Origin of the sequence: Rhodococcus sp. OK611 (assembly GCF_003050885.1) — a bacterium.
Taxonomy (GTDB): Bacteria; Actinomycetota; Actinomycetes; order Mycobacteriales; family Mycobacteriaceae; genus Rhodococcus_G; species Rhodococcus_G oryzae.
Genome location: NZ_QAOZ01000007.1, coordinates 227,111 through 269,235 on the forward strand (window position 1 = coordinate 227,111; position 42,125 = coordinate 269,235).

General features: G+C 70.0%; 43 protein-coding genes, 1 tRNA gene and 1 rRNA gene (1 of these 45 cut by a window edge). 18 read left to right on the forward strand and 27 right to left on the reverse strand.

Going from position 1 to position 42,125, the window contains the following annotated elements; all coding sequences use genetic code 11:
* The 3 genes from C8K38_RS11035 to C8K38_RS11045 all read right to left on the reverse strand — a co-directional run.
* Positions 1–2,006 carry the 5' portion of a type I polyketide synthase gene (locus C8K38_RS11035; protein ID WP_097211497.1) on the reverse strand. It extends 7,297 nt beyond the left edge of the window, so only the first 2,006 of its 9,303 coding nucleotides appear in the window; its start codon is at positions 2,004–2,006; the stop codon falls past the left edge of the window.
* A 354-nt stretch (positions 2,007–2,360) separates the two neighbouring features.
* On the reverse strand, positions 2,361–2,711 hold the full coding sequence (locus C8K38_RS11040; protein ID WP_097211498.1) for a hypothetical protein: 351 nt from the start codon (positions 2,709–2,711) through the stop codon (positions 2,361–2,363).
* 74 nt (positions 2,712–2,785) lie between these two features.
* The gene (locus C8K38_RS11045; protein ID WP_373560246.1) at positions 2,786–4,285 is read right to left on the reverse strand and encodes an MFS transporter; all 1,500 of its coding nucleotides are present in this window, start codon (positions 4,283–4,285) and stop codon (positions 2,786–2,788) included.
* A 142-nt stretch (positions 4,286–4,427) separates the two neighbouring features.
* On the opposite strand from C8K38_RS11045, the gene C8K38_RS11050 reads away from it, so the two are divergent.
* The 3 genes from C8K38_RS11050 (at position 4,428) to C8K38_RS11060 (ending at position 5,593) form a co-directional block, all read left to right on the forward strand.
* Positions 4,428–5,054, forward strand: a complete 627-nt coding sequence (locus C8K38_RS11050; protein WP_097211500.1) for a TetR/AcrR family transcriptional regulator — start codon at positions 4,428–4,430, stop codon at positions 5,052–5,054.
* 13 nt (positions 5,055–5,067) lie between these two features.
* Positions 5,068–5,152, forward strand: a tRNA-Leu gene (locus C8K38_RS11055).
* A 93-nt stretch (positions 5,153–5,245) separates the two neighbouring features.
* Positions 5,246–5,593: a VOC family protein gene (locus C8K38_RS11060; RefSeq protein WP_097211501.1), complete on the forward strand. Its 348-nt coding sequence runs from the start codon at positions 5,246–5,248 to the stop codon at positions 5,591–5,593.
* Between the two features lie 31 nt (positions 5,594–5,624).
* Here the strand turns inward: C8K38_RS11060 and C8K38_RS11065 are convergent, their stop codons facing one another.
* Positions 5,625–6,767, reverse strand: coding sequence for an epoxide hydrolase family protein (locus C8K38_RS11065; RefSeq protein WP_097211502.1), 1,143 nt, complete (start codon positions 6,765–6,767; stop codon positions 5,625–5,627).
* Between the two features lie 63 nt (positions 6,768–6,830).
* Between C8K38_RS11065 and C8K38_RS11070 the strand changes: the two genes are divergently transcribed.
* Positions 6,831–7,820, forward strand: a complete 990-nt coding sequence (locus tag C8K38_RS11070; RefSeq protein ID WP_097211558.1) for a helix-turn-helix transcriptional regulator — start codon at positions 6,831–6,833, stop codon at positions 7,818–7,820.
* Between the two features lie 160 nt (positions 7,821–7,980).
* Here the strand turns inward: C8K38_RS11070 and C8K38_RS11080 are convergent, their stop codons facing one another.
* From C8K38_RS11080 to C8K38_RS11095, 4 genes are read right to left on the reverse strand one after another with little or no spacing between them, the layout of a single operon-like run.
* On the reverse strand, positions 7,981–8,349 hold the full coding sequence (locus C8K38_RS11080) for a hypothetical protein (protein WP_245220994.1): 369 nt from the start codon (positions 8,347–8,349) through the stop codon (positions 7,981–7,983).
* Positions 8,350–8,371: 22 nt separating this feature from the next.
* Positions 8,372–9,016: a DNA alkylation repair protein gene (locus tag C8K38_RS11085; RefSeq protein WP_097211560.1), complete on the reverse strand. Its 645-nt coding sequence runs from the start codon at positions 9,014–9,016 to the stop codon at positions 8,372–8,374.
* Positions 9,017–9,030: 14 nt separating this feature from the next.
* Positions 9,031–9,423: a VOC family protein gene (locus tag C8K38_RS11090; protein ID WP_097211503.1), complete on the reverse strand. Its 393-nt coding sequence runs from the start codon at positions 9,421–9,423 to the stop codon at positions 9,031–9,033.
* On the reverse strand, positions 9,420–9,704 hold the full coding sequence (locus C8K38_RS11095) for an ArsR/SmtB family transcription factor (protein WP_257017449.1): 285 nt from the start codon (positions 9,702–9,704) through the stop codon (positions 9,420–9,422). Before C8K38_RS11095 ends, C8K38_RS11090 begins: the two co-directional genes overlap by 4 nt.
* A 160-nt stretch (positions 9,705–9,864) precedes the next feature.
* Between C8K38_RS11095 and C8K38_RS11100 the strand changes: the two genes are divergently transcribed.
* From C8K38_RS11100 to C8K38_RS11110, 3 genes are all read left to right on the forward strand, one after another.
* A complete protein-coding gene (locus tag C8K38_RS11100) occupies positions 9,865–11,121 on the forward strand; it encodes an MFS transporter (RefSeq protein ID WP_097211505.1) in 1,257 nt (418 codons plus the stop codon).
* 88 nt (positions 11,122–11,209) lie between these two features.
* Positions 11,210–11,605: a transcriptional regulator gene (locus tag C8K38_RS11105; protein ID WP_097211506.1), complete on the forward strand. Its 396-nt coding sequence runs from the start codon at positions 11,210–11,212 to the stop codon at positions 11,603–11,605.
* Positions 11,602–11,961, forward strand: coding sequence for a DUF3817 domain-containing protein (locus tag C8K38_RS11110; protein WP_027499786.1), 360 nt, complete (start codon positions 11,602–11,604; stop codon positions 11,959–11,961). Before C8K38_RS11105 ends, C8K38_RS11110 begins: the two co-directional genes overlap by 4 nt.
* A gap of 243 nt (positions 11,962–12,204) precedes the next feature.
* Here the strand turns inward: C8K38_RS11110 and rdgB are convergent, their stop codons facing one another.
* The 10 genes from rdgB to clpS all read right to left on the reverse strand — a co-directional run bounded on the left by rdgB (position 12,205) and on the right by clpS (position 18,922).
* On the reverse strand, positions 12,205–12,822 hold the full coding sequence (gene rdgB / locus C8K38_RS11115) for an RdgB/HAM1 family non-canonical purine NTP pyrophosphatase (RefSeq protein ID WP_097211507.1): 618 nt from the start codon (positions 12,820–12,822) through the stop codon (positions 12,205–12,207).
* A complete protein-coding gene (rph, locus tag C8K38_RS11120; protein ID WP_027499784.1) occupies positions 12,815–13,603 on the reverse strand; it encodes a ribonuclease PH in 789 nt (262 codons plus the stop codon). The genes rdgB and rph overlap by 8 nt, the downstream gene beginning before the upstream one ends.
* 26 nt (positions 13,604–13,629) lie before the next feature.
* Positions 13,630–14,388 (reverse strand): cyclic nucleotide-degrading phosphodiesterase, encoded by a 759-nt coding sequence (locus C8K38_RS11125; RefSeq protein WP_077043786.1) that lies wholly within the window; start codon positions 14,386–14,388, stop codon positions 13,630–13,632.
* A 107-nt stretch (positions 14,389–14,495) separates the two neighbouring features.
* Positions 14,496–15,161, reverse strand: a complete 666-nt coding sequence (locus tag C8K38_RS11130; RefSeq protein ID WP_097211508.1) for a rhomboid family intramembrane serine protease — start codon at positions 15,159–15,161, stop codon at positions 14,496–14,498.
* A 15-nt stretch (positions 15,162–15,176) separates the two neighbouring features.
* Positions 15,177–16,139, reverse strand: a complete 963-nt coding sequence (locus C8K38_RS11135) for a cysteine synthase (RefSeq protein WP_097211509.1) — start codon at positions 16,137–16,139, stop codon at positions 15,177–15,179.
* Between the two features lie 6 nt (positions 16,140–16,145).
* Positions 16,146–16,418 carry a MoaD/ThiS family protein gene (locus tag C8K38_RS11140; RefSeq protein WP_097211510.1) on the reverse strand — a complete coding sequence of 91 codons (273 nt, stop codon included), beginning with the start codon at positions 16,416–16,418 and terminating at the stop codon, positions 16,146–16,148.
* 8 nt (positions 16,419–16,426) lie between these two features.
* Positions 16,427–16,861: a Mov34/MPN/PAD-1 family protein gene (locus C8K38_RS11145; RefSeq protein WP_097211511.1), complete on the reverse strand. Its 435-nt coding sequence runs from the start codon at positions 16,859–16,861 to the stop codon at positions 16,427–16,429.
* A gap of 26 nt (positions 16,862–16,887) precedes the next feature.
* Positions 16,888–17,967: a P1 family peptidase gene (locus tag C8K38_RS11150; protein WP_257017446.1), complete on the reverse strand. Its 1,080-nt coding sequence runs from the start codon at positions 17,965–17,967 to the stop codon at positions 16,888–16,890.
* Positions 17,964–18,539 (reverse strand): oxidative stress transcriptional regulator AosR, encoded by a 576-nt coding sequence (gene aosR, locus C8K38_RS11155; RefSeq protein ID WP_097211512.1) that lies wholly within the window; start codon positions 18,537–18,539, stop codon positions 17,964–17,966. Before aosR ends, C8K38_RS11150 begins: the two co-directional genes overlap by 4 nt.
* A gap of 47 nt (positions 18,540–18,586) precedes the next feature.
* Entirely contained in the window at positions 18,587–18,922 is a 336-nt protein-coding gene (gene clpS / locus C8K38_RS11160; protein ID WP_077043788.1) for an ATP-dependent Clp protease adapter ClpS, read from the reverse strand.
* A gap of 96 nt (positions 18,923–19,018) precedes the next feature.
* Between clpS and C8K38_RS11165 the strand changes: the two genes are divergently transcribed.
* Genes C8K38_RS11165 through C8K38_RS11175 form a run of 3 tightly spaced genes read left to right on the forward strand, consistent with a single transcriptional unit; the run spans position 19,019 to position 23,024 of the window.
* Positions 19,019–20,347, forward strand: coding sequence for a nicotinate phosphoribosyltransferase (locus C8K38_RS11165; protein ID WP_097211513.1), 1,329 nt, complete (start codon positions 19,019–19,021; stop codon positions 20,345–20,347).
* Positions 20,348–20,356: 9 nt separating this feature from the next.
* Entirely contained in the window at positions 20,357–20,965 is a 609-nt protein-coding gene (locus C8K38_RS11170; RefSeq protein WP_097211562.1) for an isochorismatase family protein, read from the forward strand.
* A gap of 25 nt (positions 20,966–20,990) precedes the next feature.
* A complete protein-coding gene (locus C8K38_RS11175) occupies positions 20,991–23,024 on the forward strand; it encodes an ATP-dependent DNA helicase (RefSeq protein WP_097211514.1) in 2,034 nt (677 codons plus the stop codon).
* Between the two features lie 6 nt (positions 23,025–23,030).
* Here the strand turns inward: C8K38_RS11175 and C8K38_RS11180 are convergent, their stop codons facing one another.
* The 3 genes from C8K38_RS11180 to glgP all read right to left on the reverse strand — a co-directional run bounded on the left by C8K38_RS11180 (position 23,031) and on the right by glgP (position 28,433).
* Positions 23,031–24,353 carry a diacylglycerol/lipid kinase family protein gene (locus C8K38_RS11180; protein WP_097211563.1) on the reverse strand — a complete coding sequence of 441 codons (1,323 nt, stop codon included), beginning with the start codon at positions 24,351–24,353 and terminating at the stop codon, positions 23,031–23,033.
* Between the two features lies 1 nt (position 24,354).
* Positions 24,355–25,764 (reverse strand): DUF2252 domain-containing protein, encoded by a 1,410-nt coding sequence (locus C8K38_RS11185; RefSeq protein ID WP_373560247.1) that lies wholly within the window; start codon positions 25,762–25,764, stop codon positions 24,355–24,357.
* Positions 25,765–25,844: 80 nt separating this feature from the next.
* The gene (gene glgP, locus C8K38_RS11190; protein ID WP_097211515.1) at positions 25,845–28,433 is read right to left on the reverse strand and encodes an alpha-glucan family phosphorylase; all 2,589 of its coding nucleotides are present in this window, start codon (positions 28,431–28,433) and stop codon (positions 25,845–25,847) included.
* Between the two features lie 97 nt (positions 28,434–28,530).
* Here glgP and C8K38_RS11195 point away from each other — a divergent pair, with 97 nt between their 5' ends.
* From C8K38_RS11195 to C8K38_RS11205, 3 genes are read left to right on the forward strand one after another with little or no spacing between them, the layout of a single operon-like run.
* A complete protein-coding gene (locus tag C8K38_RS11195; protein ID WP_097211516.1) occupies positions 28,531–30,537 on the forward strand; it encodes an alpha-1,4-glucan--maltose-1-phosphate maltosyltransferase in 2,007 nt (668 codons plus the stop codon).
* Positions 30,534–32,738 (forward strand): 1,4-alpha-glucan branching protein GlgB, encoded by a 2,205-nt coding sequence (gene glgB, locus C8K38_RS11200; RefSeq protein ID WP_097211517.1) that lies wholly within the window; start codon positions 30,534–30,536, stop codon positions 32,736–32,738. Before C8K38_RS11195 ends, glgB begins: the two co-directional genes overlap by 4 nt.
* Entirely contained in the window at positions 32,738–34,171 is a 1,434-nt protein-coding gene (locus tag C8K38_RS11205) for a metallopeptidase (RefSeq protein WP_097211518.1), read from the forward strand. Before glgB ends, C8K38_RS11205 begins: the two co-directional genes overlap by 1 nt.
* Positions 34,172–34,240: 69 nt before the next feature.
* On the opposite strand, the gene C8K38_RS11210 is transcribed toward C8K38_RS11205, so the two are convergent.
* From C8K38_RS11210 to C8K38_RS11220, 3 genes are all read right to left on the reverse strand, one after another.
* Positions 34,241–35,128: a tetratricopeptide repeat protein gene (locus tag C8K38_RS11210; RefSeq protein ID WP_097211519.1), complete on the reverse strand. Its 888-nt coding sequence runs from the start codon at positions 35,126–35,128 to the stop codon at positions 34,241–34,243.
* An 83-nt stretch (positions 35,129–35,211) separates the two neighbouring features.
* Positions 35,212–35,574, reverse strand: a complete 363-nt coding sequence (locus tag C8K38_RS11215; RefSeq protein WP_097211520.1) for a DUF3817 domain-containing protein — start codon at positions 35,572–35,574, stop codon at positions 35,212–35,214.
* A gap of 85 nt (positions 35,575–35,659) precedes the next feature.
* Positions 35,660–36,853 carry an acetyl-CoA C-acetyltransferase gene (locus tag C8K38_RS11220; protein ID WP_097211521.1) on the reverse strand — a complete coding sequence of 398 codons (1,194 nt, stop codon included), beginning with the start codon at positions 36,851–36,853 and terminating at the stop codon, positions 35,660–35,662.
* 90 nt (positions 36,854–36,943) lie between these two features.
* On the opposite strand from C8K38_RS11220, the gene mce reads away from it, so the two are divergent.
* Positions 36,944–37,423 (forward strand): methylmalonyl-CoA epimerase, encoded by a 480-nt coding sequence (gene mce, locus C8K38_RS11225; protein ID WP_077042211.1) that lies wholly within the window; start codon positions 36,944–36,946, stop codon positions 37,421–37,423.
* A gap of 83 nt (positions 37,424–37,506) precedes the next feature.
* Positions 37,507–38,481, forward strand: coding sequence for a hypothetical protein (locus C8K38_RS11230; RefSeq protein WP_097211565.1), 975 nt, complete (start codon positions 37,507–37,509; stop codon positions 38,479–38,481).
* Here C8K38_RS11230 and C8K38_RS11235 read toward each other — a convergent pair.
* Together C8K38_RS11235 and nucS are read right to left on the reverse strand one after the other, a co-directional pair.
* Positions 38,462–38,764: an ATP/GTP-binding protein gene (locus C8K38_RS11235; RefSeq protein WP_097211522.1), complete on the reverse strand. Its 303-nt coding sequence runs from the start codon at positions 38,762–38,764 to the stop codon at positions 38,462–38,464. The genes C8K38_RS11230 and C8K38_RS11235 overlap by 20 nt on opposite strands.
* Positions 38,765–38,784: 20 nt before the next feature.
* Positions 38,785–39,459 carry an endonuclease NucS gene (gene nucS / locus C8K38_RS11240; protein WP_097211523.1) on the reverse strand — a complete coding sequence of 225 codons (675 nt, stop codon included), beginning with the start codon at positions 39,457–39,459 and terminating at the stop codon, positions 38,785–38,787.
* 93 nt (positions 39,460–39,552) lie between these two features.
* On the opposite strand from nucS, the gene C8K38_RS11245 reads away from it, so the two are divergent.
* The 3 genes from C8K38_RS11245 to C8K38_RS11255 are packed head-to-tail and all read left to right on the forward strand — an operon-like array spanning position 39,553 to position 41,864.
* The gene (locus tag C8K38_RS11245) at positions 39,553–41,112 is read left to right on the forward strand and encodes an adenylate/guanylate cyclase domain-containing protein (RefSeq protein WP_097211524.1); all 1,560 of its coding nucleotides are present in this window, start codon (positions 39,553–39,555) and stop codon (positions 41,110–41,112) included.
* A gap of 53 nt (positions 41,113–41,165) precedes the next feature.
* Entirely contained in the window at positions 41,166–41,528 is a 363-nt protein-coding gene (locus C8K38_RS11250; protein WP_097211525.1) for an MmcQ/YjbR family DNA-binding protein, read from the forward strand.
* Positions 41,529–41,552: 24 nt separating this feature from the next.
* Positions 41,553–41,864 carry an antibiotic biosynthesis monooxygenase family protein gene (locus C8K38_RS11255; RefSeq protein WP_097211566.1) on the forward strand — a complete coding sequence of 104 codons (312 nt, stop codon included), beginning with the start codon at positions 41,553–41,555 and terminating at the stop codon, positions 41,862–41,864.
* 168 nt (positions 41,865–42,032) lie between these two features.
* On the opposite strand, the gene rrf is transcribed toward C8K38_RS11255, so the two are convergent.
* Positions 42,033–42,125 (reverse strand): 5S ribosomal RNA (gene rrf, locus C8K38_RS11260); the annotation flags it as partial.

A 42,125-nucleotide genomic window follows, 5' to 3' on the forward strand; every position in this document is an offset into this window, starting at 1 on the left:
TCCACCAGCAGCTGCTTCACGTCGGGGGCGGTGGTGGCCTCGAGCGTCGCCATGGCGGCGGTGCCCACGAGGATGCCGTCGACCGGCATCGCCGGGTAGCCGGCCTCGGTGGACCAGCGTCCGGTCAGGTAGTCGGCGGCCCGCTCAGGGGTGCCGATGCCGCCGCCGACGCAGATCACCAGGTTCGGCCGGGCACGCAGCTCGGCGTAGGTGGTGACGAGCAGGTCGTCGAGGTCCTCCCAGGAGTGGTGTCCGCCTGCCTTGCCGCCCTCGATGTGCACGATCACCGGGAAGTCGGGGACCTCGTTGGCGATCCGGATGACCGAGCGGATCTGGGCGACCGTGCCGGGCTTGAACGCGACGTGGCCGATGCCGACCTCGGACAGCTCCTCGATCAGTGCGACGGCCTCGTCCAGCTCGGGGATCCCTGCCGTGACGATGACGCCGTCGATCGGGGCGCCCGCGGAGCGCGCCCGCTGCACCAGCCGCTTGCCGCCGAGCTGGAGCTTCCACAGGTACGGGTCCAGGAACAGCGAGTTGAACTGGACCGCGCGGCCCGGCTCGAGCAGGGTCTGCAGCTCGGCGACCCGGTCGGTGAAGATCTTCTCGGTGACCTGGCCGCCGCCGGCCAGCTCGGCCCAGTGGCCGGCGTTGGCCGCCGCGGCGACGATCTTCGCGTCGACGGTGGTCGGGGTCATGCCTGCGAGCAGGATCGGTGACCGCCCGGTCAGCCGGGTGAACGCGGTCTCGACGCCGACCTTGCCGTCGGGCAGCGACACCAGGGTCGGCTTGAACTCGCTCCAGGCCTTCGCCACCTCGGGCGCCGCGCCCGGGGTGATGAGGTGGCGCTGGCCCACGCGCGTGGACGCCGCGACGATGCCGACGCCGTGCCCGCGCAGCGAACCGGCCGTCATGCGGGTGAGCAGGTCGCCGGGGCCGAGGTCGAGGACCCAGGCCGCGCCCGCGTCGACCACGGAGTCCACGGCCGCGACCCAGTCGACGGGGTCGACGAGGCAGAGGCCGGCCAGCTTGCTGGCGAGCTCGGGGTCGAGTCCGCAACGGACGGCCCAGGCGCCGACCGTGTCGACGGCATCCGCGAGCGCCGGGTGGTGGAAGCCGATCTCCACCGCGAGCGGCTCGAAGACCGGCGAGAACACGGCGCCGCCGCGCTTCTTGGCGTCGCGCTCGCGCGCCTCGTCCTCGGCGATCTGCTCGGCTCGCTGCTGGACGCGGGCCAGCTGCGCCGGGGTGCCGGAGACCACGACGCGGCGACGGCCGTTGCGGATGGCCATCACGGCGGCGCGCTCGGCGTCGACGCCCGTGGCGACCTCGTCCACGATGGCCTGGATGCGATCCGGGTCCACATCGGAGATGGCGAGCATGGGGGCGCGCTCGGCGCCGCCGATGACGCCGCGGCGCCGGCCGACCAGGACCGCGGCCGCGCCGATCAGCTGCGCGATGGCCAGGAGGGAGCCGTCGGTGGCGCCGCCGTCGGCGACGGCCTGCACGCCGAGCATGCCCTGCGAGTGGCCGATCACGGCGACAGGCGCGTGCTGGGCGGGGTCGAGGCCCTGCAGGCGCAGCGACCGCAGGGCGGCGAGCTGCGCGAGGAAGACGCCGGGCAGAGACACCGAGGCGGAGGTGAGCGCCGCGGCCGAGGGACCGGCCGGGGTGACATCCTCATCCACGACGTCCTGCTCGAGGATCCAGCCGATGGGGTCGAAGCCCGCGGGCCGGACCACGAGCAGGTCCTGCGCGACGGGCGCGAGGAGGGCCGCCGCCTCGTTGACGAGGTCGGTCATGTCGGGTTCGAGGCCGTTGTCGCGGATCAGCTCCTCGAGGGGGGCCAGCCATGCCGCGCCCTGGCCGCCGAACGCGAGCGCGTACGGCTCACCGGCCACGAGCCGATCGCGCAGCGCGGACTTCGGAGACCCGGCGCGCGCAGAAATCCGCGACCCTCCGGTGCCGCTTCCCTTACCCACCGGCGTGCTCTCGTCGATCGTCACGATTGACTGTCCTCTCCTGGTCGATGCCCACCGAGATCTCGGGCCACACGCGGCCATCGGCAGGCCACGGACGGATCTTCGGGGACGCGATCAGGCTCGCACAGAATGGTGAGGATTTCCTCACGTTTGCGACCTGGACAAGCGTTCTACCAGGTAGTAGGCGTGACGCAGGTCACAAATCGGCTTCACAAGTGACTCGCGGGTAAGGAGAGAACGCGCTGGCCGGACCGAAAACGACCCGGCGCGAAACCTGAGGAACCCCTCATATTGATCGTTACCAACTCGTTATCAACGGCTCCGCCGCCCGTGCGTGAGTTGCACCCCGGTGGGGGTGAAAAGCGCGCACGGTTCCGACTACCCCGACAGCCCGCCGAGTCGCCGCGCGAGAGCCTGCGGATCGTCGACTCCGACCAAGAGCGCGGCGAACGACTGACCCGCGAGTTCGACCCGCACCGCCGGCTGCCCCCTGCGCACATCGACGAACTCGCGGCGCCCCCGCGATCGCCAGGTGCCGAGTTTGCGCCATCCTGGCACCCCCAACCCCGGCGCACGCATCCCGCGCGGTGCCGACAGCCCGTCCGGACACACGTCGACGGCGAGGATCGAACTCAACGGGACCTCGACGTCGCCGTGGAGCGCACCGATCTTCTCCAGCGTCGAAAGAGTCAGGTGGAGCGCGTTGTCGGTGACCTTGAGAGTTCCCATGCCGTCAGCTCTACCAAACGGGGCGTGGCCCCGACGCGCGACACCGCCGGAACCACACCACGTGACAGCAGCCCTCAGACCGGAATTGCGGCCTCCTGCTCGCTCGACTCCAGCTCCCCCGACGCCTCGACGAAGTCGCGGGACCGGATGAGCAGCAGCGTCGCGATCGCCGCCAGCGCCGCGGTAACCGAACCGATCAGCAGGATGCTGTCGAGCGCCTCCGCATATCCGGTACCCGCGGCCTGCGCCGCGAGCCCACGGAGTTCGGGCGGCAGCGAACCGATCGCCGACGCGGTACTGCCGCTGCTGACCGCGTCCGCGAACTCCCCTGCCCTGCCCGCGAGCGGACCCTCCGACAGGGCCGCTCGTACCGAGTCGTCCATCCGCGAGGCCAGCAGGCTGCCGAGGGCGGCGACGCCGGTCGCGATGCCGACCTGCCGGAACGTCGAGTTGATGCCCGAGGCCATGCCCGCGCGGTCCTGCTCGACGACGCCCACCGCGGTCGAGGCGAGCGGCGGGTTGATGAGCCCGGCCCCCGCTCCGGCGACGAGGAAGCCGGGGACGAACTGGGTCCAACTGGCCGCCGGGTCGACATCGCGCATCAGCCAGAGCCCGGCCGCGACCAAGACGAACCCGGGGCCGATCAACCAGCGCACCGGGACCACGTCGCTGAGCCGGCCTGCCACTCCCGCGGTCACGAAGATCGCAAGGGTCAACGGCAGGAACCGCAGCCCGGTCTCGACGGCCGAGTAGCCCTGGATGCCCTGCAGGAAGATGACCAGGTAGGTCAGCAGCGAGAACAACGAGGCGGAGATGGCCCACGCGGCGATCAAGCCGCCGCCGAAGGTCGGCACCCGCAGCAGGCTGAGGTCCAACATCGGAGCGGCCGAGGTCTTTTCGACGACGACGAAGGCCACGAGGAGGACCACGGAGGCAATCAGCGAACCGGCCACCGTGACCGACCCCCAGCCGTCGACGTGGCTGCGGATCAGCCCGAACACCAGCGCGCCCAGCGCGGCGCTGAACGTCACGCAGCCCGCCCAGTCCACCCGGTGCGCTGTCGGCGCCCGCGACTCGTCGACCCGCAGCAGCGTCACCGCCAGCGCGGCGATCCCGATCGGGAGGTTGACGAAGAAGATCCACCGCCACGACAGCCCGCTCGTGAGAGCTCCGCCGAGCACCGGGCCCACCGCCACCGCCACACCGGTGACGGCGCCGAACACGCCGAAGGCGACGCCCCGCTCGCGAGGCGCGAACGCGCCCGCCAGCAACGCGAGGGAAGTCGCGAACATGATCGCGCCGCCCACGCCCTGAACCGCCCGCGAGACGGACAGCAGCACCAGCGAGTTGGCCACCCCGCACAGCAGCGAACCGACGGTGAACACGACGAGGCCGACGGCGAAGACCAGCCGCCTGCCGTACTTGTCCGCGATCGTTCCCGCGGTGAGCAGGAAGGCCGCGAGGGTGAGCGCGTACGCGTCGATCACCCACTGCAGATCGGTGAGCGAGGCGCCGAATTCGCGCTGGATGTCGGGCAGCGCGACGTTCACGATCGTCACGTCGAGCAAGAGCATGAACACCCCTGTGCATACGGCAATTAGGGTCCACCATTTCCGAGCCATGACCCCACCCCTTTCCTGAGTGTGAACTCAAAAATAACATCATTTCTGAGTGTTGGCTCAATAATCTTTTCGCGCCCGGTAGGCTCGGCTCACCATGACCACCGCACCCGCCCCGCGCCGCGGCAGGCCACCCTCCGGCGGCCGCGAGGAGATCCTGTCCGCGACCCTTGCTGTACTGCGCGAACGCGGCGTCGCGAAGCTGACCACCCGCGAGGTCGCGAGACGGGCCGGGGTGTCCGAGGGCAGCATCTACTACCACTTCACGGACCGCTTCGGCCTGCTGCTGGCGGTGTTCGAGCGGGGCCTGCGCCCGCTGGCCGACCTCAATCAGCGGGGGTTCGCCGGGCCCGACCTGCGCGGCACCCTGGCCGGGTTCATGGCGGCGGTCGAGGCGTTCCTGGACCCGGCCGTGGATGTACTCACCGCGGCGCAGTCGGACGCCGACCTGCGCGAGGCGCTCGGCACACACATGCGGGACAACGACCTCGGCCCGCATCGCGGGATCACGATGTTGGGCGCCTACCTCGAGCAGCAGCAGCGCCTCGGCGTCGTGCGCGCCGACGTCGATCCGGAGACGGTCGCCTACACGCTTGTCAGCGGCTGTTTCATGCGCGCCTCACAGGAGCGGATGGTCGGTCACACGCTCGGCGTCGCCTCACGCGAGCAGCAGCTGGACCTGCTCATGACGCTGCTCGCGCCGACCGAGGACGCCGTGAAGTAGTCTGTTTCGGCACGCGCGAGTGGCGGAATTGGCAGACGCGCCAGGTTTAGGTCCTGGTGTCTCAGGACGTGGGGGTTCAAGTCCCCCCTCGCGCACCACCAGCAGTTCCACGAACTGCACACGACGAGGTCACGAACTCGGAAGAGTCCGTGACCTCGTTTCCGTCTTGTGCCGCGAACTAGGGTCAGAACATGATTCGTGGAGCGCATGTTGTCCTCTACAGCACCGACGCCGAGGCAGACCGGGCGTTCTTCCGCGACGTGCTCGACTATCCGTCCGTCGATGCCGGGCAGGGCTGGTTGATCTTCGCCCTTCCGCCGGCCGAGCTGGCCATACATCCAGCCGACGCCGATGGCGTGCACGAGCTGTTTCTGATGTGTGACGACGTCGAGGCGTTCGTTGAGCAGATGGCTGAACATGGTGTTGCATGCTCGGACCTGCGGCGCGAACGGTGGGGATTGATCACCCACCTCACGCTGCCCGGTGGCGGAGCACTCGGTGTGTATGAACCCACACATCCCTCGCCGCTGAACCCGTAGAGACCACTGCTTGACCACCGCGATTTCGTGTCTATTGGCGGTAGTCGCGGAACGCGGCGCGCAAGTCGTCGATGATCAGGTCGGGTTCTTCCATAGTCGCGAAGTGGCCGCCCCGGTCGAATTCGGTCCAGCGCACGATGTTGTGGTTCTGCTCTGCGATGCGGCGGACGGGGATGCCCAGGTCTTGCGGCAAAACGGCGACCGCGACCGGCACATCGGTCTCGGGTTCGGGTCCACCCCAGGTCGCGGCGCCTTCGTAGTAGTAGCGCGCCGACGAGCCCGCCGTGCCGTTGAGCCAATAGATCATGACGTTGGTCAGCATCGTGTCGCGGTCGACGGCGTCCTCTGGCACGTCTGTCGAGTCGGTCCAGTCCTTGAAGCGTTCGACGATCCATGCCAGTTGACCCACCGGCGAGTCGGCGAGCGCATAGGACAGGGTCTGCGGGCGGGTGGCCTGCAGCATCGCGTAGGCGCCGAGCTCGTACTGGGCGCGTTGCGCCAGCTGCAGGGCGCGCTTCTCGGCGGGATTGTCGAGGTCGGCCGTCTCGGGGGTGACGGTGGCCGAGGCGATCATCGTCACGTGCAGTGCCACGACGTGCTCGGGATCGATCACCGCCAGCTCTCGGGAGATGGCCGCGCCGGTGTCTTCGCCATGCGCGGCGTAGCGGTCGTAGCCGAGCCTGTGCATCAGCTGCACCCAGGCGTGCGCGGCCCGGGTGGTCGACCAGCCGACAGCAGGCCCGGACAACCCGAATCCAGGGATCGTCGGCACGACGACATGGAACGCGTCCTCGGCCCGCCCGCCGTGCGCGACCGGGTCGGTCAGCGGACCGATCACGTCGAGGAACTCGACGATCGATCCGGGCCAACCGTGGGTGAGGATCAGAGGCATGGCACCGGGTTCGGCCGACCGGACATGGATGAAATGCACGTCGTGGCCGTCGATCTCGGTGCGGAACTGCGGGAACGCGTTGAGCCGCGTCTCCTGCTCTCGCCAGTCGTAGGTGGTGCGCCAGTACCGCGCCAGCTCCTGGGTGTAGTCGAGCGGAATGCCCTGCGCCCAGCCGACTCCGGTGACGCCATCCGGCCAGCGGGTCTCGTCCAGTCGCCGATGCAAGTCGTCGAGCTGGGCTTGGGGGACATCGATACGGAAGGGAGTGATCTCTGCGCTCATGAGAATCACCGTACGGAGCGGCTAGGACAACTTTCGCCCTAGGTTTGCTGGAGAATGCGCGGTGTGTTGGAAACCTCGGCTCGACTCCTCGAACTCCTGTCGCTCCTGCAGACGCCCCGCGTGTGGACCGGCGCCGACCTGGCCGAGCGCCTGGGGGTCGATGCGCGGACCATCCGCCGCGACATCGACAAGCTGCGCAACCTCGGCTACCCCGTGCATGCGGTCGCCGGAGCGGCCGGCTACCGACTGGGCGCGGGAACCAAGTTGCCCCCGCTGCTGCTGAACGACGACGAGGCGGTCGCCGTCGTCCTCGGGCTGCGCACCGCCGCGGGCGGAACCATCACCGGCATCGAGGAGAGTTCGCTGCGGGCGCTGACGAAGTTGGAGCAGATCCTCCCGCCGCGACTGCGCCACCGCGTCTCGGCGCTACAGGCCGCGACCGTCAGCATGCCGGCCGGAACCCCGGCTGTGGACCCGGACGTGCTCACCACGATCGCCGCCGTGATCCGCGACCACGAACAGCTCCGCTTCGACTACCGCACGCACGACGGCACCGAGATCCGGCGGGCGGCCGAACCGCATCGGCTCGTGCACACCGGGCGGCACTGGTACCTGGTCGGCTGGGATGTCGAGAAGAACGATTGGCGCACGTACCGTGTCGACCGCCTGCGTCCGCGCATCCCCAACGGACCGCGATTCACCCCGCGCGAGGCCCCCGAGGTGGACCTGACCGGCTGGGTGTCGCGCGGGGTCAGCACCGCCCCCTATCGCTATCAGGCGCGCATCACCCTCGAGGTATCGGCGGCCGTGGCTGTGGATCGCATCCCGCCGACCGTCGGCGTCATCGAGGCGATCGACGAGGGGCACTGCCTGCTGCACACCGGCTCGAACTCACTCGACGAAATAGCCGTCTACACCGGACTTTTCGGGTTCGGCTTCCGAGTGCACGAACCACCCGAACTCATCGACCACCTGCGCGCACTGGCGCACCGCGTCACCGCGGCCATCGCGCCCCCGGACGATGCGCCCGGTTCGGCTGAACACACATCATGATCCGACCCCACCGCCATAGGGGGCGGCACGCCGTTCCTGCCGCCGGTCACCGAAGACGTCCCGCGCGACCTGATCGAGACCATGACGTTCGGCTCGCGCGTGATCTACGAGCACTACCGGCGCGTTCGCGCTGACTCGGACTGACACCTCCGGCGCGCGCCTATTGACCGAAGGTGAAGCGCAAGTTGGCGTTGATGAGTACGTTCAGCCGCTTGCGCATACGAATGATCGTCGCGGCGTCGGGGACCGGATCGTCGAGGATCAACGTCCAGGTCAACGTTGCACTGCCGCGTGACGGCCCCTCGATGTCGAATCGGATGTTGGCGTCTGGGCGAAGTGGCCACAGCGAGGTCCACACGACGAGGTTCGGCTCGACGGATTCGGCGATCGTGGGGCGTTGTTCGTCCTCCTGGAGAAGTAGCCACGGGCGTGTCGGGTCGCGATCGGGATCGGTCAGCGCTTCGTAGAGGACATGGGGCGGTGGCGGCTGGGTGCGGCGCTTGCGAGCTACTTCAGGCACCCGGGCCATCCTTCCTTCGTACTGACGGAAATCACCGGACCTGTTGCCGGCGCACCATCTCGTTGATCCAGGTGGGCGCGAACGGAGACGTGCAGTTCGGCGGCGTCGGGTAGTCCTTGAGCACCTCCAGGCGCTCCCCGATATCGATTGCCCGGGAACGGAGCTCGGGGTGCTCGATCCCGATCTGAGCCAGGCAGTGGTTCATCGCCCACTGCAGACGGTCCGGGGCGTCTGCCATCTCCGCCTCGATGACGTCGAGCAGGCCCGCGAGGTCGAGGCCCTCGGGCTTCTTCGCCACGCGTTCGGTGGTCAGGGCCCAGCCGGCACTCGCGACAACGGGATCCGGATCGGCGAACCAGGCGAGGCGCAGCTCCTCGGAGTGCGGGTTCTTCTTCACCACATAGTTCACGAGCCAGTCGTGCACCTTGGGGGTGCGCGCGTCGCGCATCATGGCATCCAACTCGTCGCGGTCGAACGCCTTGGGGCGGCAGATCAGGAGCGCCAGCAGTCTCGCCGCGGTGTCCCCCGTCGCCCAGAGCTGGCCCGAGAGTTCCTGCTGCGTCTTCAGCCGCTTCGCGATCGCGCGCAGTTTGCCGAGGTTCACACCGTGATCGTCACCGTGCTTCTCGTTGACCGCGCGCGCCTTCGGGTCCTCGAGCGCGGCGAGTTCGGCCATCACCTCTGCCAGGGTCACGTCGACTTCTCCGTGATGATCTGGATGAGGTTGCCGCACGTGTCGTCGAAGACGGCCACGACCGCGGTCCCGATGTCGGTCGGCGGTTGCGTGAACACCACGCCCCTTCCGGTCAGCCGGGCATGTTCGGCCTCGACGTCGTCGACGGCGAACTGCGCGAGCGGAATACCGTCCTCGGCGAGTGCATCCCGGTACGGCTTCACCGCCGGGTGCCGCGCCGGCTCCAGCAGCAGTTGCGGGCCGTCGGGCGATTCGGGCGACACGACCGTGAGCCACGAGTCGTCGCCGAGGGGAATGTCGTGGTGCTTCGCGAAGCCGAGCACATCGGTGTAGAAGGCGAGTGCCGCTCGCTGGTCGTCGACGAACAAACTCGTCAGGTTGATTCTCATTGATCGTCACTCTCTCGGACAGGCCATCGTCTGCTGATCTCGGCGAGTGGCTCGGAATCGAAGTAATGAAATTTGGATCGTCCACGCCGCTCCGTCACGACCAGCCCCGCCGACTCGAGCACGCCGAGGTGCTGGGAGATCGCCTGACGTGTGAGGCCGAGACCATGCCGCACCAAGAGCAGGGAACAGATCTCGAACAGCGTCTGGCCGTCGCTCGTCGCCAGTTCGTCGAGGATGACACGCCTCGTCTCGTCGTCGAGAGCGCGATAGACGTTGACCACGACCCCACCATAGGCAAGTTGCCGCTTGCATATCAATCGTTCGGCGCTCGACCCAATAAGTAACAGTTCCATAACGTTACCTACCGCACACTCGGCTCATTCGCCATACTCCGTTGCGGTGTCGAGCGCGACACCGCCGAATCAAAGCGGGAGATGCCGAATGACAGCCGTTGGTGCCGAAGGGCTCGAAGACAGTCAATCGGATCTGGATGGGTCACCGCGGGCGTTTCCCGCCAGGCTGGCGATGGCGAACCTGGGACTCTTCCTCTCCGTGCTCACGCCGGTGGTCGTCACGCTCCAGCTTCGCGTCGAGCACCTCGATCCGGCACAGAAGGAGAACACCCTCGGCCTGGTACTCGGGGTCGGCGCCTTTCTCGCCCTGATCGGGAACCCGCTCGCCGGTCGCCTCTCCGATCGGACGTCCTCACGTTTCGGTCGGCGCAGGCCGTGGCTGATCGGCGGCGCCGTGGTGGGCACGGCGGGCCTGACGATCGTGGCGTTCGCACCGTCGATCCCGGTGCTGCTGGTCGGATGGTGCCTGGCGCAGCTGGCCTTCAACGGGGTGATGGCCGCACTGACGGCGACCATCCCCGATCACGTTCCCCCCGCCCAACGAGGATTGGCCTCGGGCGCAATGGGATTCAGTCAGATGCTGGCGCTCATCGTCGGCGTCGCGCTGGTCACCGTGGTGCCGGGCACCGCGAAGATCCTGGTGCCCGCCGTGGTCGGCCTGATCCTGATCACCGCCTTCGCGGTCACCCTCCCCGATCCGCAGGTGCCCGCCCCCCGCGATCGGTTCTCCCTGCGGATGTTCGCGGGCAGCTTCTGGGTCAATCCGCGGCTCCACCCGGACTTCGGATACGCCTGGCTCACCAGGTTCCTGGTCATGCTCGGCGTCTCGATGCCGATGACGTTCCTGTTGTTCTTCCTGCAGGATCGGCTCGACCTCTCCACGGATGAGGCCGCCACCGCACTCGCGACCCTGGTCGGCGTCAGCTACACCTGCACGGCGATCGCCGCTGCCGTCGGCGGCTACATCTCGGACCGGGCGGCACGCCGCAAGGCCTTCGTGATCGGGTCGGCGCTCATGCTGTCGGCGGGACTGGCGGTCCTGGCCATCGCGGACAGCTTCGCGATGGTGATGGTCGCCGAGCTCCTGCTGGGGATCGGCACCGGGTTGTTCTTCGCGGTGGACATGGCGCTGGTCACCGAGGTGCTGCCCGATCCGAAGACCGCGGCGAAGGACCTCGGTGTCATCAACATCGCGAACACGCTGCCGCAGTCGCTGGCGCCCGCCATCGCGCCGCTGATCCTGGCCGTGGGGCCCGACAAGAACTATCCGCTGCTCTTCACCTTCGCCGCGATCAGCGCGCTGATCGGGGCCCTGCTGGTCACCCGGATCAAGGCAGTGTCCTGACCACGGTCATCGCGGGGCCCGTGGGAGGGTGATCCACGCCTCCCCGGCTCCGTACCTGCGGCTCCGACGGCTCGGGTACCGTCGTTGTGTGGCCAGTTCACCCTCCCGTCGCAGACCAGCGCTGATTCTCTTCGTCGTCATCGCTGCGGCCGGGTGTCTCGCGCTCGGCTGGTGGCAGTGGACTCGCTTCGAGGCCGTCGGCGGCACCGGGCAGAACCTGGGCTACGCCTTCCAGTGGCCGCTGTTCGCGGCGTTCGTGGTGTACGCGTACCGGCGGTTCGTGCAGCTCGAGGACCGTGACCCGTCCGAGGACGCGGCCTCCTCCTCGGAGGTCCGCGAGATCCCCGCCGACGTGTTGCCCACGCGCACCCGGTCGGGCAACCAGAAGCTGGACGCGGACAACCCGGACGACGAAGCCCACCAGGCGTACAACAACTACCTCGCGCAGCTCAGAGCCGGCGAGGCCGATAGGAGCAGCACGTGAGCACGGCCCCCGACGAGACCGTCACCGCGACCGAAGTTCGCGACACCAAGAAGATCGCCTCGGCGCTGCTGCGCTACCGCGTCCTCGCCTACGCCACCGGCATCTGGCTGCTCGTGCTCACCGCGGAGATGGTCGCGAAGTACGTGTTCAAGGTGGACAACCTGCCGAGCTGGATCGCGATCGTGCACGGCTGGGTCTACTTCGTCTACCTGATCCTCACGATGGACCTCGCGGTGAAGGTGCGCTGGCCCGTCGGCCGCACCATCGGCACCCTGCTCGCGGGCACCGTCCCGTTCCTGTCGTTCTTCGTCGAGCACTGGCGCACCCAGCAGGTCAAGCGCGACTTCGGCGTCTGATCGCCCGGCGGCGATGCCCTAGGACCCGCCGCCGCCCAGGATCACGGGCTGACCCGTCAGGTACGCGATCAGGTACGTGATCCAGCCCTGCGGCGTCACGGGAATCATCATCGGCGACATCTGCACGTCCTCACAGCGATGGTCGGGGCGCAGGCCGCCCCGCTGGCCCGTCGAGTGTGCACCTTCCGACGCATCGCCCGAAAGGGGACGCGCGGAACTGCACACTCGACGGGCGGGCGGAACCTAGCTGCCGGCCAGCGCGGCGATCGCGGGCACCAGCTGCGCCAGCGCCCGGCCGCGGTGCGAGGCCGCGTCCTTCTCCTCGGGGGTCAGCTGCGCCGCCGAGCGCGACTCCCCCTCCGGCACGAACACCGGGTCGTAACCGAATCCGCCGTCGCCGCGGGGCTCCCTGGCGATGGCCCCGGGCCACGTTCCGCGCACCACCGACTCCTCGCCGCCGGGCACCACGAGCGCACATGCAGAGACGAAGGCCGCTCCCCTGCGCTCGTCCGGCACGTCGGACAGCTGCGCGAGCACCAGCGCGGTGTTCGCCGCGTCGTCACCGTGTCCGCCCGACCACCGCGCAGACAGCACCCCCGGCATCGCGTTCAGCGCGTCCACCTCGAGCCCCGAATCGTCCGCGACGCACGGCAGCCCGGTGGCCGCGGCGCCGTCGCGGGCCTTGGCCAGCGCGTTGCCCTCGAAGCTCGCCTCGGTCTCGGGCGCCTCCGGGAACGGCGGCACCTCGTCGAGGCCGACGAGCTCGATGCCGCTGACCCCGGCCGCCTCGAGCACGCGCCGAAGCTCCTTGAGCTTCTTCGCGTTTCGGCTCGCGACGAGAAGTCGGACGGCCTCAGGCACCGAACTTCTTCTTCGCCGCCTCGGGCTCCTTCGGCTCGGGCAGCTCACCCGGGTACGGCAGCGCGAGCGCCTGCTTCTGCACCTCGAACAGCTGCTCGCAGCCGGCCAGCGCCGAGTCGAGGAGCTTGTCCAGCGTGGTGCGCGGGAAGGTCGCGCCCTCCCCGGTGCCCTGCACCTCGACCAGGGTGCCGGTGTCCGTCGCGACGACGTTCATGTCGACCTCGGCGCGCGAATCCTCCTCGTAGGGCAGGTCAAGCCGCACCCGGCCGTCGACGACGCCGACGCTGACCGCGGCGATCGCGCAGGACAGCGGCTGCGGGTCGGCCAGCCGGCCGGCCGCGCGCAGGTAGGTGACGGCGTCCGCCAGCGCGACATAGGCGCCGGTGATCGCCGCGGTCCTGGTGCCACCGTCGGCCTGCAGCACGTCGCAGTCGATGGCGATGGTGTTCTCGCCGATCGCGGCGAGGTCGATGCAGGCGCGCAGCGAGCGGCCGACCAGCCTGCTGATCTCCTGGGTGCGTCCGCCGACCTTGCCCTTGACCGACTCACGGCCGCTGCGGGTGTGGGTCGCGGCGGGCAGCATCGCGTACTCGGCGGTCAGCCAGCCGAGGCCGGAGCCCTTGCGCCAGCGCGGCACGCCCTCCTCGACGCTCGCGGTGCACATCACGCGGGTGCCACCGAATTCGACGAGAACCGATCCGGCCGGATGGCTCGTGAAGCCCCGGGTGATCCGTACCTCGCGGAGTTCGTCGTCCGCCCTGCCATCCAGTCGTCTGCTCACGGGCGCAAGCCTAGACGTCCCGCGACTCAGATCTCGAAGACGTCCCCGGGCGAGACGGCGTGGACGGGTCCGGAGAACTCGGCCTTGGCCTCGGCGATGACGTCCTCGCGGGAGGTCCACGGCGGGATGTGCGTGAGCAGCAGTTCGCCGACCCCCGCCCTTGCCGCGACCTGTCCGGCCTCGGTGCCGGAGAGGTGGATCCCCTTCGGGCGGTCGGGGTGATGGGTCCAGGAGGCCTCGGCCAGCAGCACATTCGCGCCGCGGGACAGCTCGACCACCTCGTCGCACATCCCGGTGTCGCCGGTGTAGACGAGGGTCCGGCCCGCGGGATCGCTGATCCGCAACCCATACGCCTCCGGCGGATGGAACACCCGGCGCGAGGTGACGGTGAGCGCGCCGTGGCTCATGGATCCGCCGTCGGTGAAGGCGCGCAGGTCGATCGTGTCGGAGATGTCGTCGTACTCGCCGCCGCACTCCGAGGAGGCGGCACCGATCCGGCAGGCGGTGTCCGTCGGCCCGCAGACAACGGCCCGGCCGGCAGGCGGATTGGGGTGGTAGCGACGCCACACCAGCAGCCCCGGCAGGTCGAGGCAGTGATCCGCGTGCAGGTGGGTCAGGAAGATCGACACCTGACCGGGGTCGGCGTAACGCTGCAGCGCTCCGAGCACGCCGGGGCCGAAGTCAAGGACCGCGGGCGGGGTGTCCGGAGCGGTCAAGAGGTAGCCCGAGGCGGGCGAGTCGGGACCCCCGACGCTGCCCGAACAACCCAGGACGGTGATGCGCATGTTTCCCATGCTGCCACGACCACCTGATCCGGAAAAAGCTTCGGGTGGAATCGAGACCAAATGCCGCCCCGTGATCCGCTGCGCCGGGCGTCACACCTGCGCGTTCGCTACCGGTTCAACGCCTTCGCCTCGCGCGCCTTGCGGACATCGGAGGCCAGCACCCAGGCGGCGACGACACCGCCGATCGCGCCGAACAGGTGCCCTTCCCAGGAGATCCCGGGCTGGCCGGGCAGCACGCCCCACAGCGCCCCGCCGTAGATCACCAGCACGACAAGCCCTAGGGCCATCTGCCCGAAATGCCGGGCGAAGATGCCGCGGGTGATCAGGTAGGTCAGCCAGCCGAACACGAGCACCGAGGCGCCGAGATGGTTGTTCACCGAGCCGAACAGCCACACCCCGACACCGCCGATCACCCAGATGATGCCGGTGGCCGCGAGCCCGCGCCCGATGCCCGACAGCATGACCAGGAATCCGAGCACCAGCAGCGGGATGGTGTTCGCGACCAGGTGCGCCCACCCGCCGTGCAGCACCGGCGCGAAGACGATCCCCCACAGGCCGTCGACGGTCCTCGGCTGGATGCCGCCGTTGTCGAGGCTGCCCTTGACGAGCATGTCGATGAACTCGAGGACGTACAGCCCGACCACGAAGCCGCCGATGACCGCGGCCGCCTGCTGCCACATCGGGCGCTCGGCCGCAGGCCTGGTCGCGGGCGGGTTCGACGGCACCGACAGAGCGGGGTTGGTGTACTTGAACGGGTCACCCGGGGTGCTCATCCGAACCTCTTTCCGTCACGCCCACAGCTGCCCATCCAGGGCCGCCTCCGCATCCTCGAGGGTACCGGCGTACGCACCGGTCGACAGATACTTCCAGCCGCCGTCGGCCACGATGAAGGCGATGTCGGCGCGGGCTCCCGCCTTGATCGCCTTGGCCGCGACCCCGAGCGCCGCGTGCAGGACGGCCCCGGTCGAGACGCCCGCGAAGATGCCCTCCCGCTCGATCAGTTCCCGCGTCCGCCGCACCGCGTCGAACGGGCCGACCGAGAACCTCGAGGTGAGCACCGACTCGTCGTACAGCTCGGGGATGAAGCCCTCGTCGATGTTGCGCAGGCCGTAGACCAGTTCGCCGTAGCGCGGCTCGGCGGCCACGATCTCGATTCCCGGCACGTGTTCGCGCAGAAAGCGTCCCGTGCCCATCAGGGTGCCGGTGGTGCCGAGTCCGGCCACGAAATGAGTGATCTCCGGCAGGTCGCGCAGCAACTCCGGTCCGGTGCCCTCGTAGTGCGCGGCCGGATTCGCCGGGTTTCCGTACTGGTAGAGCATCACCCACTCGGGGTGCTCCGCGGCGATCGCCTTCGCCCGCGCCACCGCCTCGTTGGAGCCGCCGCGCGCGGGCGAGTCGATGATCTCGGCGCCGAACATGGTCAGCAGCTGCCTGCGCTCGATCGAGGTGTTCTCCGGCATCACGCAGATCAGCCGGTAGCCCTTGAGCTTGGCGGCCATCGCCAGCGAGATCCCGGTGTTGCCGCTGGTCGGCTCCAGGATGGTGGCGCCGGGCGTGAGCAGTCCGTCCCGCTCGGCCTGCTCGATCATCCGCAGCGCGGGCCGATCCTTCACCGAGCCGGTGGGATTGCGATCCTCCAGCTTGGCCCACAGCCGCACCGGCGCCTCCCCCGTCCAGCGCGGGGAAAGGTGCGGCAGCCCGACCAGCGGTGTGTCGCCCAGGGTCTCGATCAGCGAGTCGTACCGGGCCACCGCGGATCAGCCTCCGGCGACGGCGGGCAGGATGGTGACCGAGTCCCCGTCGGCCACCGCGGTGTCGAGTCCGCCGGAGAAGCGCACGTCCTCGTCGTTGACGTACACGTTGACGAACCGGTGCAGCTTGCCCTCGTTGATCAGCCGGTCCTTGAGCCCGGCGTGGTTGGCCTCGAGGTCGTCGATCACCGCGGCCAAGGTGGAACCCGTTGCCTGCAACCGCTTCTCACCGTCGGTGTGGTTGCGGAGGATGGTGGGGATGGAAACGATGACGGCCATCGGGGCTCCTAGTGGGGGTTCTGTGCGTACGGGTAGCTCGGCACCACGTCGACCGGTTCCTCGGTGACCACGCCGTCGACGATCCGGAAGCTGCGCAGCTCGTGCGTGTCCGGATCGCGGGTGGAGATCAGCACATAGTGCGCGTCGGGTTCGGAGGCGAAGGAGACGTCGGTGCGACTGGGATATGCCTCGGTGGCGGTGTGCGAGTGATAGATGACCACCGGCGCCTCGTCGGCAGCCTCCATCGCACGCCACAGCCGCAGCTGCTCGCCGGAGTCGAAGCGGTAGAAGGTCGGCGAGCGCTCGGCGTTGATCATCGGGACGTGCCGCAGCGGCCGATCGCCGCCCTCGGGGCCGGCGATGATGCCGCAGGCCTCATCTGGATGATCGGCACGAGCGTGCGCGACCATCGCCTCGACGAGGTCGGATCTGATCACCAACACCTGCGCCTCCGATGTGTTCGCCCAGCTTAGACGTCGAATGCTGACGAAAACAGCTCCCGATAGCTCGGTATTCCCGCGACCGCCGTTGCCGCGAGGACGGCACCGACGATCGCCCGCGTCACCGCGTCGGCCGCGGCCGCGCACACCGCGTCGAGCAGCGCCAGCTCCGCGGGGAAGGCGGCGGGCAGCGGGACTGGGGCGGGCGCGGTCGCCCTGGTGCCGGTCGCAAGGGCGAACAGCGTGTCCCCGTCGAGCGGCGAGTGCGCGGGCCGGATCGCCCGGGCCAGGCCGTCGTGGCCCGCGACGGCGACCCGCCTGCAGCCGGCCTTGCTCAGCGCGGCATCGGTCGCCACCACCCCGATGGTGGTGTTCAGGACGGTGCCCTTCTGCCCGAGCTCGATCGCCGCGGCCAACTCGGCGGCATCCGGGACCCGCAGGCCCCAGCTCGCGGCCTCGGCCACCCCGACCCCCCACGGCAGACCGGTGCCCGGATCGAACACGGAGCCAACGGGATTGGCGACGATCAGCGCCGCGACCGTGACGCCTTCGGCCGCCCCTGCGCCGAGCACGAGGCTGGCAGTGCCGACACCGCCCTTGAGCACCCCGGCGCGCGCACCGACCCCGGCACCAACGGATCCGACCGCGAACTCCGCAGCCGCCGCCTCCGCCGCGAGAAATCCGTGATCCGCGGTCGGCCGCACCGACCAGTCCCCCACCGGCAGGTCGAAGATCACCGCTCCCGGCACGATCGGGACGACATGGCCGTCGGCGTCCATCGGGATCCCGCGACCGTGCTCCTCGAGCCAGCGCATCACCCCGTCCGCGGCTGCCAGCCCGTAGGCGCTGCCCCCGGTCAGCAGCACCGCGTCCACCTGCTGGACGGTGTGGCTCGGATCGAGCAGGTCGGTCTCGCGGGTGCCGGGCCCGCCGCCGCGCACATCGACGGACGCGGTGGCGCCGCCTGGCGCCAGCACCACGGTGCAGCCCGTCGCCCGGCCCGAGCCGAGTCCGGCGTCCCGGTCCAGCTCGTGGTGGTGCCCGACCAGCAGGCCCTCGACATCGGCCAGCGAGTTCCGCGGCCCGCTGCGCACCCCCGCGCCCGTCACGGGACCAGGACCTGCACCAGGGAGTCCTGCATCCAGGTGAGCCAGTGATAGACGTCCAGGTGCGGCGCCCGCGGGTCGTCGGGCTCGAGCTCGTCCGGGGTGTCGGCGTCGATGCCGATGGTGGTCCCCAGGGCCAGGCGCACGTCGTTGAGTCCTGCGAGCCACGCGTCGGCCTGTTCGGGGGTCAGCGAGACCTTGCCACCCTCCGGCGGCACCGTCTGCAGGATCACCGATCCCGCCGCCAGCTTGGCGTCGATGATCTCCGGCTCGTGCAGACTGCGCAGTGCCGCATTCATATTCGCGCCCTGTGCCGGTGTGCCCTCGCGGTCGGCCTCGGCCCGGTAGAAGTTCGGCAGCAGTCGGGCCAGAGTGGCATCCGTTGGGGCGTCACTGTTCCCGGTACGCAGACCGGTCAGCTCGGCGAGGTCGTCCTGCGGCACCGCGGCCGCCCGGTCCTCGAGCAGCGCCAGGACAGACGAGACCAGCGACCTGAGGACCGAGGCCTCTCGTGCGTCCATCTCGGAGCGAATCTTCACGCCGCCCAGCGAATTCTTTCGGCTCCATGTGCGCACGTTGCGTACCTGCGGGTCCTTTCAGGATCGGTGGTCGGGGATCTCCGCTAGCTGTCGCGCTGCATCGTCGCCCACAGGCCTGCCTGGTGGAGACGGTTCACATCGTGCTCCATCTTGTCGCGGGATCCGGACGACACGACGGCTTTGCCCTCCTTGTGGACCTGCATCATCAGGTCGGTGGCCCTCGCCTTGCTGTAGCCGAACAGCTTCTGGAAGATGAAGGTCACGTAGTGCATGAGGTTCACGGGGTCGTCCCAGACGACGGTCACCCAGGGCTTGTCCTCCGCTTCCAGGATCTCCTCGACCTCGGATTCGGCTGGCGTGACCTGCGGCGACGCTGCGGGCATCCTCGCCATGGGAATAGTTGTCGGGCACTGGGCCATGACTCCAGAGTACGACGTGCTCAGGAAAGAGAAAACCTCCGAACGCAGGACGGGCACGTCCGCGCATCACGGGTCCGCGACTCGTAAGGTGGGCGCGTGACGAACAACGCCTCGGACTGGTCCCAGCCGAAGACGAGCACCGCGCTGCTCACCGACCAGTACGAGCTGACGATGCTCTCGGCCGCGCTCGGCGACGGTTCGGCGCACCGCCGCTGCAGCTTCGAGGTCTTCGCGCGCAGGCTGCCCGCCGGGCGCCGGTACGGCGTCGTCGCCGGCATCGGCCGGTTGCTCGACACGCTGCCCCGCTTCCGGTTCGGTGAGCCGGAGCTGGCCGTCGTGTCCGAGTTCCTGAACGAGCAGACGGTGGACTGGCTGCGGAACTACCGCTTCTCCGGCGACATCGACGGCTACCGGGAGGGCGAGCTGTACTTCCCTGGCTCGCCGATCCTCTCGGTGCGCGGCACCTTCGCCGAATGCGTGCTCCTCGAGACGTTGACGCTCTCGATCCTCAACCACGACAGCGCGATCGCCTCCGCCGCCGCACGCATGGTCAGCGCCGCTGCCGGCAGGCGGATGATCGAGATGGGCTCGCGGCGCGCCCACGAGGAATCGGCCGTGGCCTGCTCCCGCGCGGCGTACCTGGCCGGGTTCACCGCGACCTCGAACCTGGAGGCAGTCCGCCGCTACGGCGTGCCTGGCGCGGGGACCAGCGCGCACGCGTTCACGCTGCTGCACAACACCGTCGCCGGCCCGGACGAGGCGGCCGCGTTCCGCGGTCAGGTCGCGGCGCTCGGACTGGGCACCACCCTGCTGGTGGACACCTACGACATCACCGAGGGCGTCAAGACCGCCATCGCCGTCGCCGGGCCGGAGCTCGGCGGCGTGCGGATCGACTCGGGCGATCTCGGCGTGTGGGCCCGCCAGGTGCGCGCGCAGCTCGACGAGCTGGGCGCGACGAAGACGAAGATCGTGGTGTCCGGCGATCTGGACGAATACGCGATCGCGGCGCTGCGGGCCGAACCGGTGGACACTTATGGGGTGGGCACCGCGCTGGTCACCGGCTCAGGCGCACCCACGGCGGGCATGGTCTACAAGCTTGTGGAGGTGGAGGGCATCCCGGTGGCCAAGCGCAGCAGCCACAAGGAGTCGCGCGGCGGGACCAAGCGCGTGCTCCGTTTCGCCCGGCCCACCGGGACCGCGGTCGAGGAGGTCGCGTTCCCGGCCGACGCGCCCGCGCCCGAGAGCGGCGGTCTGATCGCGCACGACCTGCTGGTCCCGATGGTGCGGGGCGGCGAGGTGGTGACGGGTCTGCCCACCCTGGACGAGGGCCGCGACCTGCTCGCCCAGCGGCTCGTCAGCCTGCCGTGGGAGGGACTCAAGCTCTCCCAGGGCGATCCCGCGATCCCCACCCGGTTCGTGGGCTAGGTGACGGCGATGAACCCCACCGACTCCCCTGCCACCCCGAAGCGGGCGCTGATCGTCGTCGACGTGCAGAACGACTTCTGCGAGGGCGGCTCGCTGGCCGTCGCGGGCGGCGCGGCGGTTGCGGCCGACATCTCCGCCCTGCTCGGCTCCGCGGCGGCAGGTGAGTACGACGCGATCGTCGCCACCAGGGACTTCCACATCGACCCCGGCGCGCACTTCTCCGACGAACCCGACTACGTGGACAGCTGGCCGCCGCACTGCCTGGCCGGGACGCCAGGTGCCGGGTTCCATCCCGCCCTCGACCTGCGATCGGTCGAGGAGGTGTTCTCCAAGGGCGCCCACTCGGCCGCCTACTCGGGCTTCGAGGGCTCGGCGGCGTCCGGGCGGTCCCTGGCGGACTGGCTGCGTGACCGCGAGATCGCCGCCGTCGACGTGGTCGGCATCGCCACCGACCACTGCGTCCGCGCGACCGCGCTCGACGCGGCGCGCGAGGGCTTCGAGACCAGGGTGCTGCTGCGGTACACGGCCGCGGTGTCCCCCGACTCCGTGCCGTCGGTGCTCGAGCGGCTCCGCGGCGCGGGCGTCACCCCGGTGGGTCAGGTCGCTGCGGCGAACTGACGGCGGCGCCGAGTAGCCTTGGTCGGTGCCTGAACTCCCCAACGTGCCCGACCTGCTCTCCGTGGCGGTGCAGGCGTTGGGCGGCGCCGAACGCACCAACCAGCTGACCATGGCGTCGGCGGTCGCGCACGCCATCGACACCGGCGAGCACCTCGCCGTGCAGGCGGGCACCGGTACCGGCAAGTCGCTCGCCTACCTGGTGCCCAGCATCCGGCACGCCGTCGAAAGCGGGCGCACCGTGGTCATCTCCACCGCCACCATCGCGCTGCAACGCCAGCTCGTCGACCGCGACCTGCCGCGCCTGTCCGATGCCCTCGCGGGCGCGCTTGGCAGGCGGCCGGAGTTCGCGATCCTCAAGGGCCGCAACAACTACCTGTGCCTGAACAAGATCCACACCGGGGCATCAGAAGACACTGCGGAGTCGGCCGAGCTGTTCGACGCGTTCGCGATCTCCCGGCTCGGCCGCGAGGTGCAGCGGCTGACCAAATGGTCCTCCGACACCGAGACCGGCGACCGGGACGAGCTGGTGCCCGGCGTGAGCGATCAGTCGTGGCGCCAGGTGAGCGTCACCTCGCGCGAGTGCCTTGGCAAGTCGAGCTGCCCCGTCGGCGAGGACTGCTTCGCGGAGCGGGCGCGGGCCGAGGCCTCGAAGGTCGACGTGGTGGTCACCAACCACGCGATGCTCGCGATCGACGCGATCACCGGCATCGCCGTCCTGCCCGAGCACGACGTGGTGGTGATCGACGAGGCACACGAACTGGTCGACCGGGTGACGGGGGTGGCCACCGCCGAGCTGGCGCCGTCGACCATCAGCGCCGCCGCGCGCAGGTGCGTCAAGCTCGTCGAGGAGCAGGACGCGGACCGGTTCGAGGCCTCGGCGGAGGGCTGGGACGCGGTGCTCGAGGAGCTGCATGCCGGCCGCTGGGAAGGACTGCCCGACGGCGCGGGCCACGCGCTGGCCGCCGTCCGAGATGCGGCCTGGGCGGTGCGCACGGCGATCGGGCCTGCGCGGCCGGGGATGAACGCCACCGACCCCGAGGCGGCCGCCGCCCGCAACGCCGCGCTCGCGGCCGTCGACGAGGTGCACGACAACGCCGTCCGCGTGCTCACCGCGTTCGACGAACCGGACCCGGCCAAGCGCCGCGACGTGGTCTGGCTCGCCGACGAGGAGCGGCGGGGCAAGCTCGTCCGGATGGCGCCGCTGTCGGTCGGCGGGCTGCTGCGCTCGCGGCTGTTCGCGGAGTCGACCGTGGTGCTCACCTCCGCGACCCTGACGGTCGGCGGATCGTTCGACGGGCTCGCGGTGAACTGGGGCCTGCCCGCCGAGTCCGGCACCCGCGTCGATCCGGCGATGGCGACCGGCACCGAGGCGCCCGCGGACGAGGCCGCCATCCGGTGGAATTCGCTCGACGTCGGCTCGCCGTTCGACCACGCCAAGGCGGGCATCCTCTACGTCGCCAAGCACCTGCCCGCCCCCGGCCGGGACGGGCTGGCACCGAGCTATCTCGACGAGATCGCCGAACTGGTGACCGCGGCCGGTGGCCGCACCCTCGGGCTGTTCTCCTCGATGCGCGCCGCGAAGGCCGCCGCCGAGGTCATGCGCAAGCGCCTCGACACCCCGGTGCTGTGCCAGGGCGACGACGCCACCGGGCAGCTGGTCCGCGCGTTCGCCGAGGACGAGGCCACCTCGCTGTTCGGCACGCTGTCGCTGTGGCAGGGCGTGGACGTGCCCGGCCCGTCGCTGAGCCTGGTGATCCTGGACCGGATCCCGTTCCCGCGGCCAGACGATCCGCTGCTGGTGGCCCGCCAGCGCGCGGTCGAGTCCCGCGGTGGCAACGGCTTCCTCTCGGTGGCGGGCAATCACGCCGCGCTGCTGCTGGCGCAGGGCGTGGGTCGGCTGCTGCGCAGCGTCGACGACCGCGGCGTGATCGCGATGCTGGACTCCCGGCTCGCGACGGCCCGCTACGGCGGCTACCTTCGCGCCTCGCTGCCGCCGTTCTGGGAGACCTCCGATCCCGAGGTCGTGCGCAAGGCGCTCGCCAGGCTGACGGCGGGCTGAGCCCCGCTACCTCGGCCGGTGTGCCCACCCGGCCAGCGCGCGTAGCCGAACCCAGTCGACCGCGACCTTGAACGGCGGCACCCCAGGGCGGTCCCTCGGCAGCCGCACCCGCAACGCCCCCGGCCTGATGGTGCACCGCACCGGCGTGGCGAGCATGAGCGATTCGCCGTCGACGCCGACCGGTATCGCCGGCGCATCGGCATCGACGGTCACCTCGCGGACCGTGTGCTGGGTCATGCCGCGTTCGTGCGCACGGTTGAGCAACCCGACGGCCTGGCGCGCGCCATCCACCGCCACGGTCACGACCCCGAGCACGCCGCGGTCCAGTCGCGCCCGTCGGCCAAGACCCGCGAGGTCACTGGTCTGATAGGGGCCGTTGCTCACCAGTACCGCCTGGGGACCCTCAACCGTGAGGCCGCCGGTTCGGGCGATCAGCCTCGCCCCCGCGCTCCCGCCCAGCAGGTCCGGCAGCATGCGGAGCACGGTCCCGGTCTTGTCGTCCCGGTACGCCGGACTCTGCACCACCTCGGCGTACACCCCGAACGAGGCGTTGTTGACGAAGGTGCGCCCGGCGATCTCCCCGAGGTCGACGCGGACCTCGACGCCGTCCCGCAACGCCTCGATGCCGGCGGCCGGGTCGTCGCGATCGAGCCCGAGATCCAGCGCGAAGTGGTTGCGGGTGCCCGCGCTGATCACCAGGAACGGTAGGTCGTGTTCGGCCGCGACCCCTGCGACGAGGGCCTGGGTCCCGTCCCCGCCCGCCACCCCGAGCAGGTCGGCACCCCTGCGCACCGCGTCGCGGGCCAACGCCTCCACGTCGATGGTGTCCGGTCCCTCGAGCAGGGCGACCTCCGCGCCGAGCTCCTCGGCCTTGCGCTGCAGCCCGAACCTGGCCACCTTGCCGCCACCCGAGTGCGGATTCATCACCAGAAAGGGCTGCCGGGGCGGCGGGACGCTGCGCTCGTCCATCGCGGACTCGGCGCGCTCGGCCTCGAGGGCGGTGCGGGCGCACAGGGCCGCGAGGAGCACGAGCACGTACGAGACCACCACCACCCACAGCAGGTTCGCGCTGACGAACGCGGACAGGACCGCGATCGGGACGAGCACGGCCACACCCAGCCAGATCCACCGTGGCACACCGCGATGGGTGAGGAACCAGTACAGGGCCGCCACCATCACCACGACCCCGCCGATGCCCGCGGCCAGCAGCACCAGCGTGCTCAGCAGGCCCGCTGCCACGATCGGGACCACGGCCGCGGCCACGGCGGCCGCGAAGGCCGCCCGCGCCCACCAGCGCCGACTCCGGTCCGGATCGTCGTGCCCCGCCATCTCAGAGTCCGGACCGCGCCGCGACCCGCCCACCGGCGATCGCCTCGAGTAACGCCGCGTGATCGTGCGCGGTCTGAGCGGCGTAGGACTGTGCGAACGCCGCGATTGCCTCGTCGAACTCGGTGCTGGACCCGAGGTACTCGGCGATCGCGATCCGGTCGCCCGACCTGGCGTGCGCATAGGCAAGCGCACGGCCGCACAGGCGCCCGTAGAGCGTCATCCCCGTCGGCGTCATCGCCTCGATCACCGCTGACCCCTTGCCATCTCGCAACTGCCGCAGATAGTAGTCGCGCCGCACGCCGTCCACTCCGATGCCCTGCTGCCACCCCAGGAAGATGTCGCTGGCGGCCTGCATCAGCCGCTGACCGTGGACCACCCGCTCGCCCTCGTTCTCGAACGAGGGCCCCTCGAGGTAATCCGACAACACGGACGGCACCGCCTCCTTGGCCTGCAGGAACAGCGGGTCCTCGTCATCCACGCCGCGGAACAGGATGATCCAGCATCGCGTCCCGACGCTGCCGACCCCGACCACCTTGCGCGCCACCTGGACCAGCTCGAACTGCTCGAGCGGCACCCGGCGATCCCACTGCAGCGTCGAGCGGTAATCGCTCAGACGCTGGCGCAGTTCGCGATTCAACTCGTCGGCATCGGCGTCGGCGAAGACCTCCTCGATCGGGACCAGCAGGGGCGGATTGCTGAGGATCTTCCGTCTGCCGTCGACCACCGTGGTCAGCTTCCCCAGCGCCTGGACGCTGTCGCGGTTCCACGACTTCTCCAGCGTCTTGCGCATCCGCTTGCTCGACGACGAGTCCAGTTGATCGGCCAGTTCAACGAGCTCCTCGGTGGGTTCGATGTGGGAGTACCACACCGCCAGGGTGCCCCGCTCCGCCTGGAGCGCCATCGTCTCCCGGTACTCGGCGGCACACCCCCTTGCGATCCTGGCCCGCTGTTTGGTGCCGAACCCGGTGTCCCGCGACGCGACCTCGAGGCTGGCGACCAGGCGCTTGACGTCCCACTCGAAGGGACCGGGATAGGTCTCGTCGAAGTCGTTGATGTCGAACGCCAGCCTGCGCTCCGGCGTCGCGTAGATCCCGAAATTGCTCAGGTGCGCGTCCCCGCACAGGTGAGTGTTCAGTCCCGAGGACGGGGCGCGCGAGAGGTCGTCCGCCATGACGAGGGCGGAGCCACGGAAGAAGGCGAACGCCGAGGTCGCCATCCGCCCGTATCGAACCGGGACGAGCTGCGGGATGCGGGCCGCCGCCTGGGTCTCGAGCAGGCCGACCGGATCACGCTCGGCGCCGGGGTGGTGCTCCGCGAGTGAAGCGAACGGCGTCTCCCGGCGCGCGGCGCGACCTCGCTCCGCGCGCTCGGCCCTGCTCGGGTGTGCACCCGATTCCGCTGCCGGCGCCACGACTTCGATTGTCCACCCCGCGGGCCGTCCCCACGTCGGGTTCGCGCGCATCCGTGGCCGGTGGCGGCGCCGCGGTCCGCCTACAGGTGCGGCACCGCCAGCAGGCCCGGTTCGGCGTCGGAGGCAAGCAACGGGTGGTGTGGCAGCACCCGCACCGTGTAGCCGACCGCCCCGGAGTGCGGGACCGTGGTGTCGGCGACGAACAGCTCGCCGAGCTCGTCCGAACCCGCGTGCCGCATCGGCACGGTGACCACATCGCTCAGTTCCTCGTCAGCCCCCACCCGGCCGAGCACCGCCTGCACGGTGACCTCGGCGACGGCGAGACCGGCGAGCCGCACGTACGCGCGCAGCGACAGGTCCGCACCGATCACCCGGGTGTCCGGCAGCCCGGAGCTGTCGACCTGAACCACCTGCACGTCGGGCCAGGCCGCCTCGACGCGGCCGCGGTACTCCGCGATCTGCCGCGCCGCCGCGAAACCGTCCGCGACCACGGCCCGCGCGGACCGGGCGGCAGGTGCGTAGTAGTCGACGGCGTAGTCGCGAACCATCCTCGACGCCAACACCTTCGGGCCCAGGTGCTGCAGGGTGTGGCGGACCATCTGCACCCAGCGGGCAGGCACCCCGTCCGCGTCGCGGTCGTAGAACTTCGGCAGCACCGACCGCTCCAGCAGCCCGTACATCGCGCCCGCCTCGAGGTCGTCGCGGCGCACCTCGTCGGTCACGCCGTCCGCGGTGGGGATCTCCCAGCCGTTCTCGCCGTCGAACATCTCGTCCCACCAGCCGTCGCGGATGGACAGGTTCAGCCCGCCGTTGAGCGCCGACTTCATCCCCGACGTGCCGCAGGCCTCCAGCGGCCGCAGCGGGTTGTTCAGCCACACGTCGCAGCCCCAGTACAGGTACCGAGCCATGGACATGTCGTAGTCGGGCAGGAACACGATCCGGTGCCGGACATCGGCCTCGTCCGCGAAGCGCACCACCTGCTGGATCAGCGCCTTGCCGCCCTCGTCGGCCGGGTGGCTCTTGCCCGCCACCACCAGCTGCACCGGCCGGTCGGGGTCGAGCAGCATCGCCCGCAGCCGGTCCGGATCACGCAGCATCAGGGTCAGCCGCTTGTAGGTCGGGACCCGGCGGGCAAAGCCGACGGTCAGCACCTCGGGATCGAAAACACCCGAAACCCAACCGAGTTCGGCGTCGGTGGCGCCGCGCTCGAGCCACGATGCCCGCACCCTCCTGCGGACCTCCTGCACCAGCTGCTCGCGCAGCGTGTTGCGGGTCGACCACAGGTCGGCGGGCGCGATCTCCTGTAGCCGCTCCCAGCCGCGCGCCTCCTCGACCAGCTCGGGTCCCACCGCGCGGCGGGCCAGGTCCATCCATTCCCTCGCGGCCCAGGTCGGGGCGTGCACGCCGTTGGTCACCGAGCCGATCGGGACCTCGGCGGCATCGAATCCCGGCCACAGGCCGTTGAACATCTCCCGGCTGACGATCCCGTGCAGCTTCGAGACGCCGTTGGCACGCTGACCCAGCCGCAGTCCCATGTGGGCCATGTTGAACACCGACGGGTCGTTCTCGCGGCCGAGGTCGATGATCCGGTCCACCGTCAGACCGGGCAGCAGGGCGGACTCGTTCTCGCCGCCGACCCCACCGAAGTAGTGCCGGACGAGATCGGCGGGGAACCGGTCGATGCCCGCGGGCACCGGGGTGTGCGTGGTGAACACGGTGGCCGCCCGCACCGCGGCGAGCGCGGAGTCGAAGTCCAGGCCGGACCCGGTGATCAGCTCCCGAATCCGTTCCACCCCGAGGAAACCCGCGTGGCCCTCGTTCATGTGGAAGACCTCGGGATCGGCGAGCCCGAGCGAATGGGTGTACGCGCGCACCGCGCGCACTCCGCCGATGCCTGCGAGGATCTCCTGCTTGATCCGATGGTCCTGGTCGCCGCCGTACAGCCGGTCGGTCACCCCGCGCAGCTCCGGGTCGTTCTCTGCGATGTCGGAGTCGAGCAGCAACAGCGGAACCCGCCCCACCTGGGCGATCCACACCCGGGCCCGGAGCACCCGGTTGCCCGGCATCGCGACCCGCAACAGCACCGGCGCCCCCGAGTCGGGCTCGGTGAGCAGCCGCAGCGGCAGGCCCTGCGGGTCAAGCGAGGGATAGTGCTCCGCCTGCCAGCCGTCGGCCGTCAGCGACTGACGGAAGTAGCCGGACCGGTAGAGGAGGCCGACACCGATCAGCGGAACCCCGAGGTCCGAGGCGGCCTTGAGGTGGTCGCCTGCCAGGATCCCGAGCCCGCCCGAGTAGTTCGGGAGCACCTCGCTGACGCCGAACTCCATTGAGAAGTAGGCGATCCCGCCGGCCAGGTCGGCGCCCTTCGCCTGCTGGTTCTGGTACCAGCGCGGTTGGCCGAGGTAGGTGTCCAGGTCCTGCTCGAGCCGGTCGAGCTCGGCGACGAAGTCGTCGTCGACCGCCAGTTCGTCCAGGCGGGCGGGCGAGACCTCGCCGAGCATCCGGATCGGGTCGTGGCGGACCTGCGTCCACAGCGCGGGGTCCATCCGGCCGAACAGATCCTGGGTCTCGGGATGCCAGGACCAGCGCAGGTTCGTCGACAGCTGCTCGAGGGCGGCCAGCCTGGCGGGGAGGTGGGCACGGACGGTGAACCGACGCAAGGCTTTCACCCTGCGAAGACTACCCATTCCGGCCGCCGGGGGCGTGTTGCGCGGGACGCGAGATTCGGCCAGCGCTTCCCGTACAACTACCCGTAAGGTCTAATCCATGACCGGGCGGATAGGCATCGACGACGTCGCCCCCGAGATCTCGGGGGGACGCCACCCCGCGAAGGCGGTCGTCGGCGAGACCTTCCCGGTGTCGGCGACGGTGTGGCGCGAGGGGCACGACGCGGTTGCGGCGACCCTCGCCGTGCGCGGGCCGGAGTCGAACACCACCATTCGGATCCCGATGTCCCCCGGCCCGTTACCGGACACATTCGCGGCCGTGTTCACGCCCACGAGCGTCGGGGCGTGGAGCTTCCGGGTCGAGGGCTGGGGCGATCCGGTCTCCACCTGGCGGCACAATGTGGAGGCCAAGCTGTCGGTCGGTCAGGGCGCCGCCGATCTGGCCAACGATCTCGAGATCGGCGCCCGCCTGTTCGAGCGGGCCGCCAAGGCGGTGCCGCGCGGGGACCGCCCGCGATGCGCCGCGGTCGCCGACGCACTGCGCAGCGATCAGCAGCTACCCGCCCGGGTCGCTCCCGCCTTCGCGGCCGACATCGCCGAGCTGCTGCGGGCGTACCCGCTGCGGGACCTCGTCACCAAGGGCCGCACCATCCCGGTGTGGGTCGACCGCAAGCGCGCGCTCGTCGGCGCCTGGTACGAGTTCTTCCCCCGCTCGACCGGCGGCCGTGCCCCCGACGGCACGCCCAGGCACGGCACCTTCGCGACGGCGGCGGACGACCTCCCGCGCATCGCCGCGATGGGCTTCGACGTGGTCTACCTGCCCCCGATCCACCCGATCGGCCGGGTGAACCGCAAGGGCCCGAACAACTCGCTGACGCCGGGGCCCGACGATGTCGGATCGCCGTGGGCGATCGGCGCGGAGGAGGGCGGCCACGACGCCGTGCACCCCCGCCTCGGCACCATCAAGGACTTCAGGAACTTCGTCGCCAGGGCCCGCCGGCTGCGGCTCGAGGTCGCGCTCGACCTCGCCCTGCAGTGCGCGCCCGATCACCCGTGGGCGCAGCAGCATCCGGAGTGGTTCACGGTGTTGCCCGACGACACCATCGCCTACGCCGAGAACCCGCCGAAGAAGTACCAGGACATCTACCCGGTCAACTTCGACGACGACCCCGAGGGCATCTACGCCGAGGTGCTGCGGGTGGTGCGGTTCTGGATCAAGAACGGTGTCAAGATCTTTCGGGTCGACAATCCGCACACCAAGCCACCGGACTTCTGGGAGTGGCTGATCGCGGAGGTGAAGCGTTCCGATCCGGACGTGCTGTTCCTCTCCGAGGCCTTCACCCGGCCCGCCCGGATGTACGGCCTGGCCAAGCGCGGGTTCACCCAGTCCTACACCTACTTCACCTGGCGGGTGAACAAGCACGAACTCACCGAGTTCGGACTGGAGATCGCCGCCAAGGCCGACGAGGCCAGGCCCAACCTGTTCGTCAACACGCCGGACATCCTGCACGAGAGCCTGCAGCAGGGGGGCCCCGGCATGTTCGCGCTGCGCGCCGCGCTGGCCGCGACCCTGTCGCCGACCTGGGGCGTCTACTCCGGATACGAACTGTACGAACATGTTCCGCTGCGACCGGGCAGCGAGGAGTACCTCGACTCCGAGAAGTACGAGCTGCGCCCCCGCGACTTCGACGGCGCCCGCGCCCGCCGTGAGTCGCTGGAGCCCTGGCTGGCGACCCTGAACCGGATCCGCCGCGCCCACCCCGCGCTGCAACAGCTGCGCAACATCACCTTCCACCACACCGACAGCGACGCGCTGATCGCGTATTCGAAGTTCGACCCGACCACCGGCGACGCCGTGCTCACGATCGTGAACCTCAACCCGTACGGGGCGGAGCAGGGCACCATCTGGCTCGACATGCCCGCTCTCGGGCGCGACTGGCACGACCACCTGACCGTTCTCGACGAGGTCAGCGGCGAGCAGTACCACTGGGGCCAGGCCAATTTCATCCGACTCGAACCCTGGCGCGCGGTCGCCCACATCCTCGCGTTGCCCGCCGTTCCCTACCCCGCGCGGCTACCCCTCGCCCACCGCGCACCACGCACATGAGCGCGGATCGGGTCGCACAGGTCGCGGCGCCCCCACCCGCCGACCTCGCCCGGCTCGCCGAGGGAACCCACCACAACCCGCACGCCGTCCTCGGTGCGCACGCGCATCCCGGCGGCACCGTGATCCGGGCGCTGCGCCCCCACGCGGGCGAGGTGTCGGCCCGCATCGGGGGCGTCGACCACCCCCTGCAGCCGGTCTCCGACGGGTTGTTCAGCGCGGTCGTTCCCGTCAAGGACCTCATCGACTACCGGCTGGTGGTCGAGTATCCCGGCGGACACACCGTCGTCTCCGCGGACGGGTACCGGTTCCTGCCGACCCTCGGTGAACTCGACCTGCACCTGTTCGGCGAGGGCCGACACGAACGGCTGTGGGAGATCCTCGGCGCGCACCCGCGGAGGTACACGACCCCGGACGGGGAGGTGGCAGGCACCTCATTCGCGGTGTGGGCGCCCTCTGCGCGCGGCGTCACGGTGATCGGCGACTTCGACGGCTGGGGCGGGCAGACCGCGCCGATGCGCATGCTCGGGTCCAGCGGGGTCTGGGAGCTGTTCGTCCCCGGCGTCGGGCCAGGCGACCTGTACAAGTTCCGGGTGCACGGCAGCGACGGCTCCGTCCGGGAGAAGGCCGACCCGATGGCGTTCGCCACCGAGGTGCCGCCGCGCACGGCCTCCGTGGTCGGCGTGAGCACGCACCGGTGGGCCGACGCCGAATGGATGGCCGTCCGCGCGCGCACCGACCCGAACCTGGCCCCGATGAGCGTGTACGAGGTGCACCTGGGGTCCTGGCGGCCCGGCCTGAGCTATCTCGAACTCGCCGACCAGCTGTCCGCCTATGTCGTCGAGCAGGGCTTCACCCATGTCGAACTGCTCCCGGTGGCCGAGCACCCGTACGGCGGATCCTGGGGCTACCAGGTCACCTCCTACTACGCCCCGACCGCCCGCTTCGGCTCCCCTGACGACTTCCGGGCCTTCGTCGACCAGATGCACCTCGCAGGCGTCGGTGTGATCGTCGACTGGGTGCCCGCGCACTTCCCGAAGGACGACTGGGCGCTGGCCCGGTTCGACGGCGGCCCGCTCTACGAGCACGCCGATCCCCACCGTGGCGAGCAATTGGACTGGGGCACCTACGTCTTCGACTTCGGGCGGCGGGAGGTGCGCAATTTCCTCGTCGCCAACGCGCTGTTCTGGATCGAGGAGTTCCACATCGACGGGCTGCGCGTGGACGCGGTCGCCTCGATGCTCTACCTCGACTACTCGCGACCCGAGGGCGGCTGGACACCGAACATCCACGGTGGGCGGGAGAACCTGGAGGCCGTGGCGTTCCTGCAGGAGATGAACGCGACCGTGCACCGGCAGCACCGCGGCGTGGTCACCATCGCGGAGGAGTCCACCGCGTGGCCGGGCGTCACCCGCACCACCAACGTCGGCGGCCTCGGCTTCAGCATGAAGTGGAACATGGGCTGGATGCACGACACCCTCGGCTACCTCGGCCGGGACCCGGTGCACCGCAGCTTCCACCACCACGAGATCACGTTCTCGCTGATGTACGCCTGGAGCGAGTGCTACCTGCTGCCGATCAGCCACGACGAGGTGGTGCACGGCAAGGGCACGCTGTGGACCCGGATGCCGGGCGACGACTTCGCCAAGGCCGCCGGTCTGCGCACCCTGCTGGCCTACATGTGGTCGCACCCCGGCAAGCAGCTGCTGTTCATGGGGCAGGAATACGGCCAGCGCACCGAGTGGTCGGAGGAGCGCGGGCTCGACTGGCATCAGCTCGACGAGGGATTCGTCGGCGAGCTGCACCGCGGGATCCTGGCGCTGGTGCGCGATCTCAACGCCACCTACCGACGCCACCCGGCGCTGTGGACGCTCGACAACTCCCCCGGCGGCTATTCCTGGATCGACGCGAACGACACCGAGAACAACGTGCTCAGCTACCTGCGGTACGGGTCCGACGGGTCGATCGTGGCGTGCCTGTTCAACTTCTCCGGCTCGGCCCACTCGGAATACCGGGTCGGCCTGCCCGAGCCCGGCCGGTGGGTCGAGATCCTCAACACCGATGCCGACGCCTATCGCGGCGCCGGGATGGGTAACTTCGGAGCTGTGAGCGCCACCCTGCAGCCCTGGCACGGGCGACCCGCATCGGCGTCGGTCGCGCTGCCCAAGAACGGTGCCATCTGGCTGAGCCTGGAGCGTGGCTGATGCGCCGCCACCGATCCGTGCTCGCGGTCGCCTCGCTCGTCACCCTCGCCGCGCTCGTCGCGGGCTGCTCCGGGGCGATCGACGGACGCGCCGTGTCGATCTACGACAATCCCTTCACGGTGGCGGGGCTGCCCGCGACCTCCGGCCCCAGCGGCCCCCGCGAGGGTGTGCCCGACGCCCAGCTCCCGGTTCGCGGCGCGGACGGCTCGGCGGCCGACGTGCTGGCCACCAATGCCGTGGACGACATCGCGGCCTTCTGGCAGTCCGAGTACCCCCGGGTGTTCGGCGGCGACTTCAGGCCCGTCACCGACCTGCTCTCCTGGGACCCGGACGCGGATCGGGCGCAGGCCCCCACGTTCTGCGGCGACAACACCCACGGATTCGCCAACGCCGGCTACTGCACGCGCGACGGCTCCATCGGCTGGGACCGCACCGTGCTGCTGCCCTCGCTCATCGAGACCTTCGGCCCGATGTCCGTGGTGATGGTCATGGCCCACGAGTACGGGCACGCGGTCCAGTACGGCTCGGGGCTCGCTGGCGACGACGACCTGACGCTGGTGCTCGAGCAGCAGGCGGACTGCTTCGCCGGGGCCTACATGCGGCACGTCGCGCAGGGCGACTCCCGGCACTTCACCCTCAACACCTCCGACGGGCTCAACTCGGTGATGGCGGCGATGGTCGCGGTGCGCGACAGCGACCCGAACGACCCGGAATCGGTGCACGGCTCGGCATTCGAGCGGATCACCGCGTTCCAGATCGGCTTCACGGACGGCGCCAAGTCCTGCACGAAGATCGACGAGACCGACGTGCTGTCGCGGCAGGCCGAGCTGCCCCAGCAGTTCACCACCGAGAGTGACACCGGCGAGATGCCGGTCACCGAGGAGTCCGTGCAGCTGACGGTGGACTCGCTGCAGGCGCTGTTCGACCTGCCGCAGAAGCCGGCCGTCGACTTCGCGGGGGCGGACACCGGGTGTCCGGACGCGGAGACCACGCAACCGGTCTCCTACTGCCCGGCGACGAACACGATCGGCGTCTCGATGCCCGAGCTGGTCGAGCGCGGCACCCCGAACCCGGAGTCGGGTGACGAGTTCGACGCCGACGTGCGCGGCGACTTCGGCGCCTATGTCCTGGTGGCCTCGCGCTTCACGCTGGCCGCGCAGGCGCATGCCGAGAAGTCGCTGACCGAGGCCAAGACCGCGGTGCGGGCGGCCTGCCTGTCCGGCGCGTGGACCGCGGCGACCGCCGTGGGCGAGGCGGGTGGGCTGACCCTGTCCCCCGGCGACCTCGACGAGGCGGTGTCCGGGCTGCTGAACGACGGGCTGATGGCCAGCGACGTGAACGGAAACACCGTGCCGAGCGGGTTCGCCCGGGTGGACGCCTTCCGCTCGGGAGTCCTCGGCGGCGAACAGGCCTGCGAGAACCGATACGGGTGAAGCGGCTCGGCCGTCTGTGCGCGAGTCTCACCCTGATCGGGGTGAGACTCGCGCACAGGCGCGGAGTGCCTAGTAGAGGGCGGACGCGAGCTTGCGACGAGCGGCGATGACGATCGGATCGGCGGGGTCGAACAGCTCGAACAGCTCGAGCAGTCGGGTCCGAGCGGAGTTCCGGTCGTCGCCCGCGGTGCGGCGGATCGTCTCGATGAGACGGGCGAAGGCCGCCTCGGGCTGCTGGCTGTAGAGCTCCATGTCGGCCGCGTCGAGCTGGGCGGCCACGTCGGCGGGCTCGGCGTCGGCCCGCGCGACGGCGTCGGGGTCGAGGTCCTGCACGCGGGCGATGAACCGGACCTGCCGGATCGCACCGAGCGCCTGCACGTTCGCGGGCTCCTCGTCGAGGATCACCTGATATGCGGCCTCGGCGCCTGCCAGGTCACCCTCGCTCAGTGCGGTCTCCGCCGCGACTAACCGCGGATCCTCGGGCTCCTCCTGCTCGCCCTCACCCTCGGACTGCGGCGGGCCGGAGAGCTTGCCCGCGGTCGCCTGCAGCACGGCGTCGATCCACTGTCCGAGTTGCGGCTCATCGCCGTCGAAGTCCGCAAGCGGACGTCCGGCCGCGACCGCGACGACGGCGGGCAGCGCCTGCACGCCGAACGCCTGCGCGATCCGGGGATCGCTGTCGACGTTCACCCGGGCGAGCACCCACGACCCGTTGCCCGCCGCGGCGAGCGAGTCCAGGGCCGGGGAGAACACCGCGCTGGCAGGCATCGATGCCGCGTACAGCTCGACGACGACGGGAACCTGGGTCGAGCGGGCGAGCACCTCGGCCTCGAAATTGGCCTCGGTCACCTCGACGACCGCCGCGGACGCGGCACTCACGCCGTTCGCGGTCGGCGGGCCTGCGGGCGCGGCCTGCGCTCGTTCCTTGAGGGCGGACAGATCCACCGCGCCGGTCATGGCGGCGGCCGCCGCGGCCGATGGACGTGAGGGTGGGCGGGAACCGGGTCGAGTCACATGTTCAGTTTGTCACGATCGACGGCTCAGCTCAGCGCGGGTGCCGGTTCCTTGGCGCTCTCGGCCGAGAGCTCGGCGAGACGGCCGGTGCGCACGGCGCATGCCTCGAACACGATCGTGCCGAACGGCGGGACGCTCGCGACCAGCGCCAAGAACGTGGTGACCAGCGACCACGAGAGCTTCTTCGCCGTGACGATGGCCACCAGGACGTACAGCACGAACACCGCACCGTGGATCGGCCCGAAGACCTTCACGCCGATCTCGTTGCCGTCTGCGGGCAGGTACTTGAAGGCCATGCCGATCAGCAGGCCGAGCCAGGTGATCGCCTCCAGGACCGCCACGAAACGGAAGCGCTTGGCCCACGTGCTGAGATCGAAGATGTTCGCCATGGGCCCCATTGTGCCCGACGCACTACGACGCCCCGTAGTTGAGGCCGTCCACCTCGACCACGGGGCGTCGCGGCGCCGCCCTCGGCTACTGCTTGGGAACCCGGATGATCAGGGCGTCACCCTGACCGCCGCCGCCGCACAGCGCGGCCGCACCGACGCCACCGCCGCGACGGCCCAGCTCGAGCGCCAGGTGCAGCGCGATCCGCGCGCCCGACATCCCCAGCGGATGCCCGATCGCGATCGCCCCACCGTTCACGTTGACCTTCGACTCGTCGAGTCCCAGTTCCTTGGTCGAGGCGATGCCGACGGCGGCGAACGCCTCGTTGATCTCCACCAGGTCCAGATCCTTCGGGTCGATGCCCTCACGCTCGCAGGCCTTCGCGATCGCGCGCGCCGGCTGCGACTGGAGCGTCGAGTCGGGGCCGGCCACCACACCGTGCGCGCCGATCTCGGCGATCCAGCTCAGGCCCAGCTCCTGCGCTTTGGCCTTGCTCATCACCACCACCGCGGCGGCGCCGTCGGAGATCTGCGAGGCCGAGCCCGCGGTGACGGTGCCGTCCTTGCTGAACGCGGGTCGCAGCGTGCCCAGCGATTCGACGGTGGTGTCGGCGCGGATGCCCTCGTCCTCGGCGAACACGACCGGCTCGCCCCTGCGCTGCGGGATCGACACGGGCACGACCTCCGCCTCGAAGAGCCCGTCCTTCCAGGCCCGCGCCGCGTTCTGGTGCGACGCGGCCGCGAAGGCGTCCTGCGCCTGACGGCTGATCAGCTGGTCGTCGGCCTGGTTGCGCTGCTCGGTCAGGTTGCCCATCGGCTGGTCGGTGAAGATGTCGTGCAGGCCGTCGTAGGCCATGTGGTCGCGCAGGGTCACATCGCCGTACTTGAAGCCCTCACGGCTCTTCTCCAGCATGTGCGGCGCCCGCGACATGGACTCCTGACCGCCCGCGACCACGACGTCGAACTCCCCTGCCCGGATCAGCTGGTCGGCCAGCGCGATCGCGTCGACACCCGAGAGACACACCTTGTTGATCGACAGGGCGGGCACATCCATCGGGATGCCCGCCGCGACGGCCGCCTGGCGTGCGGGCATCTGACCGGCGCCCGCGGTCAGCACCTGGCCCATGATCACGTACTCGACGGCCTCGGGCGCCACGCCCGCCTTCTCCAGTGCACCCTTGATCGCGATTCCACCCAGATCTGACCCCGAGAAATCCTTGAGCGAGCCGAGCAAACGGCCAACCGGGGTCCGCGCTCCGGCGACGATGACTGAACTGCTCACGGCTTCCTCCAACGATCAACACGGGTGGTCAGCGACCAAAAGTCACATCCCAAAGAGAACTACAAAGACGGTAGCGCTACCGTCATCGACATGACGAACTCCGCCCCCAACGCCGCCGCGTCCGTACTCGCTTCCGACCTGGTGACGGCCATCGACCACGTCGGCATCGCGGTGCCCGATCTCGACGCCGCCATCGCCTGGTACGGCGAGCACCTCGGCCTCGTGTCCACGCACGAAGAGGTCAACGAGGAGCAGGGCGTGCGCGAGGCCATGCTGTCCGTGCCCGGCAGCCCGGCAGGCGCCACCGCGATCCAGCTGCTCGCCCCGCTCAACGACGACTCGACCATCGCCAAGTTCATCGCCCGCAGCGGCCCCGGCCTGCAGCAGCTCGCCTACCGGGTCAGCGACCTCGACGCGATCTCCGAGCGCCTGCGCGCGGGCGGCGTCCGGCTGCTCTACGATGCCCCTCGCCGCGGCACCGCGGACTCGCGGATCAACTTCCTGCACCCCAAGGATGCGGGCGGCGTGCTGGTCGAGCTGGTCGAGCCGGCCGCGGACCCGGCACACTGATACTGCGCCACCCCCTTTTCAGCACAGTGGTTCGCCCGAGCGCATAGACCACATCACCACCGGAGCGACGGTAAGTTATGACCATGCCCAACGAGATCCAATTGCCCTTCAACATCGTGCGGAAGGGCTACGACCGCGACGAGGTACGCAACTACTTCGAGCGCTTCGACGCGGAACTCCGGGTCACCGCGACCGATCGTGATGCGGCGGCGGCGCAAGCCCGGGACCTCGCCCAGCAGTTGGAGGACGCCCGCGACGAGATCGACGACCTGCGCAAGGACGTCGACCGCCTGTCCGTTCCGCCGACGACCGCGGAGGGCATGAGCGAGCGCATCTCCCGGATGCTCCGCCTCGCCTCCGATGAGGCCTCGGAAGTACGGGCCACGGCCCAGTCCGAAGCCGCCGAGTTGGTGTCCATCGCCGAGCAGGACGGCGCCGCGCTGCGCGGCAAGTACGAGGGCCTGCTCGCCGAGCTCGAGGATCGCAGGAACGCCATGGAGGTCGAGCACACGCAGACCATGGCGACCGCGCGCACCGAGGCCGCCCGTCTCGTCGAGAAGGCGCAGTCCGAGGTCGCTCACCTCCAGACCGAGTCCGAGGCGCGACGCAACGAGGTCCAGCAGGACTTCGAGATCACCATGAGCGAGCGCCGCACCAAGGTCGTCAGCGCGGTCAACGAGCTCGAGGCCACCAGCAAGGCCGAGGCCGAGCGCAGGCTCACGGACGCCACCAACGAGGCCCGAAGGCGACTGCAGACCGCGACCGAGCAGGCCGAGAAGCGGATCGCCCACGCGAAGGAGCTCGCCGAGGAGCTTCGCGTGCTCCGCGGCCGGGTCCTGGCTCAGCTCCTGGGAATTCGGGGACAGCTCGATTCGGTGCCCGCCATGCTCGCCTCCGTCAACCGCGAGGGCGAACTGCTCGACGGCGTCGGCGACTCCGCCGCACGGAACACCCCGGCCGAGAACGAGGACACCGACGTAGACGACGCACCCGAGGCGTCGGAGAAGTCGGAGAAGTCGGAGAAGTCCGAGGAGTCGGTCAAGACCAACGTCGGGTGATCCCCCGCGACCCGCGCCCGTTCCAGCACCCGGTGTGCCAGTGCCTGCGTTCCTCGGCCCCGCCGAGTTCGTCCGCAGGCCAGGCCACCAGGTGCGGGACACCGGGCCGGATCTCGTGATCACAGCCGGGGCAGCGATAGGTCTTGGTGGCGCGCGACCCCGGCACCGGGCGCACCAGATACCGCTCGTCGTCGTATCCCGCAGGCCCCGAATCGATCCGCGACTCCCTGCCGCCGGCCGGCGCCGGCCGCTCGGTCCGGTGTCGCTGATTCCGTCTGGGCATGACTACAGCCTAGGTTTCGATCAGAACAGCCGGAACTCGGTGCTCTCGGTCCCCCGCAGTTTGTCGTAATCGAGTGTCAGGCAGCGGATCCCGCGATCCTCGGCGAGGGTCCGCGCCTGGGGCTTGATCTGCTGCGCGGCGAACACCCCGGTCACGGGTGCGAGCAGCGGATCGCGGTTCATCAGTTCCAGGTAGCGGGTCAGCTGTTCGACGCCGTCGATCTCGCCGCGGCGCTTGATCTCCACGGCGACCGACGCACCGTCCGCGTCCCGCACGAGTAGGTCCACCGGGCCGATCGCCGTCATGTACTCACGCCGCACCAGGGTGTAGCCGGGGCCGAGGGTCTCAACGTGCTCGGCCAGCAGTTCCTGCAGGTGCGCCTCGACCCCGTCCTTGATCAGGCCCGGGTCGACGCCGAGTTCGTGCGAGGAGTCGTGCTCGACCTCGTGGATCGTGATCCGCAGCTCCTCGCCGGCCTTGTTGGTCACGACCCACAGCTGGGTGCCCTCCTCGCCGTCGTTCTCGACGAGCCAGCACGGCGGGCTCATCCAGTTCAGCGGCTTGTACGCACGGTCGTCCGCATGGATGCTCACCGAACCGTCGGATTTGACCAGCAGGAGCCTGCGCGCCTTCGGCAGGTGTGCAGTGAGTCGTCCGACGTAGTCGACATGGCAGCTGGCAATCACGAGGCGCACTCGGAACACCCTAGAGCACCCATCGGTGCGCGCCGGTGACCCGCCACGCCACGCCGGGTCACCGGGTGGTCAACCCATTACGCTGGAGCGACCATGCCGCTCCCGTTCCGCTCGATCGCGCCGCTGGGCTCGCGGCTGCTCGGCGCCCCGGACGAGAGCGCGCGCCATCGCAGGATCCGCGTCCAGGTGCTGCTGACCGCAAGCCTGGTGCTGTCCAACCTGATCGGTGCGCTCGTGGTCGGCGCCCTGATCACCGTGGTCGTGCCCGGCCCGAGCCTCTACGACCTCGACTACCTGGTCGTCAACGCGGTGATCGGGCCGGTCTACATCACCCTGGCCGTCGCGGTCGGGGTGCTGTGGGGCACCCTCCGCGCGACGAGGGACCTGCGGTGGGCCATCGAGGACCGGGAACCGACCCGGGAGGAGGCCGCGGCGGCGCTCGCGATGCCGTGGCGCCTGACCCGGATGCAGGCCCTGCTCTGGTCCATCGGTCTCGTCCTCTTCACGCTCAGCTACGGGCTCATCGAACCGGACTCCATCCCCAAGGTCGCCTTCACCATCGTCATGGGCGGGGTCACGGTCTGTGCATTCAGCTATCTGCTCAGCGAGTTCTCGCTGCGGCCCGCGGCGGCGCGGGCCCTCGAGGCGGGCGACCCGCGCCGGGTGCGCATCGCGGGCGTGACCGGCCGCAACCTGCTGGCCTGGACCCTGGGCACCGGGGTGCCGGTGGCCGGCCTGATGCTGATCGCGGTCTTCAGCTTCATCCGCCCGGAGCACGTTGACGTGCACAAGCTGGCGGTCTCCATCCTCGCGCTCGGCGCCATCACCCTGATCTTCGGGCTGGCGCTGACCCTGCTCGGGGTGGGCGCCACAGTCGCGCCCATCCGCGCGGTCCGGGCCGCCATGGTGCGGGTCGAACACGGCGAGCTCGACACGCAGGTGGTGGTCTACGACGGCACCGAGCTCGGCGAGCTGCAGAGCGGCTTCAACCGGATGGCGGAGGGCCTGCGCGAACGCGAGCGGATCCAGGAGCTCTTCGGCAGGCACGTGGGACACGAGGTGGCCGAGGCTGCCATCAAGCGCAATCCGGAGCTCGGCGGCGAGGAGCGCGAGATCGCGGTGTTCTTCATCGACCTGGTCGGCTCCACCGAGCTCGCGGCATCCCGGCCGCCGAAGGAGGTCGTCGACCTGCTCAACCGCTTCTTCGATGTCGTGGTCGACGAGGTGGACCGGCACGGGGGCCTGATCAACAAGTTCGAGGGCGACGCCGCGCTCGCGATCTTCGGGGCGCCCGTCGAGATCCAGGACCCCGCGGGCAGCGCGCTCGCCGCCGCCCGCGCGATCCGGTCCCGGCTCATCGTCGAGGTGCCGGACTGCAGCGCCGCGATCGGCGTCGCGGCTGGCACCGCCGTCGCGGGAAACATCGGCGCCCGCAAGCGTTTCGAGTACACGGTCATCGGGGATCCGGTGAACGAGGCGGCCCGGCTGTCCGAGCTGGCCAAGACGATCGACGGCGCGCTCGTCGCCTCCGATCGCGCCGTCCAGAGGGCCGGGACCGACGAGTCCCGGCACTGGGAGCTCGGCGACTCCGTGATCCTCCGCGGGCGCAATGTCGCCACCTGCCTGGCCACCCCCGCCCGCCAAGCGCCGTAGCGAGGCTCCCCCGCCCGCGCTCGACTGTCGGCGGGCTCTGGTACATGTGGGGCATGGGTGTGACTGTCGACGAGTTCCTGACAATGCTGGACACGCTGCCCGAGACCGAGCAGAGCGGCGGGGGCGGCGGCAGCTGGGTTTCGCTCAAGGTCAACGGCAAGGGCTTCGGCTATGTCTGGGAGAAGACGGAGACGGTGGGGCTCAAGACGACGCTCGACGAGCAGATCGCGCTGGTGTCCGAGCGCCCCGACGTCTTCGAGGTCCAGTTCACCACCAACCAGTTCGGGTGGGTCGTGGTGCAGCTGGCGAAGATCGAACCCGACGAGCTGCTGGAACTGGTCACCGAGGCCTGGTGCCTGACCGCACCCAAGAGTCTCGTCGAAGCACACGAATTCGGAAGTCTCTACGACGACTAGCCACGCACCTGCGAGGATGCGGTGGTGATCCTCGAACATGCCCTCCTGCAGGTGAAGTCCGGTCGCAGCGCCGAATTCGAGGCCGCCTTCGGTCGGGCCGAGCAGATCATCGCCAGCATGGCCGGGTTCCGCACGCTGTCGCTCTCACGCTGCCTGGAACGTCCCGGCACGTACCTGCTGCTGGTCGAGTGGGACAGCCTGGAAGACCACGTCGAGGGCTTCAGGAAGTCGCCGCAGTACGCGCAGTGGCGCTCGCTGCTGCACGACTTCTACGACCCCTTCCCGACCGTCGAGCACTACGAGCAGGTCGACTTCGCCGATCCCACCACCAGCTGACGTCGAGTGTGCAGTTGTTGGGGCATCGCCCGAGTAGAGGTGTTGGTAGGTGCACACTCGGCCGGGCCGCGGTGGTGTGCCGGGTGCATTTGTTCGTGCCCCAGATATGCGAAATGCCTCGCATCGCAGTCTCTTTCGAGTCTGTGATGCGAGGCATTCGCAATTTATGTTCGGCGGTGTCCTACTCTCCCACACCCTGTCGAGTGCAGTACCATCGGCGCTGGAGGGCTTAGCTTCCGGGTTCGGAATGGGGCCGGGCGT

Bases quoted from the DNA above. Each gene is read 5' to 3' on its own strand.
- C8K38_RS11060 (WP_097211501.1), top strand. From the start codon at position 5,246: ATGATTCGTGGAGCGCATGTTGTCCTCTACAGCACCGACGCCGAGGCA.
- clpS (WP_077043788.1), bottom strand. From the start codon at position 18,922: ATGGCCCAGTGCCCGACAACTATTCCCATGGCGAGGATGCCCGCAGCG.
- C8K38_RS11205 (WP_097211518.1), top strand. From the start codon at position 32,738: ATGCGCCGCCACCGATCCGTGCTCGCGGTCGCCTCGCTCGTCACCCTC.
- C8K38_RS11130 (WP_097211508.1), bottom strand. From the start codon at position 15,161: ATGAGCACCCCGGGTGACCCGTTCAAGTACACCAACCCCGCTCTGTCG.
- C8K38_RS11250 (WP_097211525.1), top strand. From the start codon at position 41,166: ATGGGTGTGACTGTCGACGAGTTCCTGACAATGCTGGACACGCTGCCC.
- C8K38_RS11235 (WP_097211522.1), bottom strand. From the start codon at position 38,764: ATGCCCAGACGGAATCAGCGACACCGGACCGAGCGGCCGGCGCCGGCC.
- C8K38_RS11245 (WP_097211524.1), top strand. From the start codon at position 39,553: ATGCCGCTCCCGTTCCGCTCGATCGCGCCGCTGGGCTCGCGGCTGCTC.
- C8K38_RS11180 (WP_097211563.1), bottom strand. From the start codon at position 24,353: ATGGCGGGGCACGACGATCCGGACCGGAGTCGGCGCTGGTGGGCGCGG.
- C8K38_RS11140 (WP_097211510.1), bottom strand. From the start codon at position 16,418: ATGGCCGTCATCGTTTCCATCCCCACCATCCTCCGCAACCACACCGAC.
- C8K38_RS11195 (WP_097211516.1), top strand. From the start codon at position 28,531: ATGACCGGGCGGATAGGCATCGACGACGTCGCCCCCGAGATCTCGGGG.
- C8K38_RS11100 (WP_097211505.1), top strand. From the start codon at position 9,865: ATGACAGCCGTTGGTGCCGAAGGGCTCGAAGACAGTCAATCGGATCTG.
- C8K38_RS11170 (WP_097211562.1), top strand. From the start codon at position 20,357: ATGAACCCCACCGACTCCCCTGCCACCCCGAAGCGGGCGCTGATCGTC.
- C8K38_RS11090 (WP_097211503.1), bottom strand. From the start codon at position 9,423: ATGAGAATCAACCTGACGAGTTTGTTCGTCGACGACCAGCGAGCGGCA.
- mce (WP_077042211.1), top strand. From the start codon at position 36,944: ATGACGAACTCCGCCCCCAACGCCGCCGCGTCCGTACTCGCTTCCGAC.
- glgB (WP_097211517.1), top strand. From the start codon at position 30,534: ATGAGCGCGGATCGGGTCGCACAGGTCGCGGCGCCCCCACCCGCCGAC.
- C8K38_RS11040 (WP_097211498.1), bottom strand. From the start codon at position 2,711: ATGGGAACTCTCAAGGTCACCGACAACGCGCTCCACCTGACTCTTTCG.
- C8K38_RS11230 (WP_097211565.1), top strand. From the start codon at position 37,507: ATGCCCAACGAGATCCAATTGCCCTTCAACATCGTGCGGAAGGGCTAC.
- C8K38_RS11050 (WP_097211500.1), top strand. From the start codon at position 4,428: ATGACCACCGCACCCGCCCCGCGCCGCGGCAGGCCACCCTCCGGCGGC.
- C8K38_RS11065 (WP_097211502.1), bottom strand. From the start codon at position 6,767: ATGAGCGCAGAGATCACTCCCTTCCGTATCGATGTCCCCCAAGCCCAG.
- C8K38_RS11210 (WP_097211519.1), bottom strand. From the start codon at position 35,128: ATGACCGGCGCGGTGGATCTGTCCGCCCTCAAGGAACGAGCGCAGGCC.
- C8K38_RS11080 (WP_245220994.1), bottom strand. From the start codon at position 8,349: ATGGCCCGGGTGCCTGAAGTAGCTCGCAAGCGCCGCACCCAGCCGCCA.
- C8K38_RS11045 (WP_373560246.1), bottom strand. From the start codon at position 4,285: ATGCTCTTGCTCGACGTGACGATCGTGAACGTCGCGCTGCCCGACATC.
- C8K38_RS11215 (WP_097211520.1), bottom strand. From the start codon at position 35,574: ATGGCGAACATCTTCGATCTCAGCACGTGGGCCAAGCGCTTCCGTTTC.
- C8K38_RS11085 (WP_097211560.1), bottom strand. From the start codon at position 9,016: ATGGCCGAACTCGCCGCGCTCGAGGACCCGAAGGCGCGCGCGGTCAAC.
- C8K38_RS11125 (WP_077043786.1), bottom strand. From the start codon at position 14,388: ATGCGCATCACCGTCCTGGGTTGTTCGGGCAGCGTCGGGGGTCCCGAC.